General features: G+C 69.2%; 58 protein-coding genes and 1 tRNA gene (2 of these 59 cut by a window edge). 30 read left to right on the forward strand and 29 right to left on the reverse strand.

What is annotated here, in order from left to right:
- The 9 genes from xseA to FV242_RS04405 form a co-directional block, all read right to left on the reverse strand.
- Positions 1 to 1003: the 5' portion of an exodeoxyribonuclease VII large subunit gene (xseA, locus tag FV242_RS04365; RefSeq protein ID WP_147938069.1), read on the reverse strand. Its footprint begins 683 nt before the window's first position; 1003 of the gene's 1686 nt are visible here — the first part of the coding sequence; its start codon is at positions 1001 to 1003; its stop codon lies off the left edge, out of view.
- A 113-nt stretch (positions 1004 to 1116) separates the two neighbouring features.
- The gene (locus FV242_RS04370) at positions 1117 to 1419 is read right to left on the reverse strand and encodes a type II toxin-antitoxin system RelE/ParE family toxin (protein WP_147938070.1); all 303 of its coding nucleotides are present in this window, start codon (positions 1417 to 1419) and stop codon (positions 1117 to 1119) included.
- Positions 1416 to 1697, reverse strand: a complete 282-nt coding sequence (locus FV242_RS04375) for a type II toxin-antitoxin system ParD family antitoxin (RefSeq protein WP_147905722.1) — start codon at positions 1695 to 1697, stop codon at positions 1416 to 1418. The genes FV242_RS04370 and FV242_RS04375 overlap by 4 nt, the downstream gene beginning before the upstream one ends.
- Before the next feature lie 146 nt (positions 1698 to 1843).
- Entirely contained in the window at positions 1844 to 3316 is a 1473-nt protein-coding gene (locus tag FV242_RS04380; protein WP_147938071.1) for an MDR family MFS transporter, read from the reverse strand.
- A 97-nt stretch (positions 3317 to 3413) separates the two neighbouring features.
- Positions 3414 to 4733, reverse strand: coding sequence for an MFS transporter (locus tag FV242_RS04385; protein ID WP_147938072.1), 1320 nt, complete (start codon positions 4731 to 4733; stop codon positions 3414 to 3416).
- Entirely contained in the window at positions 4733 to 4942 is a 210-nt protein-coding gene (locus tag FV242_RS04390) for an Rmf/CrpP family protein (protein ID WP_147852873.1), read from the reverse strand. Before FV242_RS04390 ends, FV242_RS04385 begins: the two co-directional genes overlap by 1 nt.
- A gap of 58 nt (positions 4943 to 5000) precedes the next feature.
- Positions 5001 to 5258, reverse strand: coding sequence for a hypothetical protein (locus FV242_RS04395; protein WP_147852874.1), 258 nt, complete (start codon positions 5256 to 5258; stop codon positions 5001 to 5003).
- Positions 5259 to 5342: 84 nt separating this feature from the next.
- Positions 5343 to 5606 carry a hypothetical protein gene (locus FV242_RS04400; protein WP_147905725.1) on the reverse strand — a complete coding sequence of 88 codons (264 nt, stop codon included), beginning with the start codon at positions 5604 to 5606 and terminating at the stop codon, positions 5343 to 5345.
- 165 nt (positions 5607 to 5771) lie between these two features.
- Complete coding sequence (locus FV242_RS04405) at positions 5772 to 6005, reverse strand: hypothetical protein (protein ID WP_147938073.1); 234 nt, start codon at positions 6003 to 6005, stop codon at positions 5772 to 5774.
- 136 nt (positions 6006 to 6141) lie between these two features.
- Here FV242_RS04405 and FV242_RS04410 point away from each other — a divergent pair, with 136 nt between their 5' ends.
- Entirely contained in the window at positions 6142 to 7158 is a 1017-nt protein-coding gene (locus tag FV242_RS04410; RefSeq protein WP_147938074.1) for an NAD-dependent epimerase, read from the forward strand.
- Between the two features lie 16 nt (positions 7159 to 7174).
- On the opposite strand, the gene FV242_RS04415 is transcribed toward FV242_RS04410, so the two are convergent.
- Positions 7175 to 7396 (reverse strand): hypothetical protein, encoded by a 222-nt coding sequence (locus FV242_RS04415; protein WP_147938075.1) that lies wholly within the window; start codon positions 7394 to 7396, stop codon positions 7175 to 7177.
- A 305-nt stretch (positions 7397 to 7701) separates the two neighbouring features.
- Between FV242_RS04415 and FV242_RS04420 the strand changes: the two genes are divergently transcribed.
- Complete coding sequence (locus FV242_RS04420) at positions 7702 to 8067, forward strand: cytochrome c family protein (protein ID WP_147905729.1); 366 nt, start codon at positions 7702 to 7704, stop codon at positions 8065 to 8067.
- Between the two features lie 109 nt (positions 8068 to 8176).
- On the opposite strand, the gene FV242_RS04425 is transcribed toward FV242_RS04420, so the two are convergent.
- The 3 genes from FV242_RS04425 to FV242_RS04435 form a co-directional block, all read right to left on the reverse strand.
- Positions 8177 to 8698 (reverse strand): MarR family winged helix-turn-helix transcriptional regulator, encoded by a 522-nt coding sequence (locus tag FV242_RS04425; RefSeq protein WP_187278325.1) that lies wholly within the window; start codon positions 8696 to 8698, stop codon positions 8177 to 8179.
- A gap of 124 nt (positions 8699 to 8822) precedes the next feature.
- Positions 8823 to 9764 carry a site-specific tyrosine recombinase XerD gene (locus FV242_RS04430; RefSeq protein ID WP_147938076.1) on the reverse strand — a complete coding sequence of 314 codons (942 nt, stop codon included), beginning with the start codon at positions 9762 to 9764 and terminating at the stop codon, positions 8823 to 8825.
- Positions 9761 to 9913: a histidine kinase gene (locus tag FV242_RS04435; protein WP_147896272.1), complete on the reverse strand. Its 153-nt coding sequence runs from the start codon at positions 9911 to 9913 to the stop codon at positions 9761 to 9763. The genes FV242_RS04430 and FV242_RS04435 overlap by 4 nt, the downstream gene beginning before the upstream one ends.
- A 256-nt stretch (positions 9914 to 10169) precedes the next feature.
- Here FV242_RS04435 and FV242_RS04440 point away from each other — a divergent pair, with 256 nt between their 5' ends.
- From FV242_RS04440 to FV242_RS04465, 6 genes are all read left to right on the forward strand, one after another.
- Positions 10170 to 10769 carry a shikimate kinase gene (locus FV242_RS04440; protein WP_246692242.1) on the forward strand — a complete coding sequence of 200 codons (600 nt, stop codon included), beginning with the start codon at positions 10170 to 10172 and terminating at the stop codon, positions 10767 to 10769.
- Between the two features lie 19 nt (positions 10770 to 10788).
- Complete coding sequence (gene aroB / locus FV242_RS04445; protein WP_147938077.1) at positions 10789 to 11934, forward strand: 3-dehydroquinate synthase; 1146 nt, start codon at positions 10789 to 10791, stop codon at positions 11932 to 11934.
- A gap of 157 nt (positions 11935 to 12091) precedes the next feature.
- Positions 12092 to 12166 (forward strand) — tRNA-Thr (locus tag FV242_RS04450).
- Positions 12167 to 12343: 177 nt separating this feature from the next.
- Positions 12344 to 12913, forward strand: coding sequence for an NUDIX hydrolase (locus FV242_RS04455; protein WP_147905733.1), 570 nt, complete (start codon positions 12344 to 12346; stop codon positions 12911 to 12913).
- A 114-nt stretch (positions 12914 to 13027) separates the two neighbouring features.
- Positions 13028 to 14746, forward strand: a complete 1719-nt coding sequence (locus tag FV242_RS04460) for an IlvD/Edd family dehydratase (RefSeq protein ID WP_147938078.1) — start codon at positions 13028 to 13030, stop codon at positions 14744 to 14746.
- A 69-nt stretch (positions 14747 to 14815) separates the two neighbouring features.
- Positions 14816 to 15985, forward strand: a complete 1170-nt coding sequence (locus tag FV242_RS04465) for an acetyl-CoA acetyltransferase (RefSeq protein ID WP_147938079.1) — start codon at positions 14816 to 14818, stop codon at positions 15983 to 15985.
- A 46-nt stretch (positions 15986 to 16031) separates the two neighbouring features.
- Here FV242_RS04465 and FV242_RS04470 read toward each other — a convergent pair whose 3' ends face one another.
- The 3 genes from FV242_RS04470 to FV242_RS04480 all read right to left on the reverse strand — a co-directional run bounded on the left by FV242_RS04470 (position 16032) and on the right by FV242_RS04480 (position 18512).
- Positions 16032 to 17324 carry an O-acetylhomoserine aminocarboxypropyltransferase/cysteine synthase family protein gene (locus FV242_RS04470; RefSeq protein WP_147905736.1) on the reverse strand — a complete coding sequence of 431 codons (1293 nt, stop codon included), beginning with the start codon at positions 17322 to 17324 and terminating at the stop codon, positions 16032 to 16034.
- 58 nt (positions 17325 to 17382) lie between these two features.
- Entirely contained in the window at positions 17383 to 17769 is a 387-nt protein-coding gene (locus tag FV242_RS04475) for a response regulator (protein WP_147852889.1), read from the reverse strand.
- A gap of 86 nt (positions 17770 to 17855) precedes the next feature.
- Positions 17856 to 18512, reverse strand: a complete 657-nt coding sequence (locus FV242_RS04480) for an alpha/beta hydrolase (protein ID WP_092045953.1) — start codon at positions 18510 to 18512, stop codon at positions 17856 to 17858.
- A gap of 274 nt (positions 18513 to 18786) precedes the next feature.
- Between FV242_RS04480 and FV242_RS04485 the strand changes: the two genes are divergently transcribed.
- The 11 genes from FV242_RS04485 to FV242_RS04535 all read left to right on the forward strand — a co-directional run bounded on the left by FV242_RS04485 (position 18787) and on the right by FV242_RS04535 (position 29538).
- Positions 18787 to 19956 (forward strand): cysteine desulfurase family protein, encoded by a 1170-nt coding sequence (locus FV242_RS04485; RefSeq protein ID WP_147938080.1) that lies wholly within the window; start codon positions 18787 to 18789, stop codon positions 19954 to 19956.
- Between the two features lie 70 nt (positions 19957 to 20026).
- Positions 20027 to 21496, forward strand: a complete 1470-nt coding sequence (sufB, locus tag FV242_RS04490) for a Fe-S cluster assembly protein SufB (protein ID WP_147905738.1) — start codon at positions 20027 to 20029, stop codon at positions 21494 to 21496.
- A gap of 194 nt (positions 21497 to 21690) precedes the next feature.
- Entirely contained in the window at positions 21691 to 22443 is a 753-nt protein-coding gene (gene sufC / locus FV242_RS04495) for a Fe-S cluster assembly ATPase SufC (protein ID WP_147852892.1), read from the forward strand.
- A 4-nt stretch (positions 22444 to 22447) separates the two neighbouring features.
- On the forward strand, positions 22448 to 23770 hold the full coding sequence (locus tag FV242_RS04500) for a SufD family Fe-S cluster assembly protein (RefSeq protein ID WP_147938081.1): 1323 nt from the start codon (positions 22448 to 22450) through the stop codon (positions 23768 to 23770).
- Between the two features lie 177 nt (positions 23771 to 23947).
- Complete coding sequence (locus FV242_RS04505) at positions 23948 to 25192, forward strand: cysteine desulfurase (protein ID WP_147938082.1); 1245 nt, start codon at positions 23948 to 23950, stop codon at positions 25190 to 25192.
- Positions 25193 to 25284: 92 nt separating this feature from the next.
- Positions 25285 to 25668 carry an SUF system Fe-S cluster assembly protein gene (locus FV242_RS04510; RefSeq protein ID WP_147852895.1) on the forward strand — a complete coding sequence of 128 codons (384 nt, stop codon included), beginning with the start codon at positions 25285 to 25287 and terminating at the stop codon, positions 25666 to 25668.
- Positions 25669 to 26012: 344 nt separating this feature from the next.
- On the forward strand, positions 26013 to 26402 hold the full coding sequence (locus FV242_RS04515; protein WP_210248919.1) for a hypothetical protein: 390 nt from the start codon (positions 26013 to 26015) through the stop codon (positions 26400 to 26402).
- Positions 26403 to 26715: 313 nt separating this feature from the next.
- A complete protein-coding gene (locus tag FV242_RS04520) occupies positions 26716 to 27027 on the forward strand; it encodes a hypothetical protein (RefSeq protein WP_147938083.1) in 312 nt (103 codons plus the stop codon).
- Positions 27028 to 27383: 356 nt separating this feature from the next.
- Positions 27384 to 27638, forward strand: a complete 255-nt coding sequence (locus FV242_RS04525) for a hypothetical protein (RefSeq protein ID WP_147905743.1) — start codon at positions 27384 to 27386, stop codon at positions 27636 to 27638.
- Positions 27639 to 27829: 191 nt separating this feature from the next.
- Positions 27830 to 28762 carry an ABC transporter ATP-binding protein gene (locus FV242_RS04530; RefSeq protein ID WP_147905817.1) on the forward strand — a complete coding sequence of 311 codons (933 nt, stop codon included), beginning with the start codon at positions 27830 to 27832 and terminating at the stop codon, positions 28760 to 28762.
- Positions 28763 to 28776: 14 nt separating this feature from the next.
- Positions 28777 to 29538, forward strand: coding sequence for an ABC transporter permease (locus FV242_RS04535; RefSeq protein ID WP_147905818.1), 762 nt, complete (start codon positions 28777 to 28779; stop codon positions 29536 to 29538).
- A 3-nt stretch (positions 29539 to 29541) separates the two neighbouring features.
- Here FV242_RS04535 and FV242_RS04540 read toward each other — a convergent pair whose 3' ends face one another.
- Positions 29542 to 30306: an alpha/beta fold hydrolase gene (locus tag FV242_RS04540; protein ID WP_147938084.1), complete on the reverse strand. Its 765-nt coding sequence runs from the start codon at positions 30304 to 30306 to the stop codon at positions 29542 to 29544.
- A gap of 116 nt (positions 30307 to 30422) precedes the next feature.
- On the opposite strand from FV242_RS04540, the gene FV242_RS04545 reads away from it, so the two are divergent.
- On the forward strand, positions 30423 to 31268 hold the full coding sequence (locus FV242_RS04545; RefSeq protein ID WP_147905745.1) for an FkbM family methyltransferase: 846 nt from the start codon (positions 30423 to 30425) through the stop codon (positions 31266 to 31268).
- Here FV242_RS04545 and sfsA read toward each other — a convergent pair.
- Positions 31255 to 31968 carry a DNA/RNA nuclease SfsA gene (sfsA, locus tag FV242_RS04550; RefSeq protein WP_147938085.1) on the reverse strand — a complete coding sequence of 238 codons (714 nt, stop codon included), beginning with the start codon at positions 31966 to 31968 and terminating at the stop codon, positions 31255 to 31257. The two genes, FV242_RS04545 and sfsA, sit on opposite strands and share 14 nt — an antisense overlap.
- A 165-nt stretch (positions 31969 to 32133) precedes the next feature.
- Here sfsA and FV242_RS04555 point away from each other — a divergent pair, with 165 nt between their 5' ends.
- Both FV242_RS04555 and FV242_RS04560 read left to right on the forward strand, forming a co-directional pair.
- Positions 32134 to 32874: a molybdopterin-binding protein gene (locus FV242_RS04555; RefSeq protein ID WP_147938086.1), complete on the forward strand. Its 741-nt coding sequence runs from the start codon at positions 32134 to 32136 to the stop codon at positions 32872 to 32874.
- 41 nt (positions 32875 to 32915) lie between these two features.
- Positions 32916 to 33785 carry a formate/nitrite transporter family protein gene (locus tag FV242_RS04560; RefSeq protein ID WP_147905748.1) on the forward strand — a complete coding sequence of 290 codons (870 nt, stop codon included), beginning with the start codon at positions 32916 to 32918 and terminating at the stop codon, positions 33783 to 33785.
- Between the two features lie 53 nt (positions 33786 to 33838).
- Here FV242_RS04560 and FV242_RS04565 read toward each other — a convergent pair whose 3' ends face one another.
- Positions 33839 to 35119: an NAD(P)/FAD-dependent oxidoreductase gene (locus FV242_RS04565; protein ID WP_147938087.1), complete on the reverse strand. Its 1281-nt coding sequence runs from the start codon at positions 35117 to 35119 to the stop codon at positions 33839 to 33841.
- A 386-nt stretch (positions 35120 to 35505) separates the two neighbouring features.
- Here FV242_RS04565 and FV242_RS04570 point away from each other — a divergent pair, with 386 nt between their 5' ends.
- Complete coding sequence (locus tag FV242_RS04570; RefSeq protein ID WP_147938088.1) at positions 35506 to 37428, forward strand: Hint domain-containing protein; 1923 nt, start codon at positions 35506 to 35508, stop codon at positions 37426 to 37428.
- A 17-nt stretch (positions 37429 to 37445) separates the two neighbouring features.
- Positions 37446 to 37775 (forward strand): hypothetical protein, encoded by a 330-nt coding sequence (locus FV242_RS04575; RefSeq protein WP_147938089.1) that lies wholly within the window; start codon positions 37446 to 37448, stop codon positions 37773 to 37775.
- 114 nt (positions 37776 to 37889) lie between these two features.
- Here FV242_RS04575 and FV242_RS04580 read toward each other — a convergent pair whose 3' ends face one another.
- The 7 genes from FV242_RS04580 to FV242_RS04610 form a co-directional block, all read right to left on the reverse strand.
- The gene (locus FV242_RS04580) at positions 37890 to 38375 is read right to left on the reverse strand and encodes an ATP F0F1 synthase subunit B (protein WP_187193699.1); all 486 of its coding nucleotides are present in this window, start codon (positions 38373 to 38375) and stop codon (positions 37890 to 37892) included.
- Positions 38376 to 38391: 16 nt separating this feature from the next.
- Entirely contained in the window at positions 38392 to 38970 is a 579-nt protein-coding gene (locus tag FV242_RS04585) for a F0F1 ATP synthase subunit B' (protein WP_147938090.1), read from the reverse strand.
- Between the two features lie 149 nt (positions 38971 to 39119).
- A complete protein-coding gene (locus FV242_RS04590) occupies positions 39120 to 39347 on the reverse strand; it encodes a F0F1 ATP synthase subunit C (protein WP_007566773.1) in 228 nt (75 codons plus the stop codon).
- A gap of 107 nt (positions 39348 to 39454) precedes the next feature.
- Positions 39455 to 40210, reverse strand: a complete 756-nt coding sequence (locus FV242_RS04595; protein WP_147905754.1) for a F0F1 ATP synthase subunit A — start codon at positions 40208 to 40210, stop codon at positions 39455 to 39457.
- Positions 40211 to 40283: 73 nt separating this feature from the next.
- Positions 40284 to 40658, reverse strand: coding sequence for an AtpZ/AtpI family protein (locus FV242_RS04600; RefSeq protein ID WP_147938091.1), 375 nt, complete (start codon positions 40656 to 40658; stop codon positions 40284 to 40286).
- 188 nt (positions 40659 to 40846) lie between these two features.
- On the reverse strand, positions 40847 to 41491 hold the full coding sequence (locus tag FV242_RS04605; RefSeq protein WP_147938092.1) for a DsbA family protein: 645 nt from the start codon (positions 41489 to 41491) through the stop codon (positions 40847 to 40849).
- A gap of 115 nt (positions 41492 to 41606) precedes the next feature.
- Positions 41607 to 42089: a DUF721 domain-containing protein gene (locus FV242_RS04610; RefSeq protein WP_147905819.1), complete on the reverse strand. Its 483-nt coding sequence runs from the start codon at positions 42087 to 42089 to the stop codon at positions 41607 to 41609.
- Positions 42090 to 42216: 127 nt separating this feature from the next.
- On the opposite strand from FV242_RS04610, the gene mutY reads away from it, so the two are divergent.
- Complete coding sequence (gene mutY / locus FV242_RS04615) at positions 42217 to 43557, forward strand: A/G-specific adenine glycosylase (protein WP_147938093.1); 1341 nt, start codon at positions 42217 to 42219, stop codon at positions 43555 to 43557.
- 66 nt (positions 43558 to 43623) lie between these two features.
- On the opposite strand, the gene FV242_RS04620 is transcribed toward mutY, so the two are convergent.
- A complete protein-coding gene (locus tag FV242_RS04620) occupies positions 43624 to 44814 on the reverse strand; it encodes a site-specific DNA-methyltransferase (protein WP_281407035.1) in 1191 nt (396 codons plus the stop codon).
- A gap of 613 nt (positions 44815 to 45427) precedes the next feature.
- On the opposite strand from FV242_RS04620, the gene FV242_RS04625 reads away from it, so the two are divergent.
- The 5 genes from FV242_RS04625 to FV242_RS04645 all read left to right on the forward strand — a co-directional run bounded on the left by FV242_RS04625 (position 45428) and on the right by FV242_RS04645 (position 49960).
- Entirely contained in the window at positions 45428 to 45739 is a 312-nt protein-coding gene (locus FV242_RS04625; RefSeq protein WP_246692488.1) for a septal ring lytic transglycosylase RlpA family protein, read from the forward strand.
- 119 nt (positions 45740 to 45858) lie between these two features.
- On the forward strand, positions 45859 to 46173 hold the full coding sequence (locus FV242_RS04630) for a polyhydroxyalkanoic acid system family protein (protein ID WP_147854969.1): 315 nt from the start codon (positions 45859 to 45861) through the stop codon (positions 46171 to 46173).
- Positions 46174 to 46253: 80 nt separating this feature from the next.
- Positions 46254 to 46490, forward strand: coding sequence for a hypothetical protein (locus tag FV242_RS04635; RefSeq protein ID WP_147854970.1), 237 nt, complete (start codon positions 46254 to 46256; stop codon positions 46488 to 46490).
- Between the two features lie 71 nt (positions 46491 to 46561).
- Complete coding sequence (locus FV242_RS04640; RefSeq protein WP_147905761.1) at positions 46562 to 48364, forward strand: ATP-binding cassette domain-containing protein; 1803 nt, start codon at positions 46562 to 46564, stop codon at positions 48362 to 48364.
- A gap of 105 nt (positions 48365 to 48469) precedes the next feature.
- Positions 48470 to 49960: a carboxypeptidase M32 gene (locus FV242_RS04645; RefSeq protein WP_147938094.1), complete on the forward strand. Its 1491-nt coding sequence runs from the start codon at positions 48470 to 48472 to the stop codon at positions 49958 to 49960.
- Between the two features lie 339 nt (positions 49961 to 50299).
- Here the strand turns inward: FV242_RS04645 and FV242_RS04650 are convergent, their stop codons facing one another.
- Positions 50300 to 53776 (reverse strand): YhaN family protein, encoded by a 3477-nt coding sequence (locus FV242_RS04650; RefSeq protein WP_147938095.1) that lies wholly within the window; start codon positions 53774 to 53776, stop codon positions 50300 to 50302.
- A gap of 10 nt (positions 53777 to 53786) precedes the next feature.
- Positions 53787 to 54632: the 3' portion of a DNA repair exonuclease gene (locus FV242_RS04655; protein WP_147938096.1), read on the reverse strand. 393 nt of this gene lie beyond the right edge of the window; 846 of the gene's 1239 nt are visible here — the last part of the coding sequence; its start codon lies off the right edge, out of view — the gene reads right to left on this strand; it ends in the stop codon at positions 53787 to 53789.

Raw genomic sequence — 54632 nt, forward strand, 5'->3', positions numbered from 1 at the left:
ACGCATCGGCGCTCGGCAGCGCACGCGCGAGGGCCCGCAGATCCGACCGGTCGCGCTCGACCCGCCGGCCGACCGCCCCGACCGCCCGGGCGGACAGGTCGGCCACCGTGGCGATCAGGTCGGCCCGGACGGGGACGGCCATCTCGGCGGCCCCCGTCGGCGTCGGCGCCCGGCGGTCGGAGACGTAGTCGATCAGCGTGGTGTCGGTCTCGTGCCCGACCGCCGAGATCAGCGGGATCGCGCTCTCGAATGCGGCGCGGACCACGCATTCCTCGTTGAACGCCCACAGATCCTCGATGGAGCCGCCGCCGCGGGCGACGATCAGCACGTCCGGCCGGGGCAGGGGGCCGTCCGGGGCCAGGGCATTGAACCCGCGGATCGCGGCCGCGACCTCCTCGGCCGCACCGTCACCCTGGACCCGTACCGGCCAGACCAGCACGGGGCGCGGGAAGCGGTCCTCCAACCGATGCAGGATGTCCCGGATGACCGCCCCGGTGGGCGAGGTGACGACGCCGACCACGCGCGGCAGGTAAGGGATGGCCCGCTTGTGCTCCGGAGCGAACAGCCCCTCGGCGGTGAGCAGCTTCTTGCGCTCCTCCAGCAGGGCCATCCAGGCGCCGAGACCCGCCGGCTCGAGGCTCTCGACCACGATCTGGTACGAGGATTTTCCCGCGAAGGTGGTGATGCGGCCCGTCGCGACGACCTCCAACCCCTCCTGGGGCTTCTGGCGCAGGCGCCCGAACACGCCCTTCCAGACCACGGCATCGATCCGCGCTTGGCCGTCCTTCAGGGAGAAGTAGGCGTGGCCGGAGCCGTGCTGGCCGCGATAGCCGGAGATTTCGCCACGCAGGCGCACATGGCCGAACGCGTCCTCCAGGGTCCGCTTGAGCGCGCCCGCGAGCTCGCCGACCGACCATTCCGGCTGGTTGGCGGTGAGCACGCTGGTCGGCGGAATATCCGCCGCAGGCGAGGCTGCGGGGCGCGGAGGCGGCACGAGGGGCATGGACGGACGGTAGAGCAAGAGGCTGAAAACTGGAAACCGGATTTCCGGCCCGTCGAATCCGACGCTTGGTCGGGGCTGCGGCGCGCGGCGCCTTTTGCCGGTGGCATCTCCGGTCAGCCGAAATCCGCTTCCCAATCGCGGCCGCCGTAGAAAATGCGCAGGATCACGACGCGGCGATCCTCGACCGTGAAGGCAACCGTGACACGCCGTGCGAAGCCGATCGTGCGCAGGCCTTGGCGAAGTTCGCTGTGCAAGGTCCCGCGCTCGGCGCCGTATTCAAGCCCCTCGCAGAACGCACGGATGCTCTGTTCGAAGCCCGACGCGATGGCGGGCGTGCCGGCCTGCGCGATGGTGTCGTAGATCCAATCGAGGTCGTCACCGGCAGCAGGCGCGTAGATAATGCTCCGCCGCTTCACGTCCCAGGCCGAATCCGCGCTTCATGACGAAGGCGCATCCGCTCGGCCATGCCCTCCGACGAGATGGCGCGCTCGGGATGCGCTCTCATCGCGTCGTAGGTCGCAACCACTTCCTCGCGCAGCCAGCGCTCGACGGCGGCGTCACGCTCCTGAAGGGCACGCAATCCGGCCCGCACCACCTCGCTGGCGCTAGCAAACGCACCGGTCTTGACCTGTGCATCGATGAACGCGGCCTGCTCGGCAGGAAGGCTGAAGGTTCGCTTCTCGGACGCAGCCATGCGGATTCTCGCGTCGATGGGTATGAAAGTATCATACCATCTTCGGGACACGCCGCAACCTCTGAAGCGTCTTCAGCTGGTCGTGCCGGAGACGCCTATCCACGCGATGTCGGGCTGAGCGCCGGTCGCGGCAACGCGTCGGATCCCTATTCCACGGCCAGTTCGCGCGGCGCGTCCGAGATCGTGATCCGCGGCACGAACAGCGCCAGCACCAGGGTCAGCAGAGCCACCGCGAAGACCGTCCAGAACGTGCCGTGGAGGGCATGCTGGAGTCCGTGCCGGATGGCGTCGCCGCCGGCGCCGAGGCTGCCCGGATCCTCCAGGAGGCTCCGGAGCTGGCCAGAATCGACCGGTGAGCCGTCTGCCGGATGGGCCAGCCGGTAGTTCAGCACCGCGCCGAGCGCCGTGGCACCCAGGGTCGAGCCGAGGTTGCGCGCGAAAATGTTCGACGCGGTGGCGGCGCCGCGCTGCGCCCAGGCCACGCTGTCCTGGATGATCACGATGGCGGCGGTGGACAGGAAGCCCATGCCGAGCCCCATCACGATCGAGCCGCAGGCGGCCACGATCGGCGAGGACTCCGAACCCAGGGCGACGAACGCGGTGGCGCCCAGCGGCAGCAGCGTCGCGCCGACCAGCAGCGTCGGGCGCAGGCCGAAGCGCACGAAGTTGCGGGCCGCCGTGGTGGCCCCGATCGGCCAGCCGAGCACCATCAGCGTGAGGGTCAATCCGGCGATCAGGGGCGACTGCCGAAGGACGCCCTGGACGTACATCGGCAGGAACGCGGTGAGCCCGATCACGGTCATGCCGGAGAGCAGCGTCGCGGCGTTGGTGGTCGCGATCGGGCGCTGCATCCACAGGCGGACATCGAGCATCGGGTCGGCGGCGCGGCGCTCCTGGAGCACGAACAGGATGGCCGCCACCGCAAAGCCGAGTGCCGGCCACAGGGCCGCCGAAGCCGACGTGCCGGCCTCCGTCAGCGCCATCATGAGCGCGGCGATGGCCGCGGTGAACAGGGCGGCACCCAACGCGTCGATCGGCCGGCTGCGCCGCTCGACGCTTTCCCGCAGGTAGACCAAAAACAGGCTCGCCGCGACGAGCCCCACGGGCAGGTTGATCCAGAAGATCCACGGCCAGCTCAGATGGCCGATGATCAAGCCGCCGACCAGGGGGCCCGCCACCGACGAGATGCCCCACACGCTCGCGAGATAACCCTGGACCTTGCCGCGTTCCCGGGCCGGATAGAGATCGCCGATGACCGTCAGGCTCACCGGCTGGATCGCGCCGGCCCCGACGCCCTGGACGAGGCGGAACAGGATCAGCGACGGCATCGACCAGGCGAGCCCGCACAGCAGCGAGCCGGCCAGGAACACGGCGATGCCGAACAGCAGGACCGGGCGGCGCCCGTAAAGATCGGACAGCTTGCCGAACACCACCGTGGTTGCGGTCTGGGTCAGCAGGAACGAGCCGAACACCCAGGCATACAGATGGAGGTCGCCAAGCTGGCCGGCGATCTGCGGCATCGCGGTCGAGACGATGGTCGCCTCGATGGCGATCATGAACATCGCCGCCATCACCGCGGCGAGGACCAGCGGGCGGCGCGTCTCGGAAGGACTGGGCATGGGCGCGGTCTAGGCCCGGCTCCGGCCGAGACCTAGCGCCGAAGACGGGCTCCCGCGCGGCCCCGCTTCCGGGCCGTGCGGGAGCGCACATCCGCGGCTACGCTTCCACGTCGGCGTCCAGGTCCCGGCCGCGGGTCTCGGGCAGCAGGAAGGCCGCAATCGTCCCGACCAAGCTGAAGGCCGCCAGGTAATAGGCCGGGGCGAGCCGGTCGCCGGTGGCGGCGATCAGCCAGTTGATCACGTAGTTGGTGCTGCCGCCGAAGACCGAGACCGAGAGCGCGTAAACGATCGACAGCCCGGCGCTGCGCACCGCCCGCGGCAGCGCCTCCGGAATCCCGACGATCACCGCCGCGGCGTTGATGGAGGAGAGGGCCGAGAGCAGGAAGGTCACGGCGTAGACGCTCATGGCGCTCGGGGATCGCACCACCCAGGCGAAGGCCGGGACCGCCAGGATCAGGATGAGCGCCCGCGGCCAGATCATCACCGGGCGCCGTCCGACCCGGTCCGCCAGCCAGCCGCCCAGCAGCGGGAAGATCACCGAGGCGAGACCCAGCGCGATCGGCACCGCGGTCGCGGCGGTCTCGCTCAGGCCCAGGGTCGCGCCGGCATAGACCGGCATGTTGGTGCCGACGGCGTTCGACACCGTGGAGGCAGCGATGACCAGGAAGGTCAGGCCCAGCAGGCGGCCGTGCTCGCGCAGGAGACGCCCGACCACCGCGAGGGTCGAGGGGGCCGCGTTGGGATCCTCCTCGGCGCCGGCGGTCTCGGGCAGGTGGCTGCGGATCACGAGGCCGACCGGGACGACGCAGAGGCCGAGCGCGAACATCAGCCGCCAGCCCCAGGCCGACATCGCCTGATCGCCGACCACGAGGGCCAGGATGGTCGCGATGATGCCGGCGAACAGCGCCGCGCAGCCCTGGCTGGCGATCTGCCAGCTGGTGACGAAGCCACGCTTGGCCGGCGGCGCCGCCTCGAGCAGGTAGGCGGTGGACGGGCCGACCTCGCCGCCGAGCGCGAGGCCCTGGATGAGACGGCCCGCGATGACGATCACCTGTGCCCAGCCGCCGATCGCCGCGTAGGACGGGCATGCGGCCAGCATCAGCATGCCGAGCGCCATCAGCGCGATGGTGATCAGCATCGCCGGCTTTCGCCCGGCCCGATCCGCGAAGGCGCCGATCAGCACGCCGCCGATCGGCCGCATCACGTAGCCGACGCCGAACAGGGCGAGCGACGCCAGCAGGCTGTGCGTCGGGTCGGTGGCCGGAAAGAATGCTTCGCCGATCGGTTTCGCGAAGAACGCGTAGACCGTGAAATCGTAGAATTCGAGGGCGTTGCCGAGCACCACGGCCCCGACCGCCTTGCGGTCGAGGCCGGGGTGGGCCGGTGCGGCGGCGTGTACCTGCGTCGTGGCATCCATCAGCGAGTCGGCTCCCCGGCCGGCGGATGCTTGGCGATTCCCCCCGTCACCGGCTCGGCGCCATCGGAGACGGCTTCGTCGTAGCCCGCAAGCCAGCGGTCTCGGGCTTCGGTGCCTTCGGCATAGGGGCAGGCCTCGCGGGCCAGACCCTTTCCGGGCGCGGCCTTGCCGAGCGCATGCGTGTCGAGGTCGTTCGGTGGCGAATCCATTCGGGCGGCGCTCCTCGTGTGACGGCCGCCGCGATGTAGGGCGCGCGGGGCGGGGCGCTCAATGCAGGGTCGGATCCGCGTCCGGCGGCAGCGATACGACCTCGCTGAACGGGAATTCCAGAACGACGTCGCCGGCTTCGTCGGTGACCACCAGGCAGGCGGTCAGGAGCCTAGCCTGATCCCGGGCCTCGGCCAGGGCCGCACGGATCGTGTCCTGGGCCTTCTCCCAGGCCTGATCCGGATCGCGCAGAGCGACGCCGGTCGCATCGGTGATCACGTCGTCGCCGATCTGCGTGTGGAAGAAGTAGCGCGGCATGGCCTTCAACCCCGGGTGTCGACCGCCCCCGCGGGGCGGCAGGCACCAGATGGGGATCGAGGCGGCCGCAATCAGCAACCGGACTCAGCCGTTGGCGGCGCTCCGCGCCGGAGCGGCGGCGACCGGTCGGAGGGTGTGCACGGTGGCGGAGGCGCCCCCCGTGCGGTGGAGCTTCTCCATGGCCATCAGCGGCCGCAATTCGGGCTCCGCGAAGTCCATCAGTCGGGCGTTGCGCCAGCGCGGCTTTCCGGCGCCACGACCGAACCAGCGCGGCCGCACCTCCTCGACCAGCAGGACGAGTCGCCCCGTCCAGGATTTGCGGAACCAGAATCGCCCCGTCAGAGACATCGTCCGATCCTTGTCGACAGTCCCGCCCGGTACGATGGGCCGGGATCACGGCGCCCCGCTCTCGCGTCGCCCAATACCCGACTTGGCCGCGGACTTACCAGTCTTCGAAGCCGAACAATTGCGAGTCGTTCGATATCCACAGGCCACCACCCGGCAGTCCGGCGCTCAGCGCATGACGTGACGCACGACCAGGCCGAGGACGAGGAGCCAGACCAGCCCCGAGGTCACGTAGACGAAGCCGCGTAGGAGCGCGGATTCCAGCGCATGGTGCGCCGAGACCTGCCCAGGTCCGTCGGCGCGAGACTCCGCGGATGACCGCGCCGCGCCGCGCGCACCGCCGGGAGGGGCAGCGAGAATGCGGGTCAGGCTGTCCGGCAGTGGTCTGTGGTGGGTCGTCACGGATCGGAAGGATAGGCGCCGCCGGGCTCGCGTCACAAGACACCTCTATTGAGGAAGCCGGCGCGGGTGAATCGTCGGCCTGCCCGTGATAGAGAGCGCCGACCCCTGCGGGACGGCCCGCCCTCGGCGTCCGATCATGTCCCTGCCCCCTGTCCTGATCACGGGCGTCGCCGGCTTCATCGGCAACGCGCTCGCGCTGCGATTCCTGGAGGCTGGCCGGCAGGTCGTGGGCCTCGATAACGTCAACGCTTATTACGATGTCGGCCTGAAGGAGGCGCGGCTCCGGCGCCTCGATCCGTTCCCGGGCTACAGCTTCGCGCGCCTCGACCTGACCGACACGGCCGGCCTCGATGCGCTGTTCGTCCGGCACGGCTTTCGAACCGTCGTCCACCTCGCCGCGCAGGCCGGCGTGCGCTACTCGCTGACGAACCCGCAGGCTTACGCGGCGAGCAACCTCGTCGGCTTCCTCAATATCCTCGAGGCCTGCCGCCACGGCGGCGTCGAGCACCTGCTCTACGCGTCATCGAGCTCGGTCTACGGGGCGGTCACGGCGATGCCGTTCTCAATCCACCAGAACGTCGACCATCCGGTGAGCCTCTACGCGGCCACCAAGAAGGCCAACGAGCTGATGGCCCACAGCTACAGCCACCTCTACCGGCTGCCGACCACCGGCCTGCGCTTCTTCACCGTGTACGGACCCTGGGGCCGACCGGACATGGCGATGTCCCTGTTCGCCCGCGCGATCCTGGCCGGGGAACCGATCCAGGTGTTCAACGAGGGCCGGATGCGGCGCGACTTCACCTATATCGACGACATCGTCGAGGGGATCGCCGCCCTGGCCGAAAGACCGGCCGCGGCCAACCCGGACTGGAGCGGAGCGGATCCGGATCCGGGCACCAGCGCGGCGCCGTATCGGATCTACAACATCGGCAACAACGGGCCGGTGGAGCTGATGCAGATGATCGCGCTTCTCGAGGAGGCGCTCGGACGCAAGGCCGAGACGATCCTGCTGCCGATGCAGCCCGGCGACGTGCCGGCCACCTTCGCGGATATCGACGACCTCGCCCGCGACACCGGCTTCCGGCCGGCGACACCGCTGAATCTCGGCATCGCGCGTTTCGCCGCCTGGTATCGCGGTTTCTACGGACTTTGAGCGGGGAGACTGCGCCTCAGCGACGACGTCCCAAAGGTCGATGCGGTCGTCCCGTGTCGCGTCGCCGGTAGCCGAGCAAGGCCGCGATCCCCACGAAGGCGGCCAGCGCCGTCCACATGCCGCCCTCGCCGAGCTTGCCCACCGCGACCGACAAGCGATCCGGCTCGTCGACGAGCGCGATCACGATTCCGACAAGACCGCAGAGCGTCACAAAGATCGCCAGGACGCGGAAGGTCATCGTGGGCACTCCCGGCGCCGCGAAGGACGCGAGGCGACGGCCTTGTCTATGACTTCGCCTGAGCGGAGCGCAACCGCCCAGCCGACACCGGGCGCTGTCGCCCCATCCCGATCCAGCTTCCATCGGCCGCAGGCCGCCGAGGGCGGGCCCCGCCGTTGAAGGTTTGGTCGCCAGCGCATGCGGCGGGACGACGACCTCGCGAGGCTAGGCCGTTGCACCATCTGCGTGTAATCATTTAGAGCTGTTCCAGGCAGGAAAGCTCTGTTTTAAACGCTGCCGCGACAGCGGCCAAAAGGAGGAAATCCATGCGTTCACTCATTCTCGGCGCCGTTCTCGCTGCCTTGCTCCCGTTCTCCGCGCAGGCCCAGGAGGCCGGTGACGCGGCTGCCGGCGAGAAGGCGTTCGCCCCGTGCAAGGCCTGCCACAACTTTCAGAAGAACGGCGTCGGTCCGGACCTGAAGGGCGTCGTCGGGCGCAAGGCCGGCACCTACGAGGGCTACAACTACTCCGCCGCGCTGAAGAATTCCGGCATCACCTGGGACGAGGCCAACCTTCACGAGTGGCTGAAGAACCCGAAGACCAAGGTGCCCGGCACCAAGATGATCTTCCAGGGCTACCCCGACGACAAGAAGATCAACGACGTGATCGCCTACCTCAAGACGCAGTCCTGAGCCCTCGCTCCAAGGTCTGACCTCCAAACGAAGGCATCCGCGCAGCCGCGCGGGTGCCTTCCGTCGTTCAGGACCGCCCGATGAGCGGATCGAGGCTCGAGACGGCGTGCTATTCTGGGATCAGCCCGGCTTGAAGCCCGAGCCGCAGGGTCACCAGATCGTTCAGCAGATCCTTCCGGCCCTGCACGTTCAGGCCGGTCCTGTCGCCCGCCTCGTCGGGGAGGCAGGCAAGCACGTCGCGCAGCTTGGCTCCGGCGGGCGTGAGGAAGATGCTGACCTGCCGCTCGTCGGCCCGGTCGCGAGCGCGCCGCACGCGACCGGAGGCTTCCAGGCGCTTGAGCAACGGCGTCAGGGTCCCGGAATCGAGGAACAGGCGGTTGCCGATCTCCTTGACCGACAGGCCGTCCTCTTCCCACAGGACCAGCAGGACGAGATATTGCGGGTATGTCAGCTCGTGCTGGCCGAGGAGGTTGCGATAGGCACGGCCGAAGGCGTGCGCGGCGGCGTAGACCGCGAAGCACAATTGGTTGTCGAGACGCTGCCGGTCCCGCTGCGATAGCTGGTCGACGGACGCCTGACCCGCCTTGGTGGTTGGCGCAGCGCCGCTCTGCGGAGCAGTCGGGCCTGACATGGGGTGGACTCTCTCTGGTAAAGGCGGCCTATCGTACCGGTATGCCGAAGGGCACTCTTAGTCAGTTCGTCAAACCTGTACAATTCTCGTGGACCGCGGACGTGCCACAGATCCTCTGCGACGTTCAGCCATCCATCAACGGGTGCAGATCTCGTACCATCGCTTTCAGGCGTTCATCGAGGACGTGCGTGTAGATCTGCGTCGTCGAGATATCGGCGTGGCCGAGCAACTCCTGAACGATGCGCAGGTCGGCCCCGTTCTGCAGCAGATGACTGGCGAAGGCGTGGCGCAGGACGTGCGGGCTGACGCGGTCGGGGCGCAAGCCCGCGGCCAGCGCGACGGCCTTGAGGTCGCGGGCGAAGGCCTGCCGGGTGAGGTGGCCGCTGTCGCTGTCGGCGGGAAACAGCCAGGGGGACTCCTCCGGCACCGCAGCGAGGTGGGCGGTCATCGCGGCCCTGGACGCCTCCGTCAGCGGGACGAGACGCTCTCGGCCACCCTTGCCCTTGATGAACAGGTAGCGCTCGCGGGTGGCGCCGGCGGTGCGCGGGAGGGCGACGAGTTCCGAGACGCGCAGGCCGGTCGCGTAGAGAAGCTCGAGCAGGCAGACCATCCGGCGGGCCCGGCGCGCCGGGCCGGGCTGCTCGTCGGCGGATGCCGCCGCGTGGGCGGTGGCAAGAAGCCCGTCCACCTCGGCGATCGACAGCACTTTCGGGAGCGTGCGGCCCCGGCGCGGCCCCGAGACGGCGACGCTCGGATCGGCCTCGGCGTATCCCTCAGCGTAGAGAAACTTGTGGAAGCCGCGCACGCACGATAGGCGCCGGGCCGCCGACGACGCCATCAACCCCCTGGTCTCCAGGTCGGCCACGAAGGCCCGGAGACTGTGCGTATCGGCCTCTTCGAGCGGGATGCCCGCGCGCCCGAGATAGGCGAGGTAATCGTCGAGGTCGCGCCTGTAGGCGGCCAGCGTGTTGGCGCCGGCACCGCGCTCGGCGGCCAGCATGTCGAGATAGGCGGCGACCCCCGGGGACGGGGGTGGAGCCGCGCCGCCGGCGACGGCCGCGCTCAACGGCTGCCCGGTTGGAGCTTCGAGGCCGGGATGGTCACGGTCATCTCCCGGGGGGTCGGCACCACGAAGTTGGCCAGCGCGAACATCGCCGCGAAGACGAGGCCGGCCAGGATCGCGAGGGTAGCGAAGAAACGGAACAGGGTCGGCACGTCGGTCGAACCTCGGGCAGACGAGCGCAGTCGACGGGGAGGGAGCGCGCGGAAATCTCCCCCGAAATGTCACGAAGGCTCGGTTTCGAACATGCGATCACGGCGCTGACAAGGCCTGGAAGGACACAGCGATGCGTTTCGCAGGCCGCTTGAATCGCGCTAAGAGCCTGGCACAGGATTGGAAGCCCCCCGGCGAGGCGCGTACGGGGCGGCGATAGGGAGCCGGAGACGCCACGATCATGCGATGCTGCCGTCGATGAACGAAGAGGACGTCGGGGAACCGATCGAGGCGCGCCTGCGCCGGGCGCTGGGCCTGCGCTCGATCGTGCTCGTCGGCTTGATGGGGGCGGGCAAGAGCACGGTCGGCCGGCGCTTGGCCAGTCGGCTCGGACTGATCTTCAAGGATGCCGACAGCGAGATCGAGGCGGCGGCCGGCCTGACCATCCCCGATATCTTCGCGATCTACGGCGAGCCGAGCTTCCGCGACGGCGAAGAGCGCGTGATCTCGCGCCTCCTGCGCGCCGGCCCCCTCGTGCTGGCCACCGGCGGCGGCGCCTACCTGCGCGAGGCGACGCGGGTGCGCATCCGGGAATCCGCCATCTCGGTCTGGTTGAAGGCCGATCTCGACGTGCTGATGCGGCGGGTGCGCAAGCGCGGCAACAGGCCCCTGCTCCACACCGACGATCCCGAGGCGACGATGCGCGACCTGATGGCGGTCCGCCACCCGGTCTACGCGGCCGCCGACGTGGTGGTGATCTCCCGGGAGGTCTCGCACGACCGGGTCGTCCAGGACGTGCTGGAGGCGCTGGACGCCCACATGAATGCCGCCGCCCCGCGCCCCATCGCCGCCCAGTGACGCCCAAGCGAGCCTGTCCGTGACCGAGCCATCGACCCAACCGGTTCCCCTGACGGTCCACGTGCCCCTCGATGCCGGGCGCGACTACGACATCCTGATCGGGCGTGGCCTGATCGAGACGGCCGGCGCGCAGGTGGCGGCCCTCGGGGGCCGGCGGGCGGCGATCGTCACCGACGAGAATGTCGGGGCGCTCTATGGCGAGCGGCTGCGCGACAGCCTGGAGCGGGCGGGCCTGAACGCGGGTTTCGTCACGGTGGCGCCCGGCGAAAGCTCGAAATCCTACGCGGGCTACGCGCAGGTCTGCGACGGCCTGCTGGCGCTGAAGGTCGAACGCGGCGATCTCGTGGTCGCCCTCGGGGGCGGCGTGGTCGGGGATCTCGCCGGTTTCGCGGCTGCCACCCTGCGCCGGGGCGTACGCTTCGTGCAGGTCCCAACCAGCCTGCTCGCCCAGGTCGATTCCTCGGTGGGCGGCAAGACCGGGATCAACGCGCCGCTCGGCAAGAACCTGGTCGGCGCCTTCCATCAGCCGCGCCTGGTGCTGGCCGACACGGGGGCCCTCGACACCCTGTCCGAGCGCGAGATGCGTGCCGGCTACGCCGAGGTCGCCAAGTACGGGCTGATCGCCGATGCCGGCTTCTTCGACTGGTGCGAGGCCAACTGGCGCGGGATTTTCGCGGGCGGTCCGGAGCGTGACGAGGCCGTGGCCGCATGCTGCCGAGCCAAGGCCAGCGTGGTGACCCGGGACGAACGCGAGGACGGCGAGCGCGCGCTGCTCAACCTCGGACACACGTTCGGGCACGCCCTGGAGCGGCTCACGGGCTACGAGTCGGCCCGGCTGGTCCATGGAGAGGGCGTCGCGATCGGTCTCGCCCTGGCCTTCCGGTTCTCGGCCCGGCTCGGGCTCTGCGCCGGGCAGGATGCCGGCCGCGTCGCCAACCACCTGGCGCTCGCCGGCCTGCCGACCCGCCTCCAGGCGGTTCCGGGCGGATGCGGCGACGCCGACGCCATCCTCGAAGCGATGGCCCAGGACAAGAAGGTCCGCGACGGCGCCCTGACCTTCATCCTTGCCCGCGGCATCGGCCAGAGCTTCATCGCTCCAGGGATCGACCGGGGGGAGGTGCGGGCGTTCCTGCTGGACGAACTGGCTGCCGATCGTCAGGCCTGAGGGTCTTCATCCGACCATCGGCCTTGCCTTGCGCCGGTCGGACCGCTATGAGCCTGCCACGTCCGGGACGGCGCAAACCGTCACGGATGTCTGGCTCGAACGGCCCTCGGGGCGCTCGGGGCAGAGGTTCGAGATCGGTGCGCCGATCTCGCCGGTTGCCGGTGTAGCTCAGTGGTAGAGCAGCGCTTTCGTAAAGCGAAGGTCGGGGGTTCAAATCCCTCCTCCGGCACCACTTTCCTCCCTAAACAGCCCTAGCGAACCAGGTCGAGCCGCGAGCGGCCCGAGCGCGTGTCGGCCGAAAGCCGCCGTGCCTGAGCGTTACATGCGCAGCACCTCCTTCGGAACCGGATTGCCCATCCTGGTGTAGGGCTTTCTGTGCCGCGCGGCGGCCCACGGGCGGGGATACGTCATGAAAGCCGAGATCCTGGACGTCCGGTTCGTCCACGAGGGCTGGAGCCGATTCGGGATCGCCAAGGTGCGTCTCGCAGACGGCGCCGTGGTCGAGCGCGAGATCGAGGATCACGGCAATTCGGTTGGTGTTCTACCCTACGATCCGGAGCGGCGGGTCGCCACGCTGGTGCGGGAGCTGCGGGTGCCACCCCTGTTCGCGGCCGGCGAGCAGGTCCAACTGGAGGCGCCGGCCGGCCTCATCGACGACGGCAGCCCGGAGGAGAACGGCCGCCGGGAGGTGCTGGAGGAGGTCGGCTTGCGCCTGCACGCGCTCGAATTCGTCGGCGCGACCTATTCCTGCGCCAGCTTGACCACCGAAAAGCTGCATCTCTACCTCGCCCCCTACGGCAAGGCCGACCGCGCCGAGGACGGCGGCGGCGCCGAGGGCGAGCACGAGAACATCCGGATTGTGGAAATGCCGCTCGCTGACCTCGCCGGGATGGCGGACCGGGCCGAACTCACCGATCTCAAGACGTTGACGCTGGTCCTGGCGCTGCGCGCCCGCCATCCGGAGCTTTTCGCGGCGTGAGAATCCGCTATCGCGTATTCGCGCAATGGTTGATCACCGCCATGGTATTCGGCGCGGTCGCCTGGATCGCGTTTCACCTGCGCTGAGCAGAAACCCGTCTCAGGAATCGAAGCGATGAGCGAAGACGCCGTCACCGCCGAACCCCACGGCCTCGACCGGGGTCTGACCAATTACGGCGATCGCGATTTCGCCCGCTACCTGCGCCGCTCCTTCGCCCGGTCCATGGGCATCTCGCGCACGCTCCTCGACAAGCCGGTGGTCGGCATTGCCATGACGCCGTCCGGGTTCAACAACTGCCATCGCGGCATGCCGGAACTGGTCGAGGCGGTCTCGCGCGGGGTGCTGGCTGCCGGGGCCCTGCCGCTGCCGTTCCCGACCGTGTCGCTCGGAGAGGTTTTCCTCAACCCGACCAGCATGATGTACCGCAACCTCATGGCCATGGACACGGAGGAGATGATCCAGGCCCAGCCGATGGATGCGGTGGTCCTGATCGGCGGCTGCGACAAGACCGTGCCGGCTCAGCTCATGGGGGCGGCCTCGGCCGGCCTGCCCGCGATCCAGGTCGTGACCGGCCCGATGTCCACCGGCCGTCATCGCGGCCAGCGGCTCGGCGCCTGCACGGATTGCCGGGGCTTCTGGGCCAAGTACCGGGCTGGAACGGTAGATTCGGAGGAAATCGCCGAGGTCGAGGGCCGGCTCTCGGTCACGGCCGGCACCTGCGCGGTGATGGGCACGGCCTCGACCATGGCCTGCATCGCCGAGGCGCTCGGCATGTCGCTGCCCGGGACCGCCGCGATCCCGGCCGTGCATTCGGACCGGCTGGTGGCCGCCGAAGAGACCGGACGCGCCGCGGTGCGGCTGATCCAGACCAAGATCACGCCGGCGCAGGTCATCACGCAGAGATCGGTCGAGAACGCGATCCGGGTCCTGATGGCGGTATCGGGCTCCACCAACGCCATCGTGCACCTCACGGCCATCGCCGGGCGCCTCGGAATCCGCATCCCGTCCGGGCGCTTCAACGAAATCTCGGACGAGACCCCGGTGCTGGTCGACCTGAAGCCCGTGGGCGAGGGCTACATGGAGGATTTCCACGCCGCGGGCGGCATGGGTGCGCTGCTGCGAGAGCTGCGCCCGCTCCTGCATCTCGACACCGTGGACGTGGAGGGCCGCACCCTGGCCGAGCGTCTGGACGAACCGGCCGGCTGGGTCGACCGCGCGGTGATCCGAGCCTTCGACGATCCGGTCTCCCCGGTAGGCGGCCTAGTGGCGCTCAGCGGCAACCTGGCCCCGGACGGAGCGATCTTCAAGCGCGCCGCCGCGACGCCGGAGCTGTTCGAATCCGAGGGGCGAGCGGTGGTGTTCACCGGCCTCGAAGACCTGAGCCGCCGAATCGACGACCCGGACCTCGACGTGGCGCCGGGGGATGTGCTGGTGCTGCAGAATGCCGGGCCGCACGCCGCCGGCATGCCCGAGGCGGGCTACCTGCCGATCCCCAAGAAGCTCGCCAGGGCGGGGGTGAAGGACATGGTGCGGATCTCGGACGCCCGGATGTCCGGCACCGCCTTCGGGTCGATCGTGCTGCACATCGCCCCGGAGGCGGCCATCGGCGGTCCGCTCGGAGCCGTGCGCGACGGCGACCGGGTCCGCCTGTCGATCCGCGACAAGCGGATCGACCTGCTGGTGGACGAGGCCGAGATCGCCCGCCGCCTCGCCGGCCATCAACCGCCGCCCGCTCCCAAGCGTGGCTACAAGGCACTCTACCGGCGCACCGTCACGCAAGCGCCGGAGGGATGCGACTTCGACTTCCTGATCGGGGAGGGCGAGCCGGGCTGAGGCCGGCCGCTTGATCCCCGGGCACGCCGGGGCCATCGTTCGGTGAAGGATCGGGAGGAGTCGAAGAGCATGACGCGCGCCTGTATCGTGGGCTGGGCCCACACACCGTTCGGCAAGCTCGAGGAGCCGGATGTCGAGGGCCTGATCGCGCGGGTGTCCGGCGAGGCGTTGGCTCATGCCGGCGTCGAGGATTCCCAGGTCGACGGGATCTATGTGGGCGTCATGAACACCGGCTTCTCGAAGCAGGGCTTCGAGGGGTCGCAAGTCGCGCTCACTCGGCCGGGCCTCGCCCATGCACCGGCGACGCATCTGGAGAACGCCTGCGCCACCGGTTCGGCGGCGCTCTACGCGGCCCTCGATTTCGTCGATAGCGGCCGCGGGCGGATCGCCCTGGTGGTCGGCGCCGAGAAGATGACGGCGAAATCCGTGGCCGAGACCGGCGACATCCTGCTCGGCGCCTCCTACCGGAAAGAGGAGGCCGACATCGAGGGCGGCTTCGCGGGCGTGTTCGGGCGGATCGCGGCCGGCTACTTCCAGCGCTACGGCGACCGCAGCGAGGAACTGGCCCGGATCGCCGCCAAGAACCACCGCAACGGTGTAGGCAACCCCTACGCGCAGCTCAGGAAAGACCTGGGCTTCGAGTTCTGCAACAAAGTCTCCGAGAAGAACCCCTACGTGGCGGCACCGCTGCGGCGCACCGACTGCTCGCTGATCTCCGACGGCGCCGCCGCCCTGGTGGTGGCCGATGCCGAGACGGCGGAAGGGTTGGCCCGCGCCGTCGGCTTCCGCGCCCGTGCGCACGTCAACGACATCCTCCCCCTGTCGCGCCGGGACCCGACCGCGTTCAAGGGCGCCCGGCTCGCCTGGGAGAAGGCGCGCGCGCAGGCCGGGATCGGCAACGACGACCTGTCGTTCGTGGAGACGCACGATTGCTTCACCATCGCCGAACTCATCGAGTACGAGGCGATGGGGCTGGCCGAACCCGGCCAGGGTTATCGCGTCGTCCGCGAGGGGCTGACCGAGAAGGGCGGCCGGCTGCCGATCAATCCGTCGGGCGGGCTGAAGTCCAAGGGCCATCCGGTCGGCGCCACCGGCGTCTCGATGCACGTGATGGCCTGCCTCCAGCTCATGGGCGAGGCGGGCGAGATGCAGGTCCCAGGCGCGAACCTGGCCGGGATCTTCAACATGGGCGGGGCCGCGGTGGCCAACTACGTGTCGATCCTGGAGCGGCGGCGGTAGCACCGCTCCACATCGGGCCAACAGAGGGGAGGGGAGCGATCCCCTCTCAGCCGAGCTTGTCGAGGGCTTGGCTGAGGTCGGCGATCAGGTCGGCCTCGTTCTCCAGGCCGATCGAGAGACGCACGGTCTCGGGGCCGACCTGCGCGGCGGCCTTCTCGCCCTCGGGCAATTGCCGGTGCGTCGTCGAGGACGGGTGAATCGCCAGCGACTTGATCTCGCCGATGTTGACCAGGTGCGAGATCAGTTCGAGCCCGGCGATGAACGCCAGGGCCGCCGGCTCACCGCCCTTCAGCGCGAAGGTGAAGATCGAGCCCGGTCCCTGCGGGGTGTAGCGCCGGGCGAGGTCTTCCCCAATCTGCCCCGGCAGTCCGGGATAGCTCACCCAGGCCACCGCCGGGTGGTCCTGCAGGAAGGCTGCCACGGCCCGCGCGTTGGCGCAGTGGCGTTCCATGCGCAACGGCAGGGTCTCGATGCCCATCAGGGTCAGGAAGGCGTTCATCGGCGACAGACCGGGGCCGAGATCGCGCAGGCCGAAGAACCGGCAGGCCGCCGCGAAGGGCGTCTCGGGGAAGCTCTTGGTCAGGACCAAGCCGTCGTAGTCCGGCCAGGGGTCGGTGATCAGGTTGTAGCCGGTGGTCCGGGTCCAGTCGAAGGAGCCGGCATCGCAGATCATGCCGCCGATGGTCTGGCCCGAACCGCTCAAGAACTTCGAGGTCGAGTGCCAGACGATGTCCGCACCGTGCTCGATCGGCCGGATCAGGGCCGGCGAGGCCAGGGTGTTGTCGACCACGAGGGGCAGGCCGTGGCGACGAGCTACCGCGGCGATCCCGTCGAGGTCCACCACCGAGGCGCACGGGTTCACGATCGACTCGCAGAAGATGGCCCGGCATTCCGGCGTGATCGCCGCCTCGAAATCCTCCGGCCGCATGCCGGCGGCGAAACGGGGCTTCAGGTCGTAGCGGCCGTCGAGTCGGCGCATCAGGCCCAGCGAGCCGCCGAACAGCCGCGGCGAGGCCACGTAGGCGTCGCCGCTCTTCATCAGGGTCATCAGCACCAGCATCATCGCCGACTGCCCGGAGGAGACCGCGACGCCGGCCTTGGCGCCCTCCAGGTCGGCGACCCGGCGCTCCAGGGCGGCCACCGTCGGGTTCGACCCGCGCGAGTACGAGAACCCGGACCGGCGGCCCGCGAAGATGTCCGCCGCCTGCTCGGTGGAATCGAACACGAAGCCGTTGGTGAAGTAGATCGGCTGGACCCGCGCGCCGGTGGCGGGATCGGGCGCCGCGCCGGCATGGATGGCCCGGGTCGCGAAGCGGTGCTGTCGGCTGGTATCCGTCATGGCTCTCGGTCGGCTGTACGGCGCCCGGATCGTCGACGCGCCCGAGCCGGAGGAGGCTTCACGCCGCGCGACGGATGAAGGCCTGCAGGGTTCGGACCAGGGTCGTGGGCTCGTAGGGCTTCGGAATGAAGCGGGCCCCCTCCGGCATGTCGTTGGGGCCGGGGGTGCCCATGCCGGATACGACGAGGACGGGGATGGTCGGCCAGCGATGCGCCACGAGGCGGGCCAGGGCGAACCCGTCCATCGAGCCCTGCGGCATGTCGACATCCGTCATCAGGACGCCGACATCGTCGCGGTTTTCCAGGACCTTCAGCGCCTTGTCGGCGTGGCTGGCCTCCAGCACGGTGAAGCCGGCATCCGCCAGGGTATCGGACGCCTCCATGAGCAGGAGGCCGTCATCCTCCACCAGCAGCACCACGGGTTGGTCGGACAAGCTTTCAGTCATCAGACCTGCAAAGGTTCAGTCGCGACGTTCGAAGCCCGCGCCGTATTCCCCGGGCCTGCCCCCGTCAAGGCGCGGGACCTGCGGCGTCAGGCGGCCTCCTCACGCTTCCCCAGGCGCTTGTCGAGGTAAGTGTCCACCGTCTGAGTCAGTTCGTCGACCTTGCCGTCGAAGAAGTGGTTGGCGCCCTCGACCATCTGGTGCTCGATGATCACGCCCTTCTGCACCTTCACCTTCTCGATCACCGGCATGACGTCCCGGGCCGGCGCGACGCGATCCTCGGAGCCGTGCACGAACAGGCCGGAGGAGGGGCAAGGGGCCAGGAAGGTGAAGTCGAAGCGGTTGGCCATCGCGGCGATTGAGATGAAGCCCTCGATCTCGGGACGCCGCATCAGCAGCTGCATGCCAATCCAGGCGCCGAACGACACGCCGGCGATCCAGCACGACTTCGCCTCCGGGTTGACCGACTGCACCCAGTCGAGGGCCGCGGCCGCGTCGGAGAGCTCACCCGAACCGTGGTCGAACGCGCCCTGGCTGCGGCCGACCCCGCGAAAATTGAAACGCAGGGCTGCAAAGCCGCGATTGGCGAAGGTGTAGAAAAGATTGTACACAATTTGATTGTTCATCGTACCCCCGAACTGGGGGTGCGGGTGCAGGACGATGGCAATCGGCGCGCCGCGCTTCTTGGGGGCCTGATAGCGGCCTTCCAGACGTCCGGCCGGGCCGGTGAAGATGACTTCAGGCATCGTTCAACTCTCGTTTCAGCGGTCGCCGGCCGCGCGATCTCGGGCAGTGAAGAGGCAGCCTTGACTCGCCGCACGCACACCATACAAACGCTCTTAGAACAGTTCTAGGCGATTAGAACTATTCTAATGTAGGTGAGCGGGCACGCGGTGCCAGTTCTCTGCACCAGCCGTTCGGTTGGCGACATCTCATTTGTCGGCGCGCCTTAGCACGGCGAGCCGGTCCGCGGGCAAGGAATTGTCACGCGCCGTATGCAGGGGACCACACGGAATCAGCATGAGCCGGGCCCGCGCCTATTTCGATCACAACGCGACCGCCCCCGTCCGCCCCGCCGTGGCGGAAGCGGTGGCGCGCGCGCTGATGCTGCCCGGCAACCCGTCCTCGATCCATCAAGAGGGCCGGGCTGCCCGCGCCGCCCTGGAAGCGGCCCGCGGTCAGGTCGCAGCCCTCGTGAATGCCCGGCCGGCGCAGGTGGTGTTCACCAGCGGCGGGACGGAGGCCGCGAATGCGGTTCTGTCCGGCGCCCTCGGCCGGCGCGGCCAGCCGAAGCCGACGCGGCTGCTCCATTCCGCCACCGAGCACCCCTGCGTTGCCGCAGGACACCGATTCTCCCGAGACGCAGTCGAGGAAATACCGGTCACACCCGAGGGCGTGATCGATCTCCTCGTCCTCCAACAACGCCTCGGCGCGCTCGCGGACGAGAGCGTGCTGATCTCGGTCCATGCGGCCAACAACGAGACCGGCGCGATCCAGCCCCTGTCCGACGTCGTCGCCCTGGCCCGCGCGCATGGCCGGGCCCTGGTCCACACCGATGCCGTTCAGGCGGTTGGCAAGGTCGCCTTCGACATGGCGACCCTGGGAATCGACGCGCTCACGCTGTCGGGGCACAAATTCGCGGCCCCCAAGGGGGTCGGCGCGATGATCCTGGCCGACGGTGTCGCCCTGGACGCGGCGTTCCTCCGCGGTGGCGGGCAGGAGCGGCGCCAGCGCTGCGGAACCGAGTGCCTGCCGGCGATCGTTGGTATGGGCGAGGCGGCCCGGATCGCGACCGAAGCCCTCGTGCCGGAGGGCGTTCGCCTCGCCGGCTTGCGCGACCGGATCGAAGCCGGCCTGCGCGTCCGCGCCCCGGAGGCCGTGGTGTTCGCGGCCGGCGCGCCGCGACTACCGAACACGCTGAGCTTCGCGGTTCCGGGCCTCGACGCGCCCGCCGCCCTGATCGCCTTCGACCTCGCCGGCGTGGCGGTGTCGTCGGGCTCGGCCTGCTCGTCGGGCAAAGTCGCACGTTCGGCGACACTGTCGGCGATGGGCGTCGCGCCCGAGCTTGCCGGGGGCGCGCTGCGCGTCAGCCTCGGCTGGAACACGGTGGACGAGGATGCGTCATGCTTTCTCGACGCCTTCGAACGGGTCTTGCAGCCCCTATATAAGCGGCGAGGGTACGCGGCCTGAATCAGCCGCGTCCCACGCTTTCCGAAAGACGCTTCCCGGTCCTTGAAACCGGGCTTGCCAGGAGATGCTCATGCCTGCCGTGCAGGAAACAATCGACCGGGTCCGCTCGATCGACCTCGACCAGTACAAGTACGGGTTCGAGACCACCATCGAGATGGAGAAGTCCGCCAAGGGCATCTCCGAGGACGTCGTGCGCTTCATCTCGGCCAAGAAGAACGAGCCGGCATGGCTGCTCGAATGGCGCCTCGACGCCTATCGCCGCTGGCTCACCATGAAGGAGCCGGAGTGGGCGCGTGTCGCGTACGACAAGGTCGACTATAGCGACATCTACTACTACGCCGCGCCCAAGCGCCCGGCGGCGATGTCGCTCGACGAGATCGATCCGGAGATCCTGAAGACCTACGAGAAGCTCGGCATCCCGCTGCGTGAGGTCGAGGTGCTGGAAGGCATCGCGCCGGAGCGCCGCGTCGCAGTCGACGCCGTGTTCGATTCGGTTTCGGTGGCCACGACCTTCAAGAAGGAGCTCTCGAAGGCCGGCGTGATCTTCATGCCGATTTCCGAGGCCGTGCAGGAATATCCCGAGCTGGTGAAGAAGTACCTGGGCACGGTGGTGCCCTCGACCGACAACTTCTTCGCGACGCTGAACTCTGCGGTCTTCTCCGACGGCTCGTTCGTCTACATCCCGCCGGGCGTCCGCTGCCCGATGGAGCTGTCGACCTACTTCCGCATCAACGAGCGCGACACCGGCCAGTTCGAGCGCACGCTGATCATCGCCGACAAGGGCTCGTACGTCTCGTACCTCGAGGGCTGCACCGCCCCGAAGCGCGACGACAACCAGCTCCACGCCGCGGTGGTCGAGCTGGTCGCTTTGGACGACGCCGAGATCAAGTACTCGACGGTCCAGAACTGGTACCCGGGCGACAACGAAGGTAAGGGTGGCATCTACAACTTCGTCACCAAGCGCGGTGATTGCCGCGGCGCCCGCTCCAAGATCTCCTGGACCCAGGTCGAGACCGGCTCGGCGATCACCTGGAAGTACCCGTCCTGTATCCTGCGTGGCGACGAATCCCGCGGCGAGTTCTATTCGATCGCAGTATCGAACGGCATGCAGCAGGTCGATTCCGGCACCAAGATGATCCACCTCGGCAAGAACACCACCAGCCGGATCATCTCGAAGGGCATCTCCGCCGGGCGTTCGCAGAACACCTACCGGGGCTTGGTCTCGGCCCACAAGAAGGCCAAGAACGCCCGCAACTTCACCAACTGCGACTCGCTGCTGATCGGCGACCAGTGCGGGGCGCACACCGTGCCCTACATCGAGTCGAAGAACGCGTCCGCGGTGTTCGAGCACGAGGCGACCACCTCGAAGATCTCCGAGGACCAGAAGTTCTACTGCCTGCAGCGCGGCCTCTCCGAGGAGGAGGCGACCGCGCTCATCGTCAACGGCTTCGTCCGGGACGTGCTGCAGCAGCTTCCGATGGAGTTCGCCGTCGAGGCCCAGAAGCTGATCTCGATCAGCCTCGAAGGCTCGGTCGGCTAAGGTCCGACGGGCGTCGATACCCATGGCGATCGCGGCATCCCCGCGGTCGCCGACCGGATTGCGCGAAGGTGTTCATGCGCCGCATCCGGAGCTGAAGGCCTTCGAAATGGCCGTCTCGGTGACGGCGATAAGGAACTGACGGCACGCGGTCGGTGCATCAACCCGATCCGCCGTTCGATAGGACTTGAACTAACATGCTGGAAATCAAGAACCTCGTCGTGCAGATCGAGGACAACCGCATCCTGAACGGCCTGAACCTGACCGTGAACGACGGCGAGGTCGCGGCGATCATGGGGCCGAACGGGTCGGGCAAGTCCACCCTGTCCTACGTCATCGCCGGCAAGGAGGACTACGAGGTCCTCGACGGCGAGATCCTACTCGACGGGCAGAACGTGCTGGAGATGGCCGCCGACGAGCGCGCCGCGGCCGGCGTCTTCCTGGCGTTCCAGTACCCGCTGGAGATTCCCGGCGTCGGCACCATGACCTTCCTCAAGGCCTGCCTCAACGCCCAGCGCCGCGCCCGCGGAGAGGGCGAGATTTCGACGCCGGACTTCATCCGCAAGGTCAACGCCGCCGCCGACAAGCTCGAGATCAACAAGGAGATGCTCAAGCGCGCCCTCAACGTCGGCTTCTCCGGCGGTGAGAAGAAGCGCATGGAGATCCTCCAGATGGCGCTGCTGGAGCCGAAGTTCTGCGTGCTCGACGAGACCGATTCCGGCCTCGACATCGACGCCCTGCGCATCGTCTCCGAGGGCGTCAACGCGCTTCGGGCCCAGGGCCGCTCGTTCCTGGTGATCACCCACTACCAGCGCCTGCTCAACCACATCGTGCCCGATACCGTGCACGTCATGTCGAAGGGCCTGATCGTGAAGACCGGCGGCAAGGAACTGGCGCTCGAACTCGAGGCGTCTGGCTACGCCGAGTACCGCACCAACGAGGCCGCGTAAGCCCATGGCCGAGATCCAGAACCTGCGCACCAGCGCCGAGACCGGGCTGTCGAGCCTGTTCGAGGCTGCTCGCAAGGGCTTCGCCTCGGAAGAGGCGATCGCCCGCGAGGAGGCGTTCCGCTTCTTCGAGGCCGCCGGCCTTCCCAGCCGGCGGGTGGAGGCGTTCAAGTACACCGACCTCCGCGCCGCCATGAAGGAGGCCGTGCCGCCGGCCGAGGCCCCGTCTGCGGAAGCCGCCCAGGCGGCCGCGGCATCCGCCAAGGGCTTTGCCGGCCTCGACGCGGCGCATCTGACCTTCGTCAACGGCCATCTCGTCCGTCCGCTGTCGGACCTCGACGGGCTGCCGGCCGGCCTCACCGTGACGCCGCTCAACGACGCGATGGGCAAGAGCGACATCCGCCTCCGGCTCCTCGCGCCGGTGGAGCAGGCACGTGAGAACCCGATCTACCAGCTCAACACCGCCTTCCTGGCCGACGGCGCGCTGATCTCGGTCGCTCCCGGTACCAAGATCGAGCGGGCCCTGCATCTGCGCTTCATCGGCAGCGGCTCCGAGGGTTTCTCCACGGCGACGCGGGTCCTGGTCGATCTCGGCGACGGCGCCGAGATCACCGTGCTGGAGAGCCACGAGGGTCCGGACGGCCTGACCTACCAGCCGAACGATGCGCTCGACGTGCGGGTCGGCAAGCAGGCCGTCTTCCGCCATGCCCGGCTCAACCGGGAGGGAAACGCCGCCATCGCACTCTCGACGATCAGCGTGCGCCTCGACGACGAGTCCCGGCTGGAGACGGTCAACCTGGTCACCGGTGCCGTCCTGTCGCGCCACCAGATCTACATGCACGTCGCCGGTGAAAACGTGAACGCCGTGGTCAACGGCGCGGCGATGCTGGGCAACGGGCAGCTGGCCGACTCGACCCTGTTGGCCGACCACGCGGCCGTGGGCGGCATCGGCCGCGAGATGTTCAAGACGGTGATCGACGGGGATGCCACCGGGGTATTCCAGGGCAAGATCATCGTCCGGCAGGCTGCGCAGCAGACCGACGGCAAGATGAAGTCGGACTGCCTGCTCCTCAACGACGAGGGGCAGATGATGAACAAGCCGGAGCTGGAGATCTTCGCCGACGACGTCGCCTGCGGCCATGGTGCCACCTGTGGCGCCCCGGACGAGGACCTGCTGTTCTACCTGATGGCCCGTGGCCTGCCGCGCTCGGTGGCCGAGAGCCTCCTGGTCCAGGCCTTCGTCGGCGAGGCGATCGAATCGGTCACGCACGAGGGTGCCCGCGCAGCGCTGATCGGCGAGATCGAAGCCTGGCTCGCTGCACGCGCTTGAACGATCGGCCGGTCCTCCCGCAGGATCGGCCGGCTCCGCGAATCCCGAGCCCCGTTCGCGGGTCATCGGGGTCGCGACGCTCTTTCCGGAGGCCTCCTTCGAGACCTTCGCTTCGCTTCGGCCCCTCGGATCGAGGTGGCCCATGGGACGGACTCGAGGTCCCAGAAGGTCGCGACCATGAACGCACCCGTCCTCACCACCGGCTACGATGTCGAGGCGGTCCGGAAGGACTTCCCGATCCTGTCGCAGACAGTCTATGGCAAGCCGCTGGTCTATCTCGACAACGCGGCCTCGGCCCAGAAGCCCAGACAGGTCATCGACGCGATGGTCTCCTGCATGGAGACCGGCTACGCCAACGTTCACCGCGGCCTGCACTTCATGGCGAACGCCGCCACGGAGGGGTTCGAGGGCGCCCGGGAGACCACGCGCCAGTTCCTCAACGCCGCCTCCACCGACGAGATCATCTTCACCCGCAACGCCACCGAGGCCTACAACCTCGTGGCCTCCAGCATGGGCTGGGCCGGGCTGATCGGCGAGGGTGACGAGATCATCCTGTCGATCATGGAGCACCACTCCAACATCGTGCCGTGGCACTTCCTGCGCGAGCGGCGCGGGGCCGTGATCAAGTGGGCGCCGGTGGACGAGGACGGCAACTTCCTCCTTGAGGAATACGAGAAGCTGTTCACGCCGCGCACCAAGATGGTGGCGATCACCCAGATGTCGAACGTGCTGGGTACGGTGACGCCTGCGGAGGAAATCGTCCGCATCGCGCATGCGCACGGCGTTCCGGTGCTGCTCGACGGCGCGCAGAGCGCCGTCCACCAGCCGATCGACGTGCGGGCGCTCGACTGCGACTTCTTCATCTTCACCGGCCACAAGGTCTACGGGCCGACCGGTATCGGCGTGCTCTACGGCAAGAAGGAGTGGCTGGAGCGCCTGCCCCCGTACCAGGGCGGCGGCGAGATGATTCGGACCGTCAGCCAGGACACGGTCACGTACAACGACCCGCCCCACCGCTTCGAGGCCGGGACCCCGGCGATCGTCGAGGCGGTCGGGCTCGGGGCGGCGCTGGAATACATGCTGGGCCTGGGCCGGGAGAACATCGCGGCGCACGAAGCGATGCTGACGCGCTACGCGCACGAGCGCCTGGGCGCCATGAACGCCCTGCGGATCATCGGCACCGCCAAGGGCAAGGGCGGCGTGGTCAGCTTCGAGATGAAGGGCGCCCACGCGCACGACATCGCCACGGTGATCGACCGACAGGGCGTCGCGGTGCGGGCCGGCACGCATTGCGCTATGCCGCTGCTGACGCGCTTCGGCGTCACCTCGACCTGCAGGGCCTCGTTCGGGCTTTACACGACGCCGGCCGAGATCGATGCCCTTGCCGAGGCGCTCGGCAAAGCCGAGATGATGTTCGCCTGATCGGCGTAGCGTTCCGAACAATATCGTGAGGACGATGCGCGTGCCGCGAGGAAACCGGGGCCGTCTGGACAGGCCCGGGGGAGAGTGAAACCATGAGCACCGACGCCACAATCACCGGCGGCGCGAACGCCCCCGCGGTCGAAGCCGCATCGGCGATCCCGCCGGCCGAGCTGGACCGGCTGACCGACGACATCGTCGCGGCGCTGAAATCCGTCTACGATCCGGAGATCCCGGCGGACATCTACGAGCTCGGCCTGATCTACAAGGTCGATATCGGCGACGACCGGAAGGTCGCGATCGACATGACCCTGACCGCTCCCGGCTGTCCCGTCGCCGGTGAGATGCCGGGCTGGGTCGAGAACGCCGTCAGCGCCGTGCCGGGCATTCAATCGTGCGCCGTCACGATGGTGTTCGACCCGCCGTGGGATCAGAGCCGGATGTCGGACGAGGCTCGCGTCGCCCTGGATATGTGGTAGCGCAGCCCCGAACGGCCGACGCTCAACACCGACGCCGGCTATCCTGGAGGGCGCATGCTCCACATGCGCCCCTTCACCCGTGCCAAACGTTTCAATCGTTCGCATCGGCCACGACACGAGCAACTTCCACGGGCAGGGCTAATACTAAGGCCGCCCGCCCGGGTCGAGAGAGCGTCGATCGCGCTATAGGCCTGCACGCCGACGGGCGCGATGGAAGCAGCGCCCGACCGGTCGATGAGCTTCAATTCGACCGCTACTGTGAAACGAGTACAGAAACGGTCAGGCAGTCTATCAATCGATGTAGAGTTTAAGATTTTAGTAACCAAGAGTGTCCACTGGGGCAGGTGGCCGCCGGTTTATTCGGCGTCGCGGATCGCACATGGTGGGGACGGATGGGTCCGGGTTACGTGGTCGCGGTGCTGCTCGAAGTGGCCGGGCTGAGCGGTATCGTCGTGGCCGCGTTCGTAATGCGTACGGAGCGGAAGGCGCGGGTGGCCGAATTGCGCAGCTTCCTTCTCTCCGGCCAGACTTCGGTGGCGGTTCCCACGCCGGTCGCGCAGAACCGATGGTTTTCGCCCACGCCCCGTGTCGTGAATGTCCCCGTCGCTACCCAGCAACGCCGTGACGGGCGGCCTCAGGAAACGGCGGCACGGTCAGCCTTGAGACGCGCCTTCGCGCGACACGGCTCGACGGAAACGGGCGGGATGGTGGCGGCCTCGATCAGCGCAGGATGACGTCCAGGCCGCTGCCGAGCAGCGTGACGGCGCTGAGGAGGAACATGAACTTCAGGTCTTCGAAACGAGTGCTCATGGTGGATCCGTCCTCTTGGTGCGGTTCGTCGCCGTTCCGATGATGCATTATCGTCTGATTAACGACTGTTTCGCGAGTCGTTTCAGGAACTGTTAGGGATTGGACCGCGCTTTCCATTTAGTAAGGTTGATAAAAGGTTAAGTTCGATCCGGCCTGTTGAGTTCGTCTTAACGGGGCTTCGGCCGGCCGGCGGTGCGCCGCCGCACGATCGCGCGGCAACAGGAAGGGCGCCGGACCATGATACAGCCATCGACCAGTCCCCTCCTGCGGGTGCGCGACTGGCTTTTCCGGGACCGGCAGACCGGCGCCATCACGATTGCGCAATGGCCGAACCTGCCGCTCTGGTTGTTCCTCGCGCTGACGCTGGCGGCATGGCTGGCAAGCGGCGCCGAGCCCCTGGGATTTTGGCTCGCCATCGGCGCCGATGTCGCCCTGGGCTGGTGGGCGGTCGATGAACTCGTCCGCGGCGTCAACCCATGGCGCAGGATGCTCGGCCTCGCGACGCTGGTCGGACTGGCCGCGCTCGTCTTGCTCCGGCGCGGTGGATAGGCTCGTCGTAGGCGCGTCAGCAGCCGCACACGAACCCGAGCCCCGGGATCGACAGCCGGACCTCAGCGGGAGCACGCCTCTACTGATCTTCGCGATCGGCGGTGCGTTTCGGCATGCAAGAGCGGCGACGGCGCGCAATTCAGTCGACCGCGGTATTCAATCTCCGCAGCCGGTCGTTACCGGCCGGCTCAAAACCAATCCTGCGTCTCCGGTCCATGTGACTACCGAGAAGCGTAACGGTTGATTGCCGCGTCGCGAAAACTCATGAATGGTCGGGTCGAATTCCGTCCCGAGCAGCGTCGGCCTTTCGAGGTGCGCAGACCCCTGCTCGGCTGCCGTTTAAGCTGGACCGCACGATGACCACGCCAGGCGCCTTCGAATCCTCCGAAGCTGCAGAGCGGCTCGATGAGCGGGCGCAGCTCCTCCGCTACATCGCCGATACCCTGGACCTTCCGGTATCGCTCTTTCGCCGCCGCACCGCGCAAGGCGATGACGGCCCGACGGCCGCCGAATGCGACGCGATCCTGGCGACCTTTTCGCGCATCCGCGATCCGGAGGCCCGGCGGCACTGCCTGGCGCTGGTCTCTCGCTGCGCCGACGCTCAGGAATGACGCCGGTCTCGCTGTGCGCTTGCGCACGTGGGTGGCGTGAGAACCGTATAGACGCCGTGCTATAGGGGCGCCCGCTTCCGCCAGAGGCCCACCCGATCGTCAGGCCGTGCGGAACGTCGCGGCGGCAGACGGGCCCAGAGCCGAGCCGGCGGTCGCCGGTGCACGACGCCCCGCATTCCATTCAGGCCCCGATGCCGATCATCTCCATTTCGAAGCTCTCGAAAACCTATCAGTCCGGCTTCACCGCTTTGAGCGGCATCGACCTCACCATCGAGCGGGGCGAGATCTTCGCGCTGCTGGGCCCGAACGGGGCCGGCAAGTCGACATTGATCAATATCGTCTGCGGCATCGTCACCGCGAGTTCCGGAACGGTGGTGGTCGACGGCCACGACATCGCCGTGGATTACCGCGCCGCGCGCCGGGCGATCGGGCTCGTCCCGCAGGAACTCACCACCGACGCCTTCGAGACGGTGCTGAACACCGTGAGCTTCTCCCGCGGCCTGTTCGGACTGCAGCCCGATCCCGGCCATATCGAGCGGATCCTGCGGGCGCTGTCGCTCTGGGACAAGCGCGACAGCCGCCTGATGACCCTCTCGGGCGGGATGAAGCGCCGGGTTCTGATCGCCAAGGCCCTCTCGCACGAACCCCGGGTGCTGTTCCTCGACGAGCCGACCGCCGGCGTCGATGTGGAGTTGCGCCAGGACATGTGGCGGCTCGTGCGCGACCTGCGCCAGCAGGGCGTCACCGTGATCCTGACCACCCACTACATCGAGGAGGCGGAGGAGATGGCGGACCGGATCGGCGTGATCCGGCGGGGCCAGATCATCCTGGTCGAGGAGAAGGCCGCGCTGATGCGCAAGCTTGGGCGCAAGCAGCTGACCCTGCAGCTCCAGACCCCGATCACCGCGATCCCGCCCGAGCTTGCGGAGTACGAGCTGGCGCTCGCCGGCGACGGCCGTGAACTTGTCTACACCTACGACACCCGCGCGGAGCGGACCGGGATCACCGGCCTGCTCACCGGCCTCGCCGCTGCCGGCATCCGGTTCAGCGATCTTCAGACGGAGCAGAGTTCCCTGGAGGACATCTTCGTCGGCTTGGTGCGCGAGGGAGAGGCACGGATATGAACGCGACCATGAGCATGAACTGGCCGGCCGTCCGCGCCATCTACCGCTTCGAGATGGGCCGCTTCTGGCGTACCGCCGGGCAGAGCATCCTGGCCCCGGTGATCTCGACGACCCTGTACTTCGTGGTGTTCGGGGCCGCGATCGGCTCGCGGGTCTCGGCGGTGGACGACGTGCCCTACGGGCTGTTCATCGTGCCCGGCCTGATCATGCTCTCGCTGCTGACGCAGAGCATCTCGAACGCCTCGTTCGGCATCTACTTCCCGCGCTTCGCCGGCACGATCTACGAGATCCTCTCGGCCCCGATCTCACCGCTGGAGGTGGTGTTGGGCTTCGTCGGCGCGGCTGCGTCCAAGTCGATCCTGATCGGCCTGATCATCCTGGCGACCTCGGCGCTGTTCGTGCCGCTGCGGATCGACCATCCGGTCTGGATGATCGGCTTCCTGCTGCTCACCGCGGTGACGTTCAGCCTGTTCGGCTTCGTCATCGGGCTCTGGGCGGACGGGTTCGAGAAGCTGCAGCTGGTGCCGCTCCTCGTGGTGACGCCCCTGACGTTCCTGGGCGGCAGCTTCTACGCCATCGACATGCTGCCGCCGTTCTGGCACGCGGTGAGCCTCGTCAACCCGGTGGTCTACCTGATCAGCGCCTTCCGCTGGGCGTTCTTCGGCAAGGCGGATGTCAGCATCGCAATCAGCCTCGGGATGACGATGCTGTTTCTGGTGATCTGCCTCGGCCTCGTGACCTACATCTTCCGCACCGGCTACCGCCTGAAGAGCTGACGGTCAGGGCTGCGCGGCGAGGAAGGCCAATACGCCGTCCCGGTGCGGCTTGGCCCCCACCGCGGTGGAGTGGTCCTTGCCCTCGATCTCGAGCGCCCGGGCATCCGGCATCAGGGCGGCCAGCGCGGGGCCCGAGCCCGCGACCGTATCGAGGGTGCCGACCGAGACCAGCACCGGCACCTCGATCTGTGAGAGTTCCGCCCGGCTCAGCGTCTGGCGCGAGCCGCGCATGCAGGCCGCGAGCGCGCGAAGGTCGCTGCGGGTCTGCTCGGCGAAGGTGCGGAACGCCGCGGCGGTCGGGTTCGGAGCGGGGGTGCCGGGGGGCGCCTCCAGCGCCTCCGAGATCCCGGACGGCAAGCCCTTGCCCTCGACGAGGTGCATGCCGAGCCCGCCGATCAGCGCGGACCGGACCCGGTCGGCATGGTCGAGGGCGATGTGGGCGGTGATCCGCCCGCCCATCGAGTAGCCCATCACGTGCGCGCGTTCGATGCCGATATGGTCGAGCAGCCGTATCGCGTCGCCCGCCATGGCCTCCGAGCTGTATTCCGCCGGGTCGTAGAGCTTCTGGCTCTCGCCGTGCCCGCGATTGTCGAGGGCGATCGCCCGGTATCCGGCCTGCGTCAGCGCGCGCACCCACTGGGTGTTGACCCAGTTGACCGCGTGGTTGGAGGCGAAACCATGGATCAGCAGGATCGGCGTGCCGGCCCCCTCCGCCGGCGGGACGTCGATATACGCGATCCGCACGCCGTCCGAATCGAAGGAATCCATGCCGTGCAACCCGTGCCGTCGAAGCTCGGCCTCCGCTTAGACCACAGGGCCGCGCGGGGGCAACGCGGATCGCTCCGCTTGCGGGGGCGGGCGCCGGCTGGCACACCGCCCCGGCTATGACCGATCCCAAGCCCTACGGCACCTACGAACCGGCCGGCCTCGTGGCGGCGATCACCCGCCGGACCAACCGGATCCCGGCCGAGTCCTGGTATGGGCGGCGCCTAGCGCTGTTCCTGCGCCGGATTGCGATCTCGCGACTGGGCGGCAAGCCCCTCGACGTGACCCGCTACGGCGCCCGGATGCGCCTGCACCCCTACAACAACAACTGCGAGAAGAAGGTGCTGTTCACGCCGCAATTCTTCGATCCGCAGGAGCGTGCGCTGCTGCAGGAGCGCCTGCCGAAGGACTGCGTCTTCCTGGATATCGGCGCCAACATCGGCGCCTACGCCCTGTGCGTCGCGGCGTTTTCGGGGCCGGCCGCCCGGATCGTCGCAGTCGAGCCCCAACCCGACGTATTCGAGCGCCTCACCTACAACATCGCTCAGAACCCGTTCCACACCGTCAAGGCGGTCGCCTGCGCGGTGGCCGACAAGGCGGGCGAGCTGACCCTGTTCATCGACCCGCGCAACCGCGGCGAGTCGAGCTTGCGGATCGTCGGCACCAACGAGGGCGCCCGGATCACCGTGCCGGCGGTGCCGCTCATCGACCTCCTGAGAACCGAAGGCCTGACCCGGGTCGATGCCATCAAGCTCGACGTCGAGGGCGCCGAGGACCTGATCCTGGAGCCGTTCCTGCGCGAGGCTCCGGAAGCGCTGCTCCCCCGCATCCTGCTCATCGAGAACGGCACCGGCCAGTGGCAGATCGACCTGCCCAAGCACCTGGAGAGGCTAGGCTATCGCGAGATCTCGCGCTCCCGGCTGAACCTGATGTTCGAGCGCCAGGCACCGGTCAGGGCGGCGTGATCACCGGGATCTCGTCGGTCACGGCGACCCCCGCGGGGCTCACCGCGCAGCGATAGGCATGGACCGCGACGCCGGCCGCGCGGGCGTCGCGGAACGCCCGGTCGAAGGCCGGGTCGATGTCCCGCGCGACGTCGAACGCCTCCGCGTGCATCTGCACCACGATGATCACCATCGCCCGGCCGCCATCCACGACCACCTGGGCCAAATCGCGCATGTGCCGGGCGCTGCGGGCGGCGATGCAATCCGGAAATTCCGCGAGGCCCGCCCGGCGCATCAGGTGGCAGTTCTTGACCTCGACGTGGCAGGGCCCGGTGGCCGCGCCGCCCGCGAGGAAATCGACGCGGCTGGCCTTCGCGTAGCGGACTTCCGGACGGAAGACGTCGTGCCCGGCGAGTGAGGCGATCACGCCGGCGCGAAACGCCTCGGCCACCAGGGCGTTCGGGCGCAGGGTGTTGATGCCGACCCATTGCGGGCCGCCCGGCAGGTCGGCCTCCACCAATTCCCAGGTCAGCGGCAGCTTGCGCGCGGGATTGCTCGAGCGGGAGAGCAGGACCGGCCGTCCCGGCAAGTTGAGGCCCAGCATCGCACCGGGATTGGGGCAATGCGCGGTGACGAGGCCGTCGTCGGTTTCGATGTCGGCGAGGAAGCGCTTGTAGCGCCGCACCAGCAGACCGGGCGCGAGCGGCGCGGCGAACAGCATCGGGGGGATATCTCCGGGTTCGTGTGGTCCGGGCCGGCGGACGCGCTATCTGCAGAACATCCACCGCCAAAGGTGTCACCGCTGCGGCGGCGAGACCGATGCGCGCGGGATACCGTCGGCCGGACCGCGATCCGGCCTCGACCTGCTCCTCGCCGACAGAGTTCCATGGACCAGCCTTCCGATCCGATCACGGCCGCGATCCTCGTCATCGGCGACGAGATCCTATCGGGGCGTACCAAGGACAAGAACATCGGCACCATCGCCGATTTCCTCACCGCCGCCGGGATCGACTTGCGCGAGGTGCGGATCGTGCCCGACGAGGCCGCGATGATCGTGGAGGCGGTGAACGTCCTGCGGGCGCGCTACACCTACCTGTTCACCACCGGGGGGATCGGGCCCACCCACGACGACATCACCGCCGATTGCGTCGCCCAGGCCTTCGGGGTCGGCATCGACATCGACGAGCGGGCGCGGGCGATGCTGCTGGAACGCCACAAGCCCGAGGACCTGAACGAGGCCCGCCTGCGCATGGCGAGGATCCCGTTCGGCGCCGACCTGATCCCCAATGCGGTGTCGAAGGCCCCGGGCTTCCGCATCGGCAACGTCCACGTCATGGCCGGGGTGCCGAGCATCATGCAGGCCATGCTCGATGCCGTCGCGCCGACGCTGAAAGGCGGTGCCGCGATGATCTCCGAGACCATCGAGGCCGTCGGGCTTCCCGAGGGTCAGTACGCGAGCGAGCTCGGCGAGATCGCCCGGGCCCGGCCGGCCGTGTCGATCGGCTCCTACCCGGCGCTGACGCCGGAGGGATTCCGCAACCGGATCGTGGTGCGCAGCCGGGATGCGCAGGCCCTGACGGAGGCGAAGGCGGCGGTCGAAGCGCTCGTGGCGCGGCTCACGACCTGACACTCTCACGTTCGGTCGCGTGGCGTCAGGGAGCTGAACGGATGATCCAAGATCAGAGGGACCGGGCCGACAAGGAGGCGCGGCGCGACGAGTTGCTGAAGGAGGTGTCCGAGATCGGCCGCCCCGACGCCTACGTGCTGCACGAGGTGATCCGTCTGGAGGGCGACGAGGAGTTGCGCCGCCACGGCATCGCCCTGTTCCTCTCCGCCTTCGCCGCGGGCCTCAGCATCGCGCTGTCGCTGATCGTGCCGGGCGTGCTCAAGAGCCACCTGCCGGAGGCCGACTGGGCCAAGATCGTGACTACGATGGGTTACGCGGTGGGCTTCCTGGTCGTGGTGCTGGGGCGCCAGCAGCTGTTCACCGAGAACACCATCACGCCGATCCTGCCGCTGCTGCACGACCGGACGGTGAAGACCGCCTTCCGGGTGGTGCGGCTCTGGCTGATCGTCCTATGCGGCAACATCCTGGGGACGCTTGCCATCGCCGCGGTGCTCGCCGGCGCCGGCGCGTTCGAGCCGCCGGTGCTCAAGGCCTTCGCGGAGATCAGCCACGACGCCATCGCGCACGGGTTCTGGGCCACCTTCGTGAAGGCGGTGTTCGCCGGCTGGATGATCGCCCTGATGGTCTGGTTCCTGCCGGCCACCGGCAGCGCGGCGCCGATCGTGATCCTGCTGATGACCTGGCTGGTCTCGCTCTGCGGGCTCGCCCACATCGTCGCCGGCTCCGTAGAAGCCTTCTACCTGCTGATCACCGGCGCGGCCTCGCTCGAAGATTACGGGTACCGGTTCTTCCTGCCGACGCTGCTCGGCAACGTCTTCGGCGGCGTCACCCTGGTGGCGGTGTTGAACTACGGCCAGGTCGCCCCGCAGGTCGAGGAGACCAAAGAGGTCGAGGGCGACCGCCCCGACTGACCGGACGCGCTTGCTGACGCCGAACCGGTCTCCAGTTCGCGCGTGCCTAGGGGCTAATCGAGGCTCACCGGCGGGCTGATCAGGTGGTCGAGGTCATCGAGGATCCAGGTCATCGTCCCACGGAGGGGGCCGTACAGGCCGATCTGGTGCTGCCGGTACAGCAGGTCGTGCGTGAGCCGCGCCGAGAGGCCGTTCAGCCGGCCGCCACCGAACGTGTAGCGCCCCAGGGTGCCCCATCCGTTGAAATCGGCCAGCGAGACGATGGCGCCCTTCTCGACATACTGGAACGGCGGCAGCTCGGTCGCGACGGTGTCGCCCCGGGCCAGCGCCCGACCGAGGTGGGACGCGAGGTGCTGCGCCTGCTGCCGCGCCGCCTGGGCCGTGGCCGGCACGGGTTTACCGGTCTTGCGGTCGACGAGGCTGGCGCAATCCCCGAGCGCGACGATCGCCGGGTCCCGGGTCGTGCGCAGGTCGGGGCCGACCGTGAGCTGGCCGGTCCGCGACCGCTCCAGCCCCTCGACGGCACCGAGCACGTCCGGGGCCTTCACGCCGGCGGCCCAGACCTTCAAACCGGCCGAGATGCGGCTGCCATCCTGTAGGGTGAAGCCAGATGCGTCCGCGCCCGTCACCATGGCGCCGGTCCGTACCTCCACGGCAAGATCCGACAGGGTCCGGGCGGCGGCCTGGGAGACCCGCTCCGGGAACGCCGGCAGGAGGCGCGGACCGCTCTCGATGAGGGTCAGGCGCAGCCGGCGCGGCAGATCCGGCGAGCCGTAATCCGACGCTAGGTTGATGGCGTGCTTCAGCTCCGCGGCCAATTCGACACCGGTGGCGCCGCCGCCGACGATGGCGATCTCGAGCCGGTCGGGACTGTCGAGCCGGGCCAGCAGGTGGCGCCGCAGGTGCCGGTGGAACGATTCCGCCTCGGGGAGGTCATCGATGGTCAGGCAGTGCTCGGCGACGCCGGGGGTTCCGAAATCGTTGGCCCTGCTGCCGATGGCGAGGACCAGGAGATCGTAGTCGAGATCGACGTCCGGCCGCCCCTGCGCCGCCTCGACCGCGAGGCGCACCCGGCGGGTCGCGCGGTCGATCCCAATCAGGGTCCCGGGCTGGAACCGGAAGCCGTTCCGGCGCGCCTGCGCGAAGAAATCAACCTTCTGCCGATCGGGCCGGGCGGTGCCGGCGGCGAAGGTATGAAGCATCGGCTTCCAGACATGTGACAGGCTGCGATCGGCGAGCACGATTTCGGCCTTGCCACCGCGGCCGAGGCTGGTGGCCACCTCGATTCCCGCAACCCCACCACCGACGATCACGATCCGCGCCTTGTCCGCCATGCCGTCTCCCGGAACTTCCGTTCCCGGTGAACGCAGACCCGGCGTCGATGTTCGCAACCTGCTGCCCGGACATACCGTGCCGTCAGTCGTCTCAGCGCGGACTTCACGGTCGACAAGAGACCGTCGGCGTTGGATCGACGAACCCGGTGTCGTCGGTTGGCATCCGGATCATTGCGGCACCACCCGGAACAGCCGCGCCAACGCAGATCCCCGGTCGGGTCGCGGCCCGGCGTCCGACGCCTCTTATCGACGCGCCGAAGACATTGTTCGACGCGCCGAAGACATTGTGTAACGCTTCGTTTACCATTTAATCATTGTTAATGACCGATGATTAACGCCGAGATTAGCGTTTAATAGTGGACAATCTGACTAAGAGGGGCGGCTGAATGGTTGATCTGACCGGCTATCGGCTGACGTTCGACGACGAGTTCAACAGCCGCAGCATCTCTTCGAACGGGGCCGGGACCACCTACGCGGACATCCGCGCCGAATGGCGAACGGCCGACGGCAAAGCTGATGTCGGCTTCGGGCGTTCATCCTTCGTGGATCCGTCGTCAGGCTACGATCCGTTCAGCGTCCAGAACGGCACGCTCTCGATCACGGCCGTGCCCGACCGAACCGCGTCGGGCGTTCTAGGCAGCTGGGAATCGGGCCTGATCTCTACGCAGGGCAACTTCTCGCAGACCTACGGCTACTTCGAGATCCGGGCGGATTTCTCCAACGATTCGAATGCCTGGGACGCGTTCTGGCTGCTGCCGAACCAGCAGAGTCCGACGTCGAGCGCAACCAATGGTCACCAGGAACTGGACGTCGTCGAGCATTATGGCAACGACGACCGGAGCGTCTACAGCACGATCCACACGACCGATCCGCAGAACGGCATACCCTGGCAGACCAATCGGCAAGTCGTCACCGGCCTCAACAATCCATCCGGCTATCACACCTACGGGATGAATTGGCAGGCGGACAAAATCAGCTTCTACGTCGACGGCCAGCTGACCGGATCGCAGATCACGCCGTCGGATCTACACAGCCCGATGTATCTGCTCGCCGATTTGGCGGTCCGGAGCGAAGGGACCGCCACGGGAAGCCCGATCACATCGAACATCGATTACATCCGGGTCTACTCCAACAGCACGAACGCGGTCGCGGTCCCTCAGGGCCGGGTTTCGTCTCCGGATGGGTACGATCCGGGCCTCTACGGAGCCGCCGCCGCCCGTTCGGTCGCCCCGATAGCGGTCGGGTCGTCACCCATCCGGGGAGGGGCAGCCGCGTCGTCATCCGTGTCAGGTCCCGCAGCATCGTCGCCGACATCCGGCGCGGCGACATCATCGCCCGCGACAGGTGCGGCCGCGGCGCCGTCCAGCACGGAGGCCACGCCCGGATCGTCGCCATCCGCCACTCCGGCGCCGTGCTACTGCACCGGCGACCGCATCCTGACCGAACACGGTGAGGTCGCAGTCGAGAATCTCCGGGTCGGGCAGCGGGTGGTGACCGCCTCCGGGCCGCTTCGGCCGATCCGCTGGATCGGCACGCGCCGCTATCCCGGCTCGACCGCTCCGCGAGCGGACCGGCCCATCCGCATCAAGGCAGGTGCCCTGGCGGACGGCATACCGTTCCGGGACCTCTGGGTCTCGCCGGACCATGCGCTCCATCTGGACGGCCTGCTCGTCGCCGCGGGCCATCTCGTCAACGGCCGGTCCATCACGCGCGGTGAGGCGGTGGCCGACCTGACCTACTGGCATGTCGAACTCGACGCGCATGACCTGCTGCTGGCCGAGGGAGCACCGGCCGAGAGTTTCTTCCCTGCAGCCGGCCTGCGCGCGCGGTTCGACGGCGGCATGGGCTGGCCGGGAACGCGTCCGACAGCTGCGCCCTATGCCGAGCGCGTGGAGGATGGTCCGACCCTCACGGCGCTGGCCCGTCGCCTGATCCAGCGGGCCGGCCTGTCGGTGAACGAGCCGGGTTTCGGTGATCTCCGAGGCAGCCTGGATTTGTGCGAGGTCCGGAACGGCGACCTGCGCGTCGCCGGTTGGGCACAGGATGCCGCGCATCCGAGTGGACCGGTCTGCCTGGATGTCCTCTTGGACGGCGCCGTGGTCGCCATGACGCTGGCGGAGATCGATCGGCCCGATCTCGGTGCGGCCGCGATCGGGGAGGGGCGGCACGGGTTCGACCTGGGTCTCGACGTGCCGCTCGCGGTCGGCGTCTTCCAAACCGTATCGGTGCGTCGCTCGGCCGACGGAGCCAAGATCGGCGCCATGCGGCTCGATGCAACGGGTGAATGGAGCCGGGCGCAGGTCGCCTGATTTCGGAAAGCGACACCATGACGATGCGCGGCAGTATCGACGTGCTCAGTCATCGCCGCATCGTCGGCTGGGCGTGGGAGATGGATGCTCCGGACGTTCCGGTCGCCATCCTGGTGGCGGTCGACCGGCGCGTCCTCGGACGCTGCCGGGCCGACCTGTTCCGCGAGGATCTCGCCATCGAAGGTATCGGCACGGGCCGATGCGGTTTCGCGCTGGACCTCCCGGTCGGGCTGCTCTCTCCGCGCCAGGATTACGCGATCAGCGTGCGGCGGGAGGGCGACGGCGCGCACCTGCCGGGCTCACCCTACGTGCTCCCGGCAACGCTTCGGATCGTCCCCACGCGGTGACGTCCCTGCCACACCGCCGTCGGGACCGGGTCGCGGCCGGGAACCGGCATCCGTGGCATTCAAACGAAAAAAGCCGCCCGGAGGCGGCTTCTCGTCGGCGTGAACCCTTCGGAATCAGGACCGCAGGCGGGTCCGAACTTCGCCGAGGCTGGCGCGAATCAGGCCCTGCGCGGCATCGCCCTGCATCCGCTCGCGCAGGATGGTCTCGGAGACCTTCACGGCCGCATCGGCTGCCGCCGCCCGGACCTGGGCTTCGGCCTGCACCTCAGCCTGCGCGATCTTGGTCTCGGCGGCCTTGGTGCGCCGGGCCAGGAAGTCGTCCAGCTTGCGATGGCCTTCCTCGGCGGCGCGCTTGGCCTCCTCGCGGGCACTGGCGATGATCGACTCGGCTTCCTTCTCGGCCTCGGCGCGACGGCGCTTGTAGTCGGCCAGCACGGTGGCGGCCTCCTCGCGCAGGCGCTTGGCCTCGTCGAGCTCGTGGCGGACGCGGGTGGCGCGACCGTCGAGGCCCTTCGTCATGGTCGAGAAGGCGCCGGCCTTCCAGGCGATCCCCATGAAGATGACGAACGCGACGGCGACCCAGAATTCGGCTTCGAGCAGCATCGTGGGTTCCCGTTCAGTGTGCGGTGGCGTCGAGGGCGCGGTCGAGGGTCGCCGGATCGGGCGCCTGGCCCGTCAGGCGCTCCACGATCGCCACCGCGGTCTCGCCGGCGATGCTGCGGACGTTGCCCATCGCAGCCTCGGTCCGCGTGCGGATCGTCGCCTCGGCGGACGAGAGCTTCGTGTTCAGGTCGGCTTCGAGCGCCTTGCGCTTGGCATCGGCCTCGGCGGCCAGCTCGTTCCGGGTGGTCTGGGCGATGTCGCGGGCTTTGCCCTGCGCATCGCGAAGCGCGGTCTCGTAGGCCAGACCGGCGGCATCGGCCTCGGACTTCATGGCCTGGGCCTGGTCGAGATCGGTCCGCAGGCGCTCGGCGCGAGCGTGCAGGATCGCCTGGATCCGCGGCAGCGCAACCTTATCCATGAGGTAATAGAGGAGACCGAAGGCCAGCGCGAGCCAGATCAGCTGCGACAGGAACCCGGAGGTCTCGAAGGGCGGGAAGGCACCGCTATGCGCTTCCGTGTGCTCGACATGGCCGGGCACGAGCTGCGTGTCGGCGCCCGGGGGCGGCGTGGTGAGGGGATTCGGCTGCGCCATGAGACCGCTACACTGACACCGTTCGCACAGGTCACCGCCGACGCGGTGACGGAAGAAGGCGGACGCCTCGTTCGCGAAGCGTCCACCCGTTGGTCGGGCGGTGAGAGCCCGGTGGAGGCCGCGGTGTCCGCGGCCTCCGAGCGCGTCGATCAGACGGCGAAGAGCAGCAGCAGCGCGATGAGCAGCGAGAAGATGCCCAGCGCCTCGGTCAGGGCGAAGCCCAGGAGCAGCGTGGCGCGCTGGCCGTCGGCCGCGGAGGGGTTGCGAAGGGCGCCGGCGAGGAACTGACCGAACAGGTTGCCGAGGCCGATGCCTGCACCCGCCATGCCAAGGCAGGCGAGGCCGGCGCCGATGTACTTCGCAGCGACGGGATCCATGATAACTCCTGAGGTCTCTTCAGATCGAAACGTGCGGTGACGTTCGCGGCGGGTGGAGCCGGCCAAGTCCGGAGGCCGGGGTGAAGCTAAGCGGCCTGGGCGTGCGCCTAGTGGCCGGGGTGGAGAGCGTCGTTGAGGTAGATCGCCGTCAGCGTCGCGAAGACGTAGGCCTGAAGCGCCGCAACGAGGAACTCGAGAGCGGTCAGCGCGATCGTCAGGAACAGCGGGAGGGGCGATAGCACGCTCCAGGCCCCTGCGAGAAGAAGCTGGACCACGAAGAACGCGAAGATCTTCATCGCGATGTGGCCGGCGAGCACGTTCGCGAACAGACGCACCGACAGGCTGATCGGCCGCGAGATGAACGAGATGATCTCGATCGGCACCAGGATCGCCAGCAGCGGCTTCGGCACGCCCGACGGCACGAACAGCCCGAAGAAGTGGGTGCCGTGCTTCATGACGCCGAAGATCACCACGACGGAGATCACCAGGGCGGCGAGGCCGAAGGTGATGACCAGGTGGCTGGTCACGGCGAACGCGTACGGGATCATCCCGAACAGGTTCAGGATCAGCACGAACATGAACAGGGAGAACACAAGCGGCATGAACCGCTTGCCGCCGTCGCCGGTCGCCTGGTGGAGCGTGTCGGCGATGAACTCGTAGAAGATCTCGGCCAGCGACTGCATCCGCCCCGGAACCACCGAGCGCGATGCCGTCGCCACGATCGTGATCAGGGCGATCACGCCGACGGCGGCGAACATGTACAGGGCGGATTGCGTGAACGCGAGTTGCTGATGGCCGATATGGCCGAGCGATACGAGCGGCTTCAGCTCGAACTGATGGATCGGGTCGATCGTGACCGCCATTCCCGCTTCCGCCCCTCTTGATCCGGCGCATCGACAGCGTCGATCGCCTCAAACCCCTATCGACCGGCGCGCCTTATGGCTCCTGCCGATCGCCTCGTCCGGGACGCGCGCCGGCAAAACCAGACACCCGCATCACGTTGTAGATCCCCGCCACGAACCCCAGCATGAGGAGGACGATCAGGCCCCAGGGTTTCGTCCCGAAGACATGATCGACGATCCAGCCGAGTATGCCCCCCGCAATCACGCCTGCGACGAACTCCGTGGAGATCGTCATGGCCTGACCGAGCGAGGAGGGCCCGGTACCCCGAGGCCGCAAGGAAGGATCGGGAGCGGCCTGCGGACGCTTCCGTTCGATCTGCGTCTCGAGACGTCTGAGCCTCGCGGAGAGTTCGCTGTCCGTCGGCGTTCCCGCGGTCTCTTTCCCGTCCCTGGAATCGTCGCCGCTCACGGCTGAAACTCACAGGGCGGGAGGATCTGAAACCGGCTGGACGCCCCCATCAAGCGGGCGCACCATAGTTTCGCCTATCTTGGGTGTCAAGGCGACGTCGATACATAGTAAGTACTTGATCTTTATGTTGTTTTCAGGTTTTAGCCCTGGCTCTGCGGTGGTGCTTCGCGCATCGACCGCCGCGACGATCAGGCGCCGATGATCGGCTTGATGACCTTCTCCATGCCGTCGATCGTCATCTCGCCGGTGTAGCGCTCGCCGTTGATGAAGAAGGTCGGCGTGGAATCGACCTTCATCACGTCCAGCCCGCGCTGCTTCACGGCGTTGACCGCACCGTAGACCTTCTGGTCCTTCAGGCAGGCCTCGAACGTCTCCTTGGTGTAGCCGGCCTGACGGAGCATCTGCTCGAGCGCGTCGACGGGCTTCTGGGTGAAGGCCCAGGCCGGCTGCTGGTCGAACAGCAGGTCGGTGATCGGGTAATACTTGGCCTCGCCCTGGCAGCGCGCCAGCATGAAGGCTGCGGTGGCCAGCGGGTCGAGGGGGAATTCGCGCAGAGTGAAGCGCACCTTGCCGGTATCGATGTAGCGCTCCTTGAGCACCGGCCAGGTGGTGCGATGGAACGCGGCGCAGTGCGAGCAGGTCATCGAGGCGTATTCGATGATCGTGCACTTGGCATCGGCCGGGCCGAGCCAGACGTCGCCGAGCGGGCCCGGCTGCATCAGGGCGGCCAGATCGGCGTTCTGCGCCCAGGCCGAGCGGGCCAGGTAAGGCAGGGCCAATCCGGCGCCGAGCGCGAGGCCGGTGAACTTGAGAGCGTCGCGTCGCGTGGTCATGGGCAGGCTCCGCCGGATCTGGTTGGTCTTGGCGTTTTTATCTTGGCGTCCCGATGCGGGTACTCGGGCGCGGCTTTCCTGGCAAGATGACGCAATCGCCGCTGAAACCGGCAGGTCAGCGCTCCGGCCGCGTGGCCACCGCGGCGATCCCGAGGCGGTCCAGGGCGGCGCGTAACCCGTCATCCTCGATCCCGGCCACCGCGCGCTTCACCTCCACGGCCCGGGACGGGTCGATACCGGTGCGCGGCGCCGGCCGGCCGCCGCGGCCGACCCGGTCCTGCTGCAGCACGATGCGCGAGACGCAGGCCCAGCCGTAATGCGCGTTGATGCGCTGGATCACCACAGGCGCGAGATGCTGGAGCTCGATCGCGAAGACGCCCTCGACCCGGACCACGAGCGTGCCGGATTCCGGCGCGTCGGCCTCCTTGCGGCGGCGCTTGGGCCATTCGAGCTTCGAGGGCCGGCAATAGCGGGCCAGCCGCTCGCCGACGATTTCCGGCCAGGCCGCCAGGATATCGGTGGACGCGAAGCCCTGCGCCGCGAAGGCGGGCCCGATGCAGCTCTCGATCAGCTCGGCCAGCGGTTTGACGCGCGCCATGGTGCTCTGGGCCTCGCCCCCGGATGAATCGCATCACGGTAGCGCAGCTTCGTTTAAGAAGGGAGCACCGCCCCGGCGCCGGGCGGGCCTATGATCGCCCGGTCCCTCCGGGTATGCAGCCTGGCCCATGCCGACCTGTTCAGCCACGGATTCCGGGTCCGCTCCCGGACCACGCGCCGACGACCTGCTCGCCTGGTACGACCGGCACCGGCGGGTCCTGCCGTGGCGCGCGCTCGCCGGCGAGGTGCCCGATCCCTACCGGGTCTGGCTCTCCGAGGTGATGCTGCAGCAGACCACGATCGCGGCGGTGCGCCCGTATTTCGAGCGCTTCCTGACGCGCTTCCCCGACGTGAATGCGCTGGCCGGAGCCCCCGAGGAGGCGGTGATGTCGGCCTGGGCCGGGCTCGGCTACTATTCCCGGGCCCGCAACCTCCACGCCTGCGCCAAAACCGTCGCGGCGGCGGGCCGCTTCCCCAACACGGCCGAGGGCCTCCGCAAGCTCCCGGGCATCGGCGCCTACACGGCCGGAGCGATCGCCGCGATCGCGTTCGAGCGGGCGGAGGCCGCGGTCGACGGCAATGTCGAGCGGGTGCTGAGCCGGGTGTTCGCCGTGGAGGCGCCGCTGCCCGGCAGCCGCCCGGAGATCCGTCGGCTGACCCAGGCCCTGGTGCCGCACGACCGGCCCGGCGACTTCGCGCAGGCGCTCATGGATCTCGGCGCGACGATCTGCACGCCCAAGCGCCCCGCATGCGCGCTCTGCCCGTGGATGCGGCCCTGCGAGGCCCGGGCACGCGGCACGCAGGACACGTTCCCGCGCAAGATCAAGGTTGCGAAAGGGGCGCTGCGCCGCGGCGCAGCCTTCGTGGCGATTCGCAGCGGCGACGAGGCGGTACTGCTGCGGACGCGTCCGCCGGAGGGTTTGCTCGGCACCATGGCCGAGCCGCCCGGCAGCGCCTGGGAACCGGATTACGACGTCGCCGCGGCCCTGCTGGACGCGCCGATCGACGCTCGCTGGAAGCGGCTGCCGGGCCTGGTGCGGCACGGCTTCACGCACTTCCCGCTGGAGTTGACCGTGTTCGCGGCCCGGGTCGCGCTCTCGACCCCGACGCCGCCGGGCATGCGCTTCACCCCGCGCAGCGCGCTGGACGACGAGCCGCTGCCAGGCCTGATGCGCAAGGTGCTGGCCCACGCCTTCGACCCGAAGCCGGAGCCCGAGAAGAAGCCGCGCGGCCGCCCCAAGAAGGAGCCACCGGCGATGCCGCTGCTCGCGGCCATGGAGGCGCCGATCTCGATGGCCGATCCGGAGCCCCGGCCGAGCGTGCGCGCAGTCCCCAAGCCCCGGCCGAAACCGGCACCGGAGCCACCGCCGGACACGGACGACTTCTTGGATGGCGAGCCGGAGGCGCCTGTTGCGCCGGTGCGCGCGCGATCGACGCCGCGCCGACCGGGCGCCGCGCGGCGCCGCTAGTTCCAAAGGAAGCGGGATCCCAGAGGGCTCGGCCCTTTGGGATCCCAGGACCGATACGGGGAGGGCTCAGCCGTTCGCCATCGCCTGCCGCAGGCCGGCCCGGTAGCTGTCGATCACCAACGGCTTGCCCGAACGCTCGACGTGCCAGAAGGTCCAGCCGTTGCAGGCCGGAAGACCCTGGACCAGGGCGCCGATCTTGTGGATCGAGCCGATGACCAGGCCGTTGTCGAGCTGGCCGTCCGGACGCACCGTGGCGCGGAAGCGGCGCCGCTCGTCGGTGACGATCTCGCCCGCGCGGATATGCCCGGCCTCGATCACCGAGAGGAACGGCACCCGCGGCTCGGCGCGCTTGGTCGGCGCCACCATCAGGGCGGCCTTCGACAGCGGCTGGACGGCGGCGATCCGCTCCATGGCGGCCTTCGCGTAGGTGGCCTCGCGCTCGATGCCGATGAAGCGGCGGCCGAGGCGCTTGGCGACGGCACCGGTGGTGCCGGTGCCGAAGAACGGGTCGAGCACCACGTCGCCGGGATTGGTCGCCGCCATCAGGGTGCGGGCGAGCAGCGCTTCGGGCTTCTGGGTCGGATGGACCTTGTGGCCCTCCGCATCCTTCAGCCGCTCCTCGCCCGTGCAGAGGGGGATGAACCAGTCCGAGCGCATCTGGAGGTCTTCGTTGCCTCCCTTCAGCGCGTCGTAGTGGAAGGTGTAGCCTTTCGAATCTGCCGATCGCGAGGCCCAGATCAGGGTCTCGTGGGCATTGGTGAAGCGCTTGCCGCGGAAGTTCGGCATCGGGTTGGCCTTGCGCCACACGATGTCGTTGAGGATCCAGTAACCGAGATCCTGCAACGCGCTCCCGACCCGGAAGATGTTGTGGTACGACCCGATCACCCAGAGGGTCGCGTTCGGCTTCATCACGCGGCGACAGGCGGCGAGCCATTCGCGGGTGAAGCTGTCGTAGGCTTCGAAGGTCGCGAACTTGTCCCAGTCGTCGTCGACCGCGTCGACACGGCTCTGGTCCGGACGCAGCAGGCCGGCTTCGCCGAGCTGCAGGTTGTAGGGCGGGTCGGCGAACACGCAGTCGACGCTCGAAGCCGGCAGCGCGTTCATGGCCGAGATGCAATCCCCGACCAGAACTTGGTCAAGGGGAAGGGGACGCTGGGCGGGTACGAGACCCATCCGTGGCGCCGATGCGGGCCGCCCGGCACGCGAGACCTGTTTCCGGGCGACGGCATCGGCAGCCACGGTACGCGGGGAAGCCATGGCAAACACCGGTTACGCGACTGACCGGCAGACCATGCGTCGGACACGGTAAAGGCCGGGTTTTCGGATTCTTCCGCCGCGCGTCCCGTTCTGGGGCTGCATTTTCTGCCTAGCGCCCGATCCGCCAGTCTTTCAGCAGAGAAAGCCAGCCATCGACGCGTGCCTACAGGCGCGTCGTCAATTGCTGGGGCTGGGCTTTGCTGACGGAGTGCGGGTACCGAACGGCCCATTCTTACTCCGGCATTCCGAACGACAATTGTCACGTCCGAATGACGCTCGCGTCCAACTGAGCGGGATACAGGGTCACACCCCACGCAGGGCTTAGGAATTAGAGCGCATCGTAGGACCGTTGCGGCATCCGCGATCAGAACTTACCGATTACCGCGAACGACTGTCGTGTCTACAAATCGAAGACCTCCGAGAAATATTGAGATACAAAACGTAATGTAATCTGCATGACCAGCTGAAAACCGGCTAAAATGTGACCCGCAGCAGGCCGGAAAGGCCGCCTTATTCCGGTCGATTTCTGAAACGACTTGCGCCGTCCCGGAAACAACAAGGGAATGCGGGAAGAATGACATCTGGTTTCGGTAAGTTCGTGGCCACCGTTGGAATGCTGTCTGCCATCGTCGGAACGACCCTCCCGGCTGCCGCCCAGAGCGGCGGGGCCTCCTGGTACGGGAGCGGCCATCGCACCGCGAACGGTGAGCGTTTCAACCCCAACGGACTGACCGCTGCCCATCGCAGCCTGCCGTTCGGAACCCGGGTCCGCGTCGAGAACCGCAGGACCGGCCGCTCGGTGGTGGTGCGCATCAACGATCGCGGCCCGTTCGTGCATGGCCGGATCATCGATCTCTCGCGGGGCTCGGCGCGTGCCCTCGGTATGGGCGGCACGAGCTACGTCTCGCTTCAGGTCCTGAACTGAAGACCCGGCGTTGACGGCTTGCAGGGCGAGCCTGTCCTGAAGCCCTGCGGCCTCCCGACGTTGTCTGCGGCATCGGGAGGCCCCATGTGCTGCGAAAGCAGTCCGGACCCAGCCGCCCCATGCCCAAACCCCTGATCGTCGACATCCCGCACGACCTCGGCCGCGACGAGGCCAAGCGGCGCCTCGAGCACGGCACCGACCAGGCGCGGGCCTTCCTGGCCAAGAGCGGCGTCAGCGTCGACCAGCTCGCCTGGACGGGCGATCGCCTCGATTTCGGGGTCTCGGCGATGACCCAGAAGATCGGCGGCACCATCGATGTCGGCCCCGAGAGCGTGCGCCTCGAGGTGAAGCTGCCGTTCCTGCTCGCGTTGTTCGCCGAGAAGATTCAGAAGGTGGCGAGCAAGGAGGGCAATCTCCTCCTCACCAAGAAGTAGCACGCCGGAACCGGAGCGGCAGGCCCTCGTTGCCGCCCGAACGGTGCAGCCCAGCACCGCGGGCCATCTGGAGGACAGCCGTGCCAGACTTCACCCTCGCCGATCCCGGCCAAGTGCCCGAGGTTCCGCCGCAGCCCACGCCGGTGCCGGACGCTCCCTACGAGCCGCCGCAGGCCCCGACGCAGCCGCCCGGTCCCGAGATCCCCGGGAACACCCCGGCCGAGGCGCCCGGCATCCAGCCGCCGGAGATCCCGGTGAACGATCCCGGCCCGCCGGAGATCAGCCCGCCCACCGGGCCGGCCAACCCGATCGCCTGAGCGCGTGTGCCGCCCCGCCCCGCGGGGCGGCACCGTTTGAACCGGAAGCCCGGCGCTGCCATAAGCCCGGCATGGCCGCTCCCCCGCTTCTGACCCTCCAGGATATCGCGCTCACTTTCGGCGGCACCCCGCTGATCAACCGCGCCGACCTGACCATCTCCCCCGGCGAGCGGACCTGCCTGGTCGGGCGGAACGGCTCCGGCAAGTCGACGCTGATGAAGATCGCCGCCGGCTTGGTCGAGCCGGACAAGGGGCGGTTGTTCCTGCAGCCCGGGACCACGATCCGCTACCTGGCCCAGGAGCCGGATTTCTCGGGCTTCTCGACCACCCTCGATTTCGTCGAGGCCGGGTTGCCGCCGGGCGAATCGACCTATCGCGCCAAGTACTTGCTGGAAAGCCTCGGGATGACCGGGGCGGAGGATCCGGCCAAGCTCTCGGGCGGAGAGGGCCGGCGCACGGCGCTGGCCCAGGCGCTGGCGCCGGAGCCCGACGTGCTGCTCCTCGACGAGCCGACCAACCATCTCGACCTTCCGGCGATCGAGTGGCTCGAAGCGGAGCTGCGCGGCACCCGCGCCGCCATGGTCCTGATCAGCCACGACCGGCGGTTTCTCTCCGCGCTGTCCCGGGCCACGATCTGGCTGGACCGCGGGGAAACGCGCCGGATCGAGCAGGGATTCTCGAATTTCGAGGCCTGGCGCGACGCCTTCTTCGAAGAGGAGGAGCGCGACCAGCACAAGCTCGACCGCAAGATCGTCGCGGAGGAGCATTGGCTGCGCTACGGCGTCACCGCGCGGCGCAAGCGAAACGTCCGCCGCCTCGGCAACTTGCACGAGCTGCGCCAGAACCGCCGCGAGGTCCGCCGCCCGGTGGGCAGCGTCAGCATGCAGGCCTCGGAGGCCGAATCGTCCGGCAGCCTCGTGGTCGAGGCCCGGGATATCGCCAAGGCCTACGGCGAGCGGACCATCGTGGACGGGCTGTCGCTGCGGGTGATGCGCGGCGACCGGCTCGGCATCGTCGGGGCCAACGGCGCCGGCAAGTCGACGCTGATCAACCTGCTGATGGGCCGCCTCGCCCCCGATTCGGGGCAGATCGTGCTCGGCACCAACCTGATGCCGGTGGTGCTCGATCAGGCGCGGGCCACGTTGGAGCCCGGGATGACCGTCACCGAGGTGCTCACCGGCGGCCGGGGCGACAGCGTCACGGTGAACGGCCAGAGCCGCCACGTCATCGGCTACCTCAAGGACTTCCTGTTCACCCCCGAGCAGGCCCGGACCCCGGTCTCGGTGCTGTCCGGCGGCGAGCGCAACCGCCTGTTGATCGCCCGCGCGCTGGCGCAACCGGCCAACCTGCTGGTGCTGGACGAGCCGACCAACGACCTCGATCTCGAGACCCTGGACCTGCTCCAGGAGATGCTCGGCGACTACCAGGGCACGTTGATCCTGGTCAGCCACGACCGCGACTTCCTCGACCGGGTCGCCAGCAGCGTGCTGGTCTCGGAGGGGGCGGGCCGCTGGATGGAATATGCCGGCGGCTACAGCGACATGCTGGTCCAGCGCGGGCAGGGGGTCGAGGCGCGCACGGTCACGGCCAAGAAGGGGCCGCGCGAGCGCCAGTCCGCCGCCCCGGCCCCGCAGGCCTCCGGCAAGCCGAAGCTCGGCTTCAAGGATCAGCACGAGCTGAAGACGCTCCCGGCCCGCATCGCGAAGCTGGAAGCGGCGATCGGGCAGCTCAAGGCGGTCCTGGACGATGCCAACCTCTACGCCCGCGACCCGGCCCGGTTCGACAAGGCCACCGCCATGCTCGCCCAGGCCGAGACTGAGCTGTCGCAGGCGGAGGACCGGTGGCTGGAGCTGGAGATGCTGCAGGCGGGGTGAGTGACGCTTACGCTTGACAGGATCAAGGAATTATATCCTATAGATCGACGCCCTACGTAAGCATGCAGGCGCGACGATCGGGAACCGACCGGGACGGATGATCTCATGACCGCCTACCAGATCCTCGAACAGCGCTTCTCCCGCCTGGCGGCCCTGGAAGGGGCGGCCGGGATCCTTGGTTGGGATGCGCAAACGCTGATGCCCGACGGGGCGGCCGAGGCGCGGGGCGACCAGTTGGCGATCCTGCGCGGGCTGGCACACGAGATCCTCACGGCGCCCGAAACGCGTGGCGAGATCGACGCGGCCGAGGCGGCGGGGGCCCTCGATCCGTGGCCGGCCGCCAACCTGCGGGAGATGCGGCGGACCCAGGCCCACGGCGCCGCCGTGCCCCGGGATCTGGTCGAGGCCAGCTCGCGGGCGGTGTCCCGGTCGGAGATGGTCTGGCGGGAGGCGCGGCGCGACGCCGACTTCGCCCGGCTGGCGCCCTATCTGGAAGAAGTTCTGCGGCTCCAGCGCGAGATCGGGCAGGCCAAGGGTGCGGCGCTGGGGCTCGATCCCTACGACGCGCTGCTCGACAGCTACGATCCCGGGATGCGCCGATCGGTGATCGACCCGCTGTTTGCCGATCTCACGAGCTGGCTGCCGGACCTGATCGCCCGCGCCCGGGAGATTCAGGATTCCCGCCCGGCGCCGCTGCCACTGGAAGGCCCGTTCGACGTCGGCACGCAGCGCGCCCTCGGCCTCAAGCTGATGAGCGCGCTCGGCTTCGATTTCAGCCGCGGCCGGCTCGACATCAGCCTGCATCCGTTCTGCGGGGGAGCCACCGACGACGTGCGCATCACCACGCGCTACGACGAGGCCGATTTCGGCCGCGCCCTGATGGGCGTGCTGCACGAGACCGGCCACGCCCTCTACGAGCAGGGCCGTCCCGCCGCGTGGCGGCACCAGCCGGTGGGGGCGGCCCGGGGCATGAGCCTTCACGAGAGCCAGTCGCTCATCGTCGAGATGCAGGCCTGCCGCAGCCGCGACTTCTTCACCTATCTGGCGCCGCTGCTGCGGGAGGCGTTCGGCCGCTCCGGGCCGGAATGGTCGCCGGAGAACCTGCACGCGCTGAACACCCGGGTCCGGCCGGGCTTCATCCGGGTCGATGCCGACGAGGCGACCTACCCGGCCCATATCCTGCTGCGCTACCGGCTGGAGACCGCGATGATCGCGGGCGACCTCGCGGTGGCCGACCTGCCCGGCGCCTTCAACGACGGCCTGCGCGACCTCCTCGGCCTCACGGTTCCGGACGACCGCCTCGGCTGCTTGCAGGACATCCACTGGCCGAGCGGGGCGTTCGGCTACTTCCCGACCTACACGCTCGGCGCGCTCGCGGCGGCCCAGCTGTTCCGGGCGGCCCGCACCGCGGAGCCCGCCCTGCCGGGCTGCCTGGCCGAGGGCGACTTCGCGCCGCTGCGGACCTGGCTGCGGGCCAACGTGCACGAAGTGGGCAGCCTCCTCGGGACGGATGATTTGCTGGTGCGGGCGACGGGGACGCCGCTCGGGACGGCAGCGTTCCGGGCGCATCTGGAGGCGCGGTATCTGGGGGGCTGAGCTCTCCACTGCGGCAAGGGGGAACCCAACGAGTACCTTCTCCGCGAGGACCGCGCGCCTGCCATCAGCGGAGCGGGGCATTCAACGGACGAAACGCTCCTGCTGCAGCAAGTGAGGGTTCAAAAACCGTACGATCCCCCGCCTCGCCATCCCGGGGCCACGCAGAAGAGCCCGGGAACCATAACCGCCGACCATTGAAGGACTTGCGCGGTCGGCGGCACTGGATTCCGGGATCGCCTACGGCGCCCCGGCATGACGGAGAGGGTTACTCCCCGCCGTTGGGGCGGTCGTAGCCAACGGAGTTGCCGGACGGCCGCGCTCTTCGGTCAAAACCGCCCCCTACAGCTCCAAAACGTCCACCGCGTCCCCCAGCCGGTCCCGGGCGATCTCGGCGACGTGGCGGTGGTGGGTGAACAGGATCGGCTGGACGCTGGCACCGATCTCGGCCAGCGCGTCGAGGCCGTATCCAGTTCGCGCTTCGTCGAACGTCGAGAACAGATCGTCGCCGATGAAGGGGGCCGGCTCGGCGCGCCCGGCGTAATCCTCCAGGTAGGCGAGGCGCAGGGCGAGGTAGAGCTGGTCGCGGGTACCCTCGCTCATGCCCTCGATCCCGACCAGCCCGCCCCCCGCGCGCTGTCCGGCGAGCTTCGGGGTGTCGGCCTCGTCGTAGGTCTGGGCCAGCCCCGCGAAGCCGCCGCCGGTGAGGGCGCGGAACAGGGCTCCGGCCCGCGCCACCAGGGGGTCCTGCTGGCCGGCCCGGTGCCGGGCCACCGCTTGGCCGAGCATCAGGCCGGCGAGCCGCAGCACCGCCCAGGAGCGGGACGCCGCCTGCAGATCCGCCTCGGCGGCCTTGCGCTCGGCGGCGGCCAGCTCGGCGCCGCTGCCGCCCTCCAGCTCCGCCCGGCGCCGCTCGGCGCGGTCGCGGTCGGCGTAGATGACCTGGCCGCGCTCCGCCTGCTCCTCGGCCTCCATGGCGAGGCGGGCGAGTTCCGCCTCGACCGCCTCCGGGGGCAAGGCGTCGAGGCCGGCGCGGATCTCGGCTTCCGGCAAACCGTCGGCGGCGCCCGCGAGGCTGCCACGCAGGCGCAGGCGCTCGGCCCGGAGCGACTCCCGGGTGTTCAGCCGCCCGAACACCACCTCGATCCCCGCGATGGGCGCGGCGGCGAGGTCCGGCATGGTCTGCGCAATCTGCCGGGTCAGCTCGGCCCGGGCGGCGGCGTGCAGCCCGGCTGCGGCCTGTGCCGCCTCCTCCGAATCCGCCAGGCGCCGGTCCAGCTCGGCACGGCGGGCCGCCCGGGCCTGGGTGGCGACCAGGCGGTCATGCAGCGTGCGGACGGCTGCGGTCGGCGACGTGCCGGCGAGGTCGGGGGCCAAGGCGTCGACCAGGGACGCGGCCGTGACCCGGAACGCCTCCCGGTCGCGCCGCAGGCCCGTCGCCCGGCGCTGCAGGTCGGCGCGGGCCGTGAGGCGATCCGGAACGGCGCGCCACGCCTCCAGGGCGCTCTCGGCCTCGTCGGGACGGGCGCCCGCGGCGAGACCGAGGGGGCGCAGAGCCTCCGCCCACTCGGCCTGCCAGGCGGCCCGGCGGGCCTCGGTCTCGGCCAGGGCCGCATCGAGCCTCTGGGCGGTCGCCGCAGCCGCGCGGAGGAGGCCGGCGGTCTGAAGATTGGCCTCCCACCGGCTCGCCAGGGTGGCGACCCGCGTCTCCACCCGCTCGAGCGCCTGCCCGACCTCGAGATCGGGGGCGGGATCGAGGCCGGCGCGGGCGAACAGGCCGGCGAGCGGCGCCCGGGCGGCCTCGATCCGGGCCGAGAGCCGGTCCCGCTCGATCCGCTGCTCGGCCAGGCGCTGCTCGGCCTCGATCAGGTTTTCGGTCTCGGTGAGCCAGGCCGCCATCTCGGCCGGCGGGCCGGGAACGAGGCCGGCAGGCCGCCACGCTTCGCGCCAGGCGGCCTCGCCCTCGGCGACGTCCTGGACGATCCCGGCGAGCACCCGATCCGCCGCCGCGCAGGCCGCGTCCTCGGCGGCCAGCCGGTCAAGGTCGGCGGCGTGGGCCGCGACCCGGGCGGCGTCGGCGGCGCGCGCGTCGGCCAGGCGGTCTGCCTCGAACAGGGCGCGCTCGTAGACCGCGATCGCACCGGGCCCGGCGGTGCGCCCGGCCGCGAGGGCGTCGCGCAGGAGCGCGAAGGCGGCATCGCGGGCCGTACGGGCGGCGTCGAGCCGCTCTTGGGTGGCGATCGGCCGGCCGGCCTCGCGCTCGCGCAGGCGGTCACGGGTGGAGGCAGCTTGGCTGTGCGCCGCGTCACGGCGGTCTGCAGCACGCTCGTGCTCGCGCCGCTTGCCGTCGAGCAGGGTGCGATAGCGTGCCACCGTGTCGGCGGCGGGCAGGGGCAGGCGGGCCAGAACGGCGGTGTCGGCCACCGGCGGCGACAACCGGCCGGCCTGGTTGCGCAAGAGCGCCGCTTCCCGCCGGATCGCGGTCTCCAGGGCCTCGTGGGCGGCGATGCGCTCGTGCAGCTTCGCGAGTGGCTTCAGGTCCTCGCGCAGCGGCGTCGGATCGTGGGTGGCGCCGGCCGCCTCGACCTCCCGGGCCAGCCGGTCGCGCTCGGCCTGGGCGGCGGCGCCGTCGCGGGCGATCTGCTCCTCGGCGGCGGCCAGGGCCCGGCCGTCGCGGATCAGGCGCTCGACCCGGGCGCGGGCGGCGTCGGTGGGCTGGCCGGCCTCCAGGGAAGCGAGGTCCGGGACGCCGATCCGGGCGCGCAGGCGCTCCAAGTCGAGTCCCACCTTGTGGGCGTCGCCCTCGATCCGGGGCAGGTCTGTGCCACCCTTCTCGAACTCCTTGGTTCCGCTGAACGCCGCCAGGATTTCTTCGGTGTGCAGGATCAGCGCCGCCTCTACGGGCACGGACTCGGCCTCGCCGCGTGCCCGGGTGAGGGCGGCGTCGGTCCGGGCCGCCTCGGCCTCGGCTTTGCGGCAGCTTTCGAGGGCGGCGCCCAGGCGCTCGATCCAGGCGGCATCCGCCTCGGCGAGGCCGGAATCGGCGGCGATCCGGTGATCCAGCACATCGATCTCGGCGACGATCGGCCGGGCGCGCTTCAGCCGCTCCAGCCGGGCGCGCTCGGTCGCGATGCGCTGCGTCTCGGCCCGGAGCCCATCGAGCTTCTCGGCGGCGGCGGCGATCTCGTCGTTGAGCGCGCGCCAGTCCCCGGCCCGTAGGCCCTTCTCGCGGATCGCCTTGCGGGCGGTCTCGTGACGCTCCAGTGCCTGGTAGAAGGTCCGGTGCTTGGCCTGCCGGGGCGCGAAGATGCCTTCGGCCTCGGCGTCCAGGGCGGATTGCAGCTCGGTGAGGCCGCGCAGGCCCGAGCCCGCCGCGAACAGGCTGGCGCCGACCTCGCCCTCGACATCCACCATCTCGCGCCCGCCCGCCCGGAGGCTTCCGGCATCCAACCCGAACGCGCGGCAGAACACCGTGCGGGAGATGCCGCCGAGGAATGGCGCCAGGGCGTCGTCCGCCAGCGGCGCCTCGTCGGCGTCGATCAAGGTCCGGGTGTTGCCCTTGCGGCGGCGAAACGCCAGGCGGCGCCCGTCCGCGGCCTCGACCTCGGCGCCGAGGCGCAGCAGCGGCATGTCGTGCAGGAAGGCGTACCGGGTGGTCTTCTCGAAGCCGAACAGGAGGTCGGTCACCGCCGCGAGTGCCGTGCTCTTGCCGGCCTCGTTGGCGCCCAGCACCACGTGCAGGCGGGCGTCGGGCCGGAAGCTCACGGTCCGGTCGGTGAAGGCGCCGTAGCGCTCCAGGGCGAGGCGGATCAGCCGCATGGAACGCGCCTCAGCAGTGCCGGCCGCCGAGGCGGCCCAGGATCAGCGCCTCCGCCTCGGCGCAGAGCGCGTCGAACTCGGCCTCCAGGTCGGCTTCGGCCGCCGCGGTGGCGGGCATCCGCGCGCCGATCTCGGCGAGGGCGGCCTTGGCGCGGGTGCGGAAATCCGGGTCGCGGTCGAGGTCGGCCAGCAAAGCCGCCGGGTCGATCGCCGCCCCGGAGGCGTCCACGGGAGCGCGGGGCCGGCGGGTCTCGATCTTCAGGCGCTCCAGCCAGATGTCCTCGTGCAGCCGGTGGGCGGCGGCCTGGATCTCGGCGGTGACGCCCTCGCGGTCGGCCGACAGCGCGTCGTGGGCCGGCGTCGTGCCGGTGAGGTGGACCCGCACCAGCACGAGGCGCCGCGCCGCCACCTCCGCCAGGGGCCGCAGGGCGGCCTCGACAAGGTCCAGCGCCGCGCTCGTGTCGGCGGCCGCGCCCAGGTCGACGGTGACCTGCTCGAAGCGCGCCCGGTCGAGGGGGAGGCGGCTGAGGCCGGTGACCCGCCCGTCCGCGACCTCGACCAGGACCGCGCCCTTCGCGCCGCATTCGCGCACGCTGCGGCCCTGGATATTGCCGGGGAACACGATCCAGGGATCCCGGGACAGCTCGGCGAACTCGTGGATGTGGCCCAGCGCCCAGTACTCGTAGCCCCGCCCGGCCAGGTCGGCGATCGAGCAGGGCGCGTAGGTCTCGTGGGCGGCGTGGCCGGTGCAGGAAGTGTGGAGGATCCCGAGGTTGAACCAGCCGGGCAGGGCGGCCGGGTAGGTGAGCGACAGGTTCTCCTCCACGGCCCGGGCCTGGAAGCTGCGGCCATGCAC

Origin of the sequence: Methylobacterium sp. WL64 (assembly GCF_008039945.1) — a bacterium.
GTDB lineage: Bacteria > Pseudomonadota > Alphaproteobacteria > Rhizobiales > Beijerinckiaceae > Methylobacterium.

What these genes read in the sequence shown, in the direction of transcription:
- FV242_RS04375 (WP_147905722.1), bottom strand. Translation starts at nt 1,697, where the DNA reads ATGGCTGCGTCCGAGAAGCGAACCTTCAGCCTTCCTGCCGAGCAGGCC.
- FV242_RS04380 (WP_147938071.1), bottom strand. Translation starts at nt 3,316, where the DNA reads ATGCCCAGTCCTTCCGAGACGCGCCGCCCGCTGGTCCTCGCCGCGGTG.
- FV242_RS04385 (WP_147938072.1), bottom strand. Translation starts at nt 4,733, where the DNA reads ATGGATGCCACGACGCAGGTACACGCCGCCGCACCGGCCCACCCCGGC.
- FV242_RS04390 (WP_147852873.1), bottom strand. Translation starts at nt 4,942, where the DNA reads ATGGATTCGCCACCGAACGACCTCGACACGCATGCGCTCGGCAAGGCC.
- FV242_RS04395 (WP_147852874.1), bottom strand. Translation starts at nt 5,258, where the DNA reads ATGCCGCGCTACTTCTTCCACACGCAGATCGGCGACGACGTGATCACC.
- FV242_RS04400 (WP_147905725.1), bottom strand. Translation starts at nt 5,606, where the DNA reads ATGTCTCTGACGGGGCGATTCTGGTTCCGCAAATCCTGGACGGGGCGA.
- FV242_RS04410 (WP_147938074.1), top strand. Translation starts at nt 6,142, where the DNA reads ATGTCCCTGCCCCCTGTCCTGATCACGGGCGTCGCCGGCTTCATCGGC.
- FV242_RS04415 (WP_147938075.1), bottom strand. Translation starts at nt 7,396, where the DNA reads ATGACCTTCCGCGTCCTGGCGATCTTTGTGACGCTCTGCGGTCTTGTC.
- FV242_RS04420 (WP_147905729.1), top strand. Translation starts at nt 7,702, where the DNA reads ATGCGTTCACTCATTCTCGGCGCCGTTCTCGCTGCCTTGCTCCCGTTC.
- FV242_RS04425 (WP_187278325.1), bottom strand. Translation starts at nt 8,698, where the DNA reads ATGTCAGGCCCGACTGCTCCGCAGAGCGGCGCTGCGCCAACCACCAAG.
- FV242_RS04440 (WP_246692242.1), top strand. Translation starts at nt 10,170, where the DNA reads ATGAACGAAGAGGACGTCGGGGAACCGATCGAGGCGCGCCTGCGCCGG.
- FV242_RS04455 (WP_147905733.1), top strand. Translation starts at nt 12,344, where the DNA reads ATGAAAGCCGAGATCCTGGACGTCCGGTTCGTCCACGAGGGCTGGAGC.
- FV242_RS04460 (WP_147938078.1), top strand. Translation starts at nt 13,028, where the DNA reads ATGAGCGAAGACGCCGTCACCGCCGAACCCCACGGCCTCGACCGGGGT.
- FV242_RS04465 (WP_147938079.1), top strand. Translation starts at nt 14,816, where the DNA reads ATGACGCGCGCCTGTATCGTGGGCTGGGCCCACACACCGTTCGGCAAG.
- FV242_RS04470 (WP_147905736.1), bottom strand. Translation starts at nt 17,324, where the DNA reads ATGACGGATACCAGCCGACAGCACCGCTTCGCGACCCGGGCCATCCAT.
- FV242_RS04475 (WP_147852889.1), bottom strand. Translation starts at nt 17,769, where the DNA reads ATGACTGAAAGCTTGTCCGACCAACCCGTGGTGCTGCTGGTGGAGGAT.
- FV242_RS04480 (WP_092045953.1), bottom strand. Translation starts at nt 18,512, where the DNA reads ATGCCTGAAGTCATCTTCACCGGCCCGGCCGGACGTCTGGAAGGCCGC.
- FV242_RS04485 (WP_147938080.1), top strand. Translation starts at nt 18,787, where the DNA reads ATGAGCCGGGCCCGCGCCTATTTCGATCACAACGCGACCGCCCCCGTC.
- sufB (WP_147905738.1), top strand. Translation starts at nt 20,027, where the DNA reads ATGCCTGCCGTGCAGGAAACAATCGACCGGGTCCGCTCGATCGACCTC.
- sufC (WP_147852892.1), top strand. Translation starts at nt 21,691, where the DNA reads ATGCTGGAAATCAAGAACCTCGTCGTGCAGATCGAGGACAACCGCATC.
- FV242_RS04500 (WP_147938081.1), top strand. Translation starts at nt 22,448, where the DNA reads ATGGCCGAGATCCAGAACCTGCGCACCAGCGCCGAGACCGGGCTGTCG.
- FV242_RS04505 (WP_147938082.1), top strand. Translation starts at nt 23,948, where the DNA reads ATGAACGCACCCGTCCTCACCACCGGCTACGATGTCGAGGCGGTCCGG.
- FV242_RS04510 (WP_147852895.1), top strand. Translation starts at nt 25,285, where the DNA reads ATGAGCACCGACGCCACAATCACCGGCGGCGCGAACGCCCCCGCGGTC.
- FV242_RS04520 (WP_147938083.1), top strand. Translation starts at nt 26,716, where the DNA reads ATGATACAGCCATCGACCAGTCCCCTCCTGCGGGTGCGCGACTGGCTT.
- FV242_RS04525 (WP_147905743.1), top strand. Translation starts at nt 27,384, where the DNA reads ATGACCACGCCAGGCGCCTTCGAATCCTCCGAAGCTGCAGAGCGGCTC.
- FV242_RS04530 (WP_147905817.1), top strand. Translation starts at nt 27,830, where the DNA reads ATGCCGATCATCTCCATTTCGAAGCTCTCGAAAACCTATCAGTCCGGC.
- FV242_RS04535 (WP_147905818.1), top strand. Translation starts at nt 28,777, where the DNA reads ATGAACTGGCCGGCCGTCCGCGCCATCTACCGCTTCGAGATGGGCCGC.
- FV242_RS04540 (WP_147938084.1), bottom strand. Translation starts at nt 30,306, where the DNA reads ATGGATTCCTTCGATTCGGACGGCGTGCGGATCGCGTATATCGACGTC.
- FV242_RS04545 (WP_147905745.1), top strand. Translation starts at nt 30,423, where the DNA reads ATGACCGATCCCAAGCCCTACGGCACCTACGAACCGGCCGGCCTCGTG.
- sfsA (WP_147938085.1), bottom strand. Translation starts at nt 31,968, where the DNA reads ATGCTGTTCGCCGCGCCGCTCGCGCCCGGTCTGCTGGTGCGGCGCTAC.
- FV242_RS04555 (WP_147938086.1), top strand. Translation starts at nt 32,134, where the DNA reads ATGGACCAGCCTTCCGATCCGATCACGGCCGCGATCCTCGTCATCGGC.
- FV242_RS04560 (WP_147905748.1), top strand. Translation starts at nt 32,916, where the DNA reads ATGATCCAAGATCAGAGGGACCGGGCCGACAAGGAGGCGCGGCGCGAC.
- FV242_RS04565 (WP_147938087.1), bottom strand. Translation starts at nt 35,119, where the DNA reads ATGGCGGACAAGGCGCGGATCGTGATCGTCGGTGGTGGGGTTGCGGGA.
- FV242_RS04570 (WP_147938088.1), top strand. Translation starts at nt 35,506, where the DNA reads ATGGTTGATCTGACCGGCTATCGGCTGACGTTCGACGACGAGTTCAAC.
- FV242_RS04575 (WP_147938089.1), top strand. Translation starts at nt 37,446, where the DNA reads ATGACGATGCGCGGCAGTATCGACGTGCTCAGTCATCGCCGCATCGTC.
- FV242_RS04585 (WP_147938090.1), bottom strand. Translation starts at nt 38,970, where the DNA reads ATGGCGCAGCCGAATCCCCTCACCACGCCGCCCCCGGGCGCCGACACG.
- FV242_RS04590 (WP_007566773.1), bottom strand. Translation starts at nt 39,347, where the DNA reads ATGGATCCCGTCGCTGCGAAGTACATCGGCGCCGGCCTCGCCTGCCTT.
- FV242_RS04595 (WP_147905754.1), bottom strand. Translation starts at nt 40,210, where the DNA reads ATGGCGGTCACGATCGACCCGATCCATCAGTTCGAGCTGAAGCCGCTC.
- FV242_RS04605 (WP_147938092.1), bottom strand. Translation starts at nt 41,491, where the DNA reads ATGACCACGCGACGCGACGCTCTCAAGTTCACCGGCCTCGCGCTCGGC.
- FV242_RS04610 (WP_147905819.1), bottom strand. Translation starts at nt 42,089, where the DNA reads ATGGCGCGCGTCAAACCGCTGGCCGAGCTGATCGAGAGCTGCATCGGG.
- mutY (WP_147938093.1), top strand. Translation starts at nt 42,217, where the DNA reads ATGCCGACCTGTTCAGCCACGGATTCCGGGTCCGCTCCCGGACCACGC.
- FV242_RS04620 (WP_281407035.1), bottom strand. Translation starts at nt 44,814, where the DNA reads ATGGCTTCCCCGCGTACCGTGGCTGCCGATGCCGTCGCCCGGAAACAG.
- FV242_RS04625 (WP_246692488.1), top strand. Translation starts at nt 45,428, where the DNA reads ATGCTGTCTGCCATCGTCGGAACGACCCTCCCGGCTGCCGCCCAGAGC.
- FV242_RS04630 (WP_147854969.1), top strand. Translation starts at nt 45,859, where the DNA reads ATGCCCAAACCCCTGATCGTCGACATCCCGCACGACCTCGGCCGCGAC.
- FV242_RS04640 (WP_147905761.1), top strand. Translation starts at nt 46,562, where the DNA reads ATGGCCGCTCCCCCGCTTCTGACCCTCCAGGATATCGCGCTCACTTTC.
- FV242_RS04645 (WP_147938094.1), top strand. Translation starts at nt 48,470, where the DNA reads ATGACCGCCTACCAGATCCTCGAACAGCGCTTCTCCCGCCTGGCGGCC.
- FV242_RS04650 (WP_147938095.1), bottom strand. Translation starts at nt 53,776, where the DNA reads ATGCGGCTGATCCGCCTCGCCCTGGAGCGCTACGGCGCCTTCACCGAC.